At 65.2% G+C, this 57075-nt stretch carries 52 protein-coding genes and 1 tRNA gene (1 of these 53 cut by a window edge); 16 read left to right on the top strand and 37 right to left on the bottom strand.

Features of this window, described 5'->3' with window-relative positions:
- Positions 1-289: 289 nt before the first annotated feature.
- The gene (locus BG023_RS11080) at positions 290-1510 is read right to left on the bottom strand and encodes an argininosuccinate synthase (protein WP_069310507.1); all 1221 of its coding nucleotides are present in this window, start codon (positions 1508-1510) and stop codon (positions 290-292) included.
- A 176-nt stretch (positions 1511-1686) separates the two neighbouring features.
- Here BG023_RS11080 and BG023_RS11075 point away from each other — a divergent pair, with 176 nt between their 5' ends.
- Positions 1687-3039: an acyltransferase family protein gene (locus BG023_RS11075; RefSeq protein ID WP_069311278.1), complete on the top strand. Its 1353-nt coding sequence runs from the start codon at positions 1687-1689 to the stop codon at positions 3037-3039.
- Here the strand turns inward: BG023_RS11075 and BG023_RS11070 are convergent.
- On the bottom strand, positions 3036-4262 hold the full coding sequence (locus BG023_RS11070; protein ID WP_069310506.1) for an SAM-dependent methyltransferase: 1227 nt from the start codon (positions 4260-4262) through the stop codon (positions 3036-3038). The genes BG023_RS11075 and BG023_RS11070 overlap by 4 nt on opposite strands.
- A gap of 81 nt (positions 4263-4343) precedes the next feature.
- On the opposite strand from BG023_RS11070, the gene BG023_RS11065 reads away from it, so the two are divergent.
- Positions 4344-4787 carry a DUF1801 domain-containing protein gene (locus BG023_RS11065; protein ID WP_335673836.1) on the top strand — a complete coding sequence of 148 codons (444 nt, stop codon included), beginning with the start codon at positions 4344-4346 and terminating at the stop codon, positions 4785-4787.
- On the opposite strand, the gene BG023_RS11060 is transcribed toward BG023_RS11065, so the two are convergent.
- The 11 genes from BG023_RS11060 to BG023_RS11010 form a co-directional block, all read right to left on the bottom strand.
- A complete protein-coding gene (locus tag BG023_RS11060; protein ID WP_069310504.1) occupies positions 4784-5533 on the bottom strand; it encodes a molybdopterin-dependent oxidoreductase in 750 nt (249 codons plus the stop codon). The two genes, BG023_RS11065 and BG023_RS11060, sit on opposite strands and share 4 nt — an antisense overlap.
- Entirely contained in the window at positions 5526-6254 is a 729-nt protein-coding gene (locus BG023_RS11055; RefSeq protein WP_069310503.1) for a cytochrome b/b6 domain-containing protein, read from the bottom strand. The genes BG023_RS11060 and BG023_RS11055 overlap by 8 nt, the downstream gene beginning before the upstream one ends.
- 12 nt (positions 6255-6266) lie before the next feature.
- A complete protein-coding gene (locus tag BG023_RS11050) occupies positions 6267-7025 on the bottom strand; it encodes an SDR family oxidoreductase (RefSeq protein WP_069310502.1) in 759 nt (252 codons plus the stop codon).
- A 103-nt stretch (positions 7026-7128) separates the two neighbouring features.
- Complete coding sequence (locus tag BG023_RS11045) at positions 7129-7503, bottom strand: glycine zipper 2TM domain-containing protein (protein WP_069310501.1); 375 nt, start codon at positions 7501-7503, stop codon at positions 7129-7131.
- A gap of 119 nt (positions 7504-7622) precedes the next feature.
- Complete coding sequence (locus BG023_RS11040; RefSeq protein ID WP_069310500.1) at positions 7623-8090, bottom strand: glycine zipper 2TM domain-containing protein; 468 nt, start codon at positions 8088-8090, stop codon at positions 7623-7625.
- A 134-nt stretch (positions 8091-8224) separates the two neighbouring features.
- Positions 8225-8866, bottom strand: a complete 642-nt coding sequence (locus tag BG023_RS11035; protein WP_069310499.1) for an MOSC domain-containing protein — start codon at positions 8864-8866, stop codon at positions 8225-8227.
- On the bottom strand, positions 8863-9459 hold the full coding sequence (locus tag BG023_RS11030) for a class I SAM-dependent methyltransferase (protein WP_069310498.1): 597 nt from the start codon (positions 9457-9459) through the stop codon (positions 8863-8865). Before BG023_RS11030 ends, BG023_RS11035 begins: the two co-directional genes overlap by 4 nt.
- Positions 9456-10715, bottom strand: coding sequence for a 23S rRNA (adenine(2503)-C(2))-methyltransferase RlmN (rlmN, locus tag BG023_RS11025; protein ID WP_069310497.1), 1260 nt, complete (start codon positions 10713-10715; stop codon positions 9456-9458). The genes BG023_RS11030 and rlmN overlap by 4 nt, the downstream gene beginning before the upstream one ends.
- Before the next feature lie 40 nt (positions 10716-10755).
- The gene (locus BG023_RS11020; RefSeq protein ID WP_069310496.1) at positions 10756-11232 is read right to left on the bottom strand and encodes a hypothetical protein; all 477 of its coding nucleotides are present in this window, start codon (positions 11230-11232) and stop codon (positions 10756-10758) included.
- Complete coding sequence (gene greB / locus BG023_RS11015) at positions 11225-11704, bottom strand: transcription elongation factor GreB (RefSeq protein WP_069310495.1); 480 nt, start codon at positions 11702-11704, stop codon at positions 11225-11227. The genes BG023_RS11020 and greB overlap by 8 nt, the downstream gene beginning before the upstream one ends.
- Before the next feature lie 18 nt (positions 11705-11722).
- Complete coding sequence (locus BG023_RS11010; RefSeq protein ID WP_083234663.1) at positions 11723-13687, bottom strand: lytic transglycosylase domain-containing protein; 1965 nt, start codon at positions 13685-13687, stop codon at positions 11723-11725.
- A 97-nt stretch (positions 13688-13784) separates the two neighbouring features.
- Between BG023_RS11010 and dapA the strand changes: the two genes are divergently transcribed.
- Positions 13785-14666: a 4-hydroxy-tetrahydrodipicolinate synthase gene (gene dapA, locus BG023_RS11005; protein ID WP_069310494.1), complete on the top strand. Its 882-nt coding sequence runs from the start codon at positions 13785-13787 to the stop codon at positions 14664-14666.
- A 16-nt stretch (positions 14667-14682) separates the two neighbouring features.
- Here the strand turns inward: dapA and BG023_RS11000 are convergent, their stop codons facing one another.
- Complete coding sequence (locus BG023_RS11000; RefSeq protein WP_069310493.1) at positions 14683-16392, bottom strand: amidohydrolase; 1710 nt, start codon at positions 16390-16392, stop codon at positions 14683-14685.
- Positions 16393-16530: 138 nt separating this feature from the next.
- Here BG023_RS11000 and smpB point away from each other — a divergent pair, with 138 nt between their 5' ends.
- The 7 genes from smpB (at position 16531) to alaS (ending at position 27803) form a co-directional block, all read left to right on the top strand.
- On the top strand, positions 16531-17013 hold the full coding sequence (gene smpB, locus BG023_RS10995; protein WP_069310492.1) for an SsrA-binding protein SmpB: 483 nt from the start codon (positions 16531-16533) through the stop codon (positions 17011-17013).
- 142 nt (positions 17014-17155) lie between these two features.
- Positions 17156-17770 carry a DUF2062 domain-containing protein gene (locus tag BG023_RS10990; RefSeq protein ID WP_083234662.1) on the top strand — a complete coding sequence of 205 codons (615 nt, stop codon included), beginning with the start codon at positions 17156-17158 and terminating at the stop codon, positions 17768-17770.
- A 178-nt stretch (positions 17771-17948) separates the two neighbouring features.
- Positions 17949-20354 carry a PAS domain-containing sensor histidine kinase gene (locus BG023_RS10985; RefSeq protein WP_150122944.1) on the top strand — a complete coding sequence of 802 codons (2406 nt, stop codon included), beginning with the start codon at positions 17949-17951 and terminating at the stop codon, positions 20352-20354.
- 99 nt (positions 20355-20453) lie between these two features.
- Positions 20454-21944 carry a DUF4139 domain-containing protein gene (locus BG023_RS10980; RefSeq protein WP_069310490.1) on the top strand — a complete coding sequence of 497 codons (1491 nt, stop codon included), beginning with the start codon at positions 20454-20456 and terminating at the stop codon, positions 21942-21944.
- 10 nt (positions 21945-21954) lie between these two features.
- Positions 21955-23580, top strand: coding sequence for a DUF4139 domain-containing protein (locus BG023_RS10975; RefSeq protein ID WP_150122859.1), 1626 nt, complete (start codon positions 21955-21957; stop codon positions 23578-23580).
- 130 nt (positions 23581-23710) lie between these two features.
- A complete protein-coding gene (gene recA, locus BG023_RS10970; protein WP_069310488.1) occupies positions 23711-24778 on the top strand; it encodes a recombinase RecA in 1068 nt (355 codons plus the stop codon).
- A 352-nt stretch (positions 24779-25130) separates the two neighbouring features.
- A complete protein-coding gene (gene alaS / locus BG023_RS10965) occupies positions 25131-27803 on the top strand; it encodes an alanine--tRNA ligase (RefSeq protein WP_069310487.1) in 2673 nt (890 codons plus the stop codon).
- Between the two features lie 12 nt (positions 27804-27815).
- Here the strand turns inward: alaS and BG023_RS10960 are convergent, their stop codons facing one another.
- The 5 genes from BG023_RS10960 to cpdR form a co-directional block, all read right to left on the bottom strand.
- Positions 27816-28295, bottom strand: a complete 480-nt coding sequence (locus tag BG023_RS10960) for a GFA family protein (protein ID WP_083234661.1) — start codon at positions 28293-28295, stop codon at positions 27816-27818.
- A gap of 31 nt (positions 28296-28326) precedes the next feature.
- Complete coding sequence (locus BG023_RS10955; protein WP_069310485.1) at positions 28327-30093, bottom strand: cation:proton antiporter domain-containing protein; 1767 nt, start codon at positions 30091-30093, stop codon at positions 28327-28329.
- 107 nt (positions 30094-30200) lie between these two features.
- Positions 30201-31424 (bottom strand): NADP-dependent isocitrate dehydrogenase, encoded by a 1224-nt coding sequence (locus BG023_RS10950; RefSeq protein ID WP_069310484.1) that lies wholly within the window; start codon positions 31422-31424, stop codon positions 30201-30203.
- Between the two features lie 220 nt (positions 31425-31644).
- Positions 31645-31719, bottom strand: a tRNA-Val gene (locus tag BG023_RS10945).
- 87 nt (positions 31720-31806) lie between these two features.
- Positions 31807-32196 carry a cell cycle two-component system response regulator CpdR gene (gene cpdR, locus BG023_RS10940; RefSeq protein WP_069310483.1) on the bottom strand — a complete coding sequence of 130 codons (390 nt, stop codon included), beginning with the start codon at positions 32194-32196 and terminating at the stop codon, positions 31807-31809.
- A gap of 271 nt (positions 32197-32467) precedes the next feature.
- Here cpdR and BG023_RS10935 point away from each other — a divergent pair, with 271 nt between their 5' ends.
- A complete protein-coding gene (locus BG023_RS10935) occupies positions 32468-33316 on the top strand; it encodes an N-formylglutamate amidohydrolase (protein ID WP_233992991.1) in 849 nt (282 codons plus the stop codon).
- A gap of 86 nt (positions 33317-33402) precedes the next feature.
- Here BG023_RS10935 and BG023_RS10930 read toward each other — a convergent pair whose 3' ends face one another.
- Positions 33403-34197 (bottom strand): SapC family protein, encoded by a 795-nt coding sequence (locus tag BG023_RS10930; protein ID WP_069310481.1) that lies wholly within the window; start codon positions 34195-34197, stop codon positions 33403-33405.
- 108 nt (positions 34198-34305) lie between these two features.
- Entirely contained in the window at positions 34306-35775 is a 1470-nt protein-coding gene (locus BG023_RS10925) for an FAD-binding oxidoreductase (protein ID WP_069311275.1), read from the bottom strand.
- Positions 35776-35873: 98 nt separating this feature from the next.
- On the opposite strand from BG023_RS10925, the gene BG023_RS10920 reads away from it, so the two are divergent.
- The 3 genes from BG023_RS10920 to BG023_RS10910 all read left to right on the top strand — a co-directional run bounded on the left by BG023_RS10920 (position 35874) and on the right by BG023_RS10910 (position 38976).
- Positions 35874-36512, top strand: coding sequence for a hypothetical protein (locus BG023_RS10920; RefSeq protein ID WP_233992990.1), 639 nt, complete (start codon positions 35874-35876; stop codon positions 36510-36512).
- A 146-nt stretch (positions 36513-36658) separates the two neighbouring features.
- Positions 36659-38077: a DEAD/DEAH box helicase gene (locus tag BG023_RS10915; RefSeq protein ID WP_069310480.1), complete on the top strand. Its 1419-nt coding sequence runs from the start codon at positions 36659-36661 to the stop codon at positions 38075-38077.
- A gap of 38 nt (positions 38078-38115) precedes the next feature.
- A complete protein-coding gene (locus BG023_RS10910; RefSeq protein WP_233992989.1) occupies positions 38116-38976 on the top strand; it encodes a sterol desaturase family protein in 861 nt (286 codons plus the stop codon).
- A gap of 189 nt (positions 38977-39165) precedes the next feature.
- Here BG023_RS10910 and BG023_RS10905 read toward each other — a convergent pair whose 3' ends face one another.
- The 4 genes from BG023_RS10905 to BG023_RS10890 form a co-directional block, all read right to left on the bottom strand.
- Positions 39166-41475, bottom strand: a complete 2310-nt coding sequence (locus BG023_RS10905; protein ID WP_069310479.1) for an ATP-dependent helicase — start codon at positions 41473-41475, stop codon at positions 39166-39168.
- 73 nt (positions 41476-41548) lie between these two features.
- A complete protein-coding gene (rsmD, locus tag BG023_RS10900; protein ID WP_069310478.1) occupies positions 41549-42103 on the bottom strand; it encodes a 16S rRNA (guanine(966)-N(2))-methyltransferase RsmD in 555 nt (184 codons plus the stop codon).
- Positions 42100-42879, bottom strand: a complete 780-nt coding sequence (locus BG023_RS10895) for a pseudouridine synthase (RefSeq protein WP_069310477.1) — start codon at positions 42877-42879, stop codon at positions 42100-42102. Before BG023_RS10895 ends, rsmD begins: the two co-directional genes overlap by 4 nt.
- A gap of 19 nt (positions 42880-42898) precedes the next feature.
- Complete coding sequence (locus BG023_RS10890; protein WP_069310476.1) at positions 42899-44059, bottom strand: aromatic ring-hydroxylating oxygenase subunit alpha; 1161 nt, start codon at positions 44057-44059, stop codon at positions 42899-42901.
- Positions 44060-44152: 93 nt separating this feature from the next.
- Between BG023_RS10890 and BG023_RS10885 the strand changes: the two genes are divergently transcribed.
- Entirely contained in the window at positions 44153-45868 is a 1716-nt protein-coding gene (locus BG023_RS10885; RefSeq protein WP_069310475.1) for an AmpG family muropeptide MFS transporter, read from the top strand.
- Here the strand turns inward: BG023_RS10885 and BG023_RS10880 are convergent.
- The 12 genes from BG023_RS10880 to radC form a co-directional block, all read right to left on the bottom strand.
- A complete protein-coding gene (locus BG023_RS10880; RefSeq protein ID WP_069310474.1) occupies positions 45865-47157 on the bottom strand; it encodes a bifunctional folylpolyglutamate synthase/dihydrofolate synthase in 1293 nt (430 codons plus the stop codon). The two genes, BG023_RS10885 and BG023_RS10880, sit on opposite strands and share 4 nt — an antisense overlap.
- Positions 47158-47164: 7 nt before the next feature.
- Positions 47165-48019, bottom strand: a complete 855-nt coding sequence (gene accD / locus BG023_RS10875; protein ID WP_069310473.1) for an acetyl-CoA carboxylase, carboxyltransferase subunit beta — start codon at positions 48017-48019, stop codon at positions 47165-47167.
- Positions 48020-48025: 6 nt separating this feature from the next.
- Positions 48026-48811, bottom strand: coding sequence for a tryptophan synthase subunit alpha (gene trpA, locus BG023_RS10870; protein WP_069310472.1), 786 nt, complete (start codon positions 48809-48811; stop codon positions 48026-48028).
- A complete protein-coding gene (locus tag BG023_RS10865; protein ID WP_069310471.1) occupies positions 48808-49053 on the bottom strand; it encodes a hypothetical protein in 246 nt (81 codons plus the stop codon). The genes trpA and BG023_RS10865 overlap by 4 nt, the downstream gene beginning before the upstream one ends.
- Positions 49050-50264, bottom strand: coding sequence for a tryptophan synthase subunit beta (gene trpB, locus BG023_RS10860; protein WP_069310470.1), 1215 nt, complete (start codon positions 50262-50264; stop codon positions 49050-49052). The genes BG023_RS10865 and trpB overlap by 4 nt, the downstream gene beginning before the upstream one ends.
- Positions 50261-50890, bottom strand: coding sequence for a phosphoribosylanthranilate isomerase (locus tag BG023_RS10855; protein WP_069310469.1), 630 nt, complete (start codon positions 50888-50890; stop codon positions 50261-50263). The genes trpB and BG023_RS10855 overlap by 4 nt, the downstream gene beginning before the upstream one ends.
- Positions 50891-50899: 9 nt before the next feature.
- Positions 50900-51406, bottom strand: coding sequence for a GNAT family N-acetyltransferase (locus BG023_RS10850; RefSeq protein WP_083234659.1), 507 nt, complete (start codon positions 51404-51406; stop codon positions 50900-50902).
- Positions 51403-52077 carry an orotidine-5'-phosphate decarboxylase gene (gene pyrF, locus BG023_RS10845; RefSeq protein WP_069310468.1) on the bottom strand — a complete coding sequence of 225 codons (675 nt, stop codon included), beginning with the start codon at positions 52075-52077 and terminating at the stop codon, positions 51403-51405. The genes BG023_RS10850 and pyrF overlap by 4 nt, the downstream gene beginning before the upstream one ends.
- Positions 52074-52445: a DUF1049 domain-containing protein gene (locus BG023_RS10840; RefSeq protein ID WP_069310467.1), complete on the bottom strand. Its 372-nt coding sequence runs from the start codon at positions 52443-52445 to the stop codon at positions 52074-52076. Before BG023_RS10840 ends, pyrF begins: the two co-directional genes overlap by 4 nt.
- 79 nt (positions 52446-52524) lie before the next feature.
- Complete coding sequence (purB, locus tag BG023_RS10835; RefSeq protein WP_069311271.1) at positions 52525-53835, bottom strand: adenylosuccinate lyase; 1311 nt, start codon at positions 53833-53835, stop codon at positions 52525-52527.
- A gap of 83 nt (positions 53836-53918) precedes the next feature.
- Positions 53919-54593: an aquaporin gene (locus BG023_RS10830; RefSeq protein WP_069310466.1), complete on the bottom strand. Its 675-nt coding sequence runs from the start codon at positions 54591-54593 to the stop codon at positions 53919-53921.
- An 80-nt stretch (positions 54594-54673) separates the two neighbouring features.
- Positions 54674-55408, bottom strand: a complete 735-nt coding sequence (gene radC / locus BG023_RS10825; RefSeq protein ID WP_069310465.1) for a RadC family protein — start codon at positions 55406-55408, stop codon at positions 54674-54676.
- 81 nt (positions 55409-55489) lie between these two features.
- Between radC and BG023_RS10820 the strand changes: the two genes are divergently transcribed.
- Positions 55490-57075, top strand: the 5' portion of a protein-coding gene (locus BG023_RS10820) for an intermembrane phospholipid transport protein YdbH family protein (RefSeq protein WP_190315759.1). The gene runs 1609 nt beyond the window's last position; only the first 1586 of its 3195 coding nucleotides appear in the window; its start codon is at positions 55490-55492; its stop codon lies off the right edge, out of view.

The raw sequence follows: 57075 nt of genomic DNA, 5'->3' as shown, positions 1-57075 counted from the left end.
ACCCCGGTAACTTCAAGGCCTTGCGGCTTTCCGTTCCGGTTGCTCCGTGTCCCGAAGACAAGTTGAAAGTGCGCCTGAATCGGCGTTCTGACAACATCCGCACCGGCGACTTTTCCACTTCGGGCGATTTGCCCTGTGGACACGAGTGGATAACTCAACGCCTCGTCGCATTTGTCGCGAAACGATCGGCATGGCGGGAACGAAACCGCCTTCAGACTGTCACGTTACAGGGGCCAAGCCGCTGCGGACAGCGCAGCGACTCGCTTTTCAACACCCAGAAGACGGCAAATCAGGCGTCGCGGTTGCGGCGCGAGAGCAGGCGCAGGCGCAGGCCATTGAGCTTGATGAAGCCTTCCGCGTCCTTCTGGTCATAGGCCCCGGCGTCATCCTCGAAGGTGACGTGGGCTTCGGAATAGAGCGAGAAAGGCGACTTGCGCCCGACCACGCTGGCGAGGCCCTTGTAGAGCTTCAGCCGCACCGTGCCGGTGACCTTGTCCTGGCTGTGGTCGATCGCGGCCTGGAGCATCTCGCGTTCGGGGCTGAACCAGAAGCCGTTGTAGATGAGCTCGGCATAGCGCGGCATGAGCTCGTCCTTGAGGTGCCCCGCGCCGCGATCGAGCGTGATCTGCTCGATCCCGCGGTGGGCGCGGGCGTAGATTTCGCCGCCGGGGGTTTCGTACATCCCGCGGCTCTTCATGCCGACGAAGCGGTTCTCGACGAGATCGAGGCGACCGATGCCGTGCTTGCGACCGAGTTCGTTAAGCGCGGCGAGCAGGGTGGCAGGGCTCATGGCCTCGCCGTTAAGCGCCACGCCGTCACCCTTTTCGAAATCGACGGTGATGTATTCCGGCGTATCGGGCGCGTCCTCGGGATTGACGGTGCGCGAATAGACATAGTCCGGGGTCTCCTGCCACGGATCTTCCAGCACCTTGCCCTCCGAGGAGGTGTGGAGGAGGTTCGCATCGGTCGAGAACGGGCTATCGCCGCGCTTGTCCTTGGGCACCTGGATCTGGTGGGCTTCGGCCCAGGCGATCAGCGCGGTGCGACTGGTCAGATCCCATTCGCGCCACGGGGCGATCACCTTGATGTCGGGATCGAGCGCATAGGCGGAAAGCTCGAAGCGCACCTGATCATTGCCCTTGCCGGTCGCGCCGTGGGCGATGAAATCGGCGCCGGTCTGGTGCGCGATCTCGACAAGGCGCTTGGAAATCAGCGGCCGCGCGATCGAGGTGCCGAGCAGATAGTCGCCTTCATAGCGGGCATTGGCGCGCATCATCGGGAACACGAAATCGCGCACGAATTCCTCGCGCAGGTCTTCGATGAAAATGTGATTGTCGGGGATGCCCATCGCCTTCGCCTTGGCGCGCGCAGGTTCGATTTCCTCGCCTTGCCCCAGATCGGCGGTGAAGGTGACCACCTCCAGCCCGCGTTCCACGCTCAGCCACTTGGCGATGACGCTGGTATCGAGACCGCCCGAATAGGCGAGGACGACTTTCTGGGGCTGGGCCATGAACGGGTTCCTTGGGAATGGGTGCGCCGCGCCCCTATCAGCGCGCGCGGGCGGGGGCAATCGGCCTTTCGCGACTGGGGATGGGGCGCACGCAAGCCATCGTCCCTTGAGGATTTGGTGCTAAACCTCTGTCCGGTGGCGCAATTCCGCCGGGCGTGAGGGATCATATGCTGACAATGTGGAGCAAGGCGCGCGAGCTGGCGGAGCTGACCCCGCCGACACGCAACCGCTGGGTCGATTTCCTGCGCGCGGTCTCGATCCTTGCGGTCATCGTCGGACACTGGCTGATGGCCGGCCTCTACGTCGATGCCGCGGGCGAGCTGCGGCGCGGTGACCTGCTCTCGATTTCGCAATGGGCGCACTGGTTAACCTGGGGCTTTCAGGTGATGCCGGTGTTCTTTCTCGTCGGCGGCTATGCCAACCAGGTGAGCTGGACCGCGACCACCGCCAAGGCCGCGCCCGATCAGGCGGGTGTCTATCGCGACTGGCTGGCAAGCCGGGTGCAGCGCCTGATCACGCCGACCTTCCCGGTGCTGCTGGTGTGGGCGGCGCTGGCTGTGGCGCTGACGCAGCTGGGTCTGCCGCGCGAGCAGATCCGCATGGCGACGCAGGCGGCGCTGATCCCCGTCTGGTTCCTTGCGGTCTATCTGCTGGTCACTGCCTTCACCCCGATCGCCCACCGGCTGTGGGAGCGGCTGGGCTGGGGCAGCGTAGCGATGTTCGTGCCCTTGGCGATGCTGACCGACTGGCTGACCTTCAGCGCCAAGGTTCCGTGGGTCAATTTCACCAACTTCCTGTGGGTGTTCCTTGCGATCCACCAGCTCGGTTTTGCGTGGCGGGCGGGCAAGTTTGACAAGACGTGGTTCCCGTGGGGGTGGTTCGCCGTCTGGCTGGCGATCCTCGTGAAGATTACGGCTTTCGGCTTCTACCCGGTGTCGATGGTTTCGGCGCCGGAAGGGTTTTCCAACTCGCTCCCGCCGACGCTGGCGCTGCTCGCGCTGGGCGCGACGCAGATCGGGCTGGTGCTGGCGCTGGAGCAGGCCGGGCGGCGGATGCTGGAAAGCGTACGCCTGTGGACCTGGACGGTGCTGATGAACGGCATGATCATGACCATCTTCCTGTGGCACCTCACTGCCTTCGTGCTGGTGATGACGGGCGATTACCTGTTGCTGGGCGGCTGGGGCCTTGCCCCTGTGCCGGGGACCACCGAATGGTGGATCACGCGTCCGATCTGGATCGCCGTCTATATTGTCGCGCTGTTCCCCATGATCGGCATCTTTGCGCGGCATGAGAGGAGCTTCGGACCGGTTCGCGGCGGACGCACCGTGCCGCGTCTGCGGGCGGTACTGGGCGTGCTGGCGATCTGCGCGGGACTGGGCGCGACCGCCGGGCTGACGATTGCGAGCCCCGATTCGATAACGGGCGTTCGCTGGTGGGTGGTGGCGCTGCCGCTGGTGGGTGCGGCGCTGATGGGCTTCGGCCCGGTCTACCGCCCGCGCCAGCGCCCCGGCGCGCACGAGATGGGTTAGGCCCCGATCAGATAGTCGCGTGTGATCGGCACCGCATGGCGGCTGCGGATGTACTGGATCTGGTAATTGCACATCCCGCCGTTCTCGAAGACGGTGGCGGCGCCGGCGAGGTAGAAGGTCCACATCCGGAAAAACTTCTCGTCGAACAGCGCGATGATCGCCTCGCGGTGGGTCATGCAGTTGGCGTACCAAGCGCGGATCGTCTTGGCGTAGTGCAGCCGCAGCGTTTCGACATCGGCGGCAATCAGGCGGAATTTCTCCGAGGCTGCCAGCGTCTCGGATAGCGCAGGGATGTAGCCGCCGGGGAAGATGTATTTGCGGGTGAAGGCGTCGGTGGTGCCGGGCCCGCCGAAGCGGCCGATGGTGTGGAGCAGCATCACCCCGTCGTCCGCCAGCATTTTGGCGCAGGCCTCGAAGAAGGTTTCGAACTGCGCGCGCCCGACGTGTTCGAACATGCCAACGGATACGATCCGGTCAAACTTTGCGCCGCCCGCCGCGGTATCGCGGTAATCCTCGAGCAGGATCGTCACCTTGTCGGCCACGCCTGCCGCGCGCACCCGCTCGCGGGCGAGGGTGGCCTGTTCTTCGGACAGTGTGATGCCGGTGACGTGGACATCGTGATGCTTGGCAAGGTGGATCGCCATGCCGCCCCAACCGCAGCCGATATCGAGCACCTGCTGACCCGCCGTGAGCGCCAGCTTCCTGGCGATATGCGCCAGCTTGGCACCCTGCGCCTCGCCCAGCGTGGTCACGCCATCGGCCCAATAGGCGCAGGAATACTGCCAGTGCTCGGCGTCGAGCATCAGCGCATAGAGCGTGTTGCCGATGTCATAGTGGTGCGCGACGTTCTTCTTCGAACCCACGCGGTTGTTGATCTGCTCGGCGGCGAAGCTGGCGCGGTTGATCAGGCGCTTCAATGTGCTCGGCGTGCCGATGTCGCCACCCTTGTCCCAAGGGTTGTTGGCGCGCAGCAGGCTGACGAGATCCATCACGTCGCCCTCTTCGATCAGCAGCCGCCCGTCTATGAACGCTTCGGCCGCGCCGAGGCGGGGATCGAGGATGATGTCGCGCGGCACGCGGTCGTCGGTGAAGCGCATCACGACCTCGGGAAAGCCGGGGGCGGAGGTGCCATAGGTGCTGTGGCTGCCATCGGCGAATACCACGCCGAGGCGGCCTTGCCGCACCCCGCGGGCAAGAAAGCGATCGAGGAGGGCCTTGCTCATGCGTCTCCTTTCGTGGTTTTCTTGGCTCAGGTTACCCGCTGCCTGCGGTTTGGCAAGGTGGCCGGATTGCCAAGGAGGCCAATGATGGCGGAGCCGAAAACCACGATCACCGATGTTGCGGTCGAAACGTTCCTCGCTTCGGTCGAACCGCCTGCCAAGCGCGAGGAGGCACGCGTGATTGATGCGCTGTTCCGCCGCGTGACGGGCGCGCAGCCGAAGATGTGGGGGCCGAGCATCATCGGCTACGGCGAATACCGCACCACCTATGAAAGCGGGCGCGATGTGCATTGGATGCGCGCCGGCTTCAGCCCGCGCAAGGCCAAGCACTCGCTCTACTTCATGGGCGGCTATTGCGATCCTGCGACGGGCTCCGGGCGCGATGACAAGCTGACGCGGCTGGGCAAGTACAGCACAGGCAAGAGCTGCCTTTACGTCAACAAGCTCGCCGACATCGATCTGGCGGTGCTGGAAGACATCATCGCGGCCGACTGGCAGACGATGAACCGGCTCTATCCCGAGGGCTAGACCCCGGCATACCACTGGTAGCCGGCGTAATCCTCCCAGAAGCCGCCGCCGCCCTGGCCGATCTGGTCGAAGCTCGTCACCGCCTCGATCGCCTCGACATACTTGGCCTGCTTGTAACCGAGTTGCCGTTCGATCCGCATCCTGAGCGGCGCGCCGTTCTTTTCGGGCAGGGGTTCGCCGTTCAGCGAATGGGCGATGATGGTCTGCGGGTGATAGGCATCGACCATGTCGATGCTCTCGTAATAGGGCTTGTCGCGATAAGTGTCGGCGCAGCGGAAGACGATGAAGTTGGCCTCTTTGCGCACCTTGGCTGCATCGAGCAGTGCGGCCAGCTGCGGCCCCGTCCACTCGCCGATCGCGCTCCAGCCTTCGACGCAATCGTGGCGGGTGATCTGGGTGCGCTGCGGCAGGGCGCGGATGTCGGCGAGGCTGAGGCTCAAGGGCTGATCGACCAGCCCGCGCACCTCGAGCCGCCAGTCGGGAAAGCCCCTGGCGAGCTGGTCCTGATAGGCGGCGCCTTCGACCGTTACCGAGCCATTGCCGCGGAAGGTCGGCGAGCGTTCGGCGCGGGTATATTCGGGCGCGAGGCCCTGCTTGCCCGCCAGCGCGCGGTGGACGGCGCGGTGGCCGTCCTCGGCGGCTTTGAACAGGGCTTGGGTGGTTTCGCTCTCGTTGATCTTTGAGCAGGCGGAGGCGCCCAACGCGGCCATTCCGGCAAGCAGCGAACGGCGGGGCAGATCAACCATGGGCGGGTGCTCCCTCTTCGGTGGCAGGGTCGGGTTCGGGCAGGGGCGGGGCAGGGGCAGCTTCGGCCTCGCGTGTGCCGCCGGTGAACATCTCGAGGATCAACCGCCAGTCGGACACGGCCAGCACGATGTGGATGACGAAGAACGCGAAGATCGCCCAAGCGGCAAGGAAGTGGAGCGAGCGCGCGCTCTGGCGCCCCCCGAACAGGTCAAGCAGCCACGGCGCCGCGGCCTGAAAGCCGGGGCTGATCGCAAGGCCGGTGAACAGCATCAGCGGCAAGAGCACGCCGAACACGCCGCCATAGAGAATCTTCTGCACCGAATTATAGCCGTGGGTATGACCTCCCGGCCCCGAATGGGCCTTGATCGAAGCGATCACCGCGCCTGGGGTCCAGTCCTTCGGCGCCGTCATCAGATCGCGGCGGAAGTGGCCATTGATCAGCATCGCCGCCCAGATGAAAACCACCCCGATCCCGAAGGGCCAGGCGGCGGTGATGTGCCAGTCGCGCGCCATTGCGAGGTTGTAATGCTGCGGGATTGTCGCCCAGCCGGGAAACTTGATGACGGAGAGCCACGCGTCCTTGGGATCGAAGCCATAGTCACCCCAGTAGAGGTGGCGGTGCGCGTTCGAGATGTTGAGCCCGGTCATGAACAACACGATGATCGCGCCCGCGTTCACCCAGTGCCATAGCCGTGTCGAAAGCGCGTGCTTCTTTGCCATCCGTAGCTCCCCTCAGGCCCCTTCGCGTGCCAGCCAGATCACGTCGCGCGGCTGATCGAGCAGGTGCTGGCCGCTGTCGATGAACAGGCTCTGCCCGCTGGCGAGCGATCCGCCGGCAAGGAACAGCGCGGCAGCGGCGATTTCGTCCGCGCCGGTCTTGCGGCCGAGCAGGTTCATGCGGTGCGAAATGTCGGTTTCGTCTTCGCGCTGGTCATGGCTTGCGAGAATGGCGCCCGGCGCGATGCCGTAGACCCGGTCTTGCGGTGACGTCGCGCCCTTGGCCAGCATCCCGATGGTCGCGGCCAGCGCGTGTTTAGACATGGTGTAGCTGAAGAAATCGGGGTTCGTGTTCTCGATCTTCATGTCGGTGATCTGGATCACCGTGCGCGTGGCCAAGCTCGCCGCATGGGCGAGGTAGACTTGGCTCATCCGGGCCGGGGCGAGAGCATTGACCTGCATTGCCTCGCGGTTCGTTGCCGGATCGAGTTCGGTTACACTGTCGTAATCAAAAACCGACGCCGAGTTGACCAGACAGCGCCAGTCTGGAAGCCGCGCGGCGAGGGCCGTAATCGCGGCCACGGCGGCTTCATCGTCGTGCAGATCGAACCCGATGGTTTCAGCCGAAGGCAGGCGCGCGGCAAGCTCGTCCGCCAGGGTCGAGGATGATCGGTAGTGGATCACCACGTGCCAGCCTGCTGCGGCAAAGCGCTGGACGATGGCGGCTCCGATACGCGTCGCCCCGCCGGTAACGAGCACGGCGGGGCGGTTCATGCGGGCAGTCCGGTCATGTTGGTCATGACAGGAGCGCTAACAGTGCGGGCGGCGCGCTTCAATCGGGGAGCTGTAGCAACAGCGCGCCGCCCGCTTGTGTGGCTTAACGGCAGCGCAGCTCGCCGCGGTCGATTTCGCGGCCCAGCAGGCCGCCGCCGATCGCCCCGAGCAGAGTGCCGGCCGAACGGTCGCCACGGGTATCGATCGCGCGACCGACAAGTGCGCCGACACCGGCACCGATCACCAGACCGGTGGTGCCGTTGTCGCGGCGGCAGTAGTAGCGGTCGCCATCGCGCCAGATGCGATCGTCGCGGTCAAGGCGGCGCGGTTCGATGTAGAAGCCGCGATCATCATAGATCCGCGCCTGCTTTGCGCGCTTGCCCCAGGCAGGTGCATGCGGCGGAGGGTCGGCCTGCGCGGGCGCTGCCATCGGCAGCGTCATGGCACCGGCGGCGAGGATAATGGCAATCTTCTTCATGAGTCGTACTCTCGTTGCGGTGTGGCTCTAGCGTCCACTTTCCTTGTTTAAGGGCGAGTTAACAGCGCCCAGCGGCAGGGCGGGCATCGGTCGAGCCGGATGCCCGCCGCGCCAAGACGTTAGCGGCAGCGCACATCGCCGCGATCGATCTCGCGGCCGAGCAGACCGCCACCCACCGCGCCGAGCACCGTGCCCAGCGTGCGGTCACCGCGGCGGTCGACTTCGCGGCCGAGCAGCGCGCCGACCCCGGCGCCGATCAGTAGACCGGTCGTGCCGTCGTCGCGGCGGCAGCGCCAGCGGCCGTCATTGCCGCGCCAGTAGCGATCGCGGCGGCTATCCCAGCGGCGGCCGTCATCCCAGTCGCGGTCGCGGTCGCGCCAGCGGCGACGGTCGCGGCGGTCGCGCCAATCGTCATCATCATCGTCCCAGTCGTCGCGGCCATAGGCGGCAACCTGACCGAAAGGCAGGACGCTATCGTGATATTCAGCGAACATGGGCGAAGGCGCGGCGGGCAGTTCGGCGGCCTGTGCCGGAGCGGCAAAGGCAGCCAGCGAACCGGCGGCGGCGATGAGGGCGAGGTGCTTCATGGCTCGTTTCCTTGTGGCGGCTCCCCGATGGAGCACAACCTGTTTCGTTCATCTAACTGGAACGCGGGATGAATGATGTTGTCAGGAAACAGCAGGATTTGTTCAGGTTGGGGGATTGCAAGGTGAACCGTTGCTCAACCGCGACGGGCTGCGGCCTTTTCGCGCAGACGCGGGGTGAGGGTGGCGAGCGCCGCCAGTTCGGCGAATTCTGCCGGGGTCGCCTTGCCGCCGATGATGGCATGAAACACCCGCGCGACGCTCCATTCGGTGGCACCAAGCGCCATCCGTTCGAGCGAGTCGCCTGCGGCAACCTCGCCCTCTTCGATCACGCGGAAGTACCAGCCGCAGCACCCGCTCTCGATGATCCGGGCGACCATCCCCTTGTGGCTGAAGCGGTGTTCGATCTTCCAGCACGGTTGGCGCGGCTGGCTGATCTCGATCAGCGCGGTTCCAAGGCGGAAGCGGTCGCCGATGTGGACCATGTCTTCGGTGAGGCCGCTGACGGCGAGGTTCGATCCGAAACCGCCCGGTTCTTCCAGCGCGGGATGATCGCCGATCACCTCGCGCCACCACGCATGGTGATCGAGCGGGTATAGGTGCAGCGCCATCTCCGGCCCGCCATGCACGCGGCGATCGGCCTGTTCGTCGGGCGCGAGTCCCTCGCTGAGGACCTGCACAGCACCCTCGCGCGGGCGCTTGGCAATCGCGCTCAGTTCCGCGCCGTTGAAGGGGCGCGCGGTGCCGGTGCAGACGGCTTCGATGGTCCAGTGGCTCATACTTTCCTCACGATGAGGTCAATCCAGTCGCGTTCGACATTGTCGAACCCGCCGGCCTGATAGCAGCGGGTCTCGACGATCTGCCAGCCGGGGATCGCGTCATATTGTGCGGCGAGCCATCCGGCATCGGGAAAGTTGTAGAACCGGCCAAGGGCATCGCGCCCCTCTGCCTCGCCAAGCTTGTAGCTGGCGAAGTGCCATCCGCCGGGCACGAGCGCGCGGTGGATACGGGCGAGGACGTCGGGGAGCGCTTCCCTGGGGCAGTGCAACAGGCTCGCGTGCGCCCAGATGCCGTCATAGGCATCTGCTGCATCCAGTTCATCGAACGCCATCACGCGCGCGCCGACACCCCAGCGCTCGTTGGCTTTGGCGACCATCGCGGGGGTGGCATCGGTGGCATCGACGCTAAACCCGCGCGCCTTGGCACGATGCGAATCCTGCCCGCCGCCGCAGCCCAGTTCGAGCACGCGCCCGCCGGGCGGCAGGAGGTCGAGGAACGGGTCAAGCTGGTAGGAGTGCGCCTGCCCGAACTTCAGCACATAATGCGGCGCGCGGGCCTGATAGAAGGCGATGGTGTCGGGATCGGCGCTCACGCGCCCTGAGCCGCCGCAGCAGCGGCTTCTCGGTCGCGCTGGGCGCGGGACTTCTTTTCCGCCGCGGTCTTGAGCTGGCCGCAAGCCGCGTCGATGTCGCGCCCGCGCGGGGTGCGAACCGGAGCGGAGAAGCCGCCTTCGAACACGATTTCTGAAAAGCGCCGGATGCGTTCCGGGGCCGAAGTCTCGTAGCCTGCGCCCGGCCAGGGGTTGAACGGGATCAGGTTGACCTTGGCAGGGAGGTTGTATTCGCGCAGCAGGCGGACAAGCTCGCGCGCGTCATCGTCGCTGTCGTTCTTGTCCTTGATCATCACATATTCGAAGGTGATGCGGCGCGCGTTGGACGCGCCCGGATAATCGGCGCAGGCCTGCAGCAGATCGTCGATGCCGTACTTCTTGTTGAGCGGCACCAGCTCGTCGCGCACTTCCTTGCGCACGCCGTGAAGCGAGACCGCGAGGTTCACCCCGATTTCCTCGCCGCAGCGCTCCATCATCGGAATGACGCCGCTGGTCGAGAGCGTGATGCGGCGCTTGGAGAGGGCAAGGCCATCGCCATCCATCACCAGCTTCAGCGCGTCGCGCACGTGATCGAAATTGTAGAGCGGCTCGCCCATGCCCATCATCACGATGTTGGTGAGCAGGCGGCCATCGGCGGTGTAGTGGCCCGCCTCGTCATCCTCGTCGATCACGTCGGCATCGCTCACCATCGTCCCGCGCGGCCATTCGCCCAGCGCGTCGCGCGCGAGCATCACCTGCCCGACGATCTCGCCGGGGGTAAGGTTGCGCACCAGCTTCATCGTGCCGGTGTGGCAGAAGGAGCAGGTGAGGGTGCAGCCGACCTGCGAAGACACGCACAGCGTGCCGCGCGTCTCGTCGGGGATGAACACCATCTCGAAATCGTGGCCATCGGCCGTGCGGAGCAGCCACTTGCGGGTGCCGTCGACCGAGTGCTGGGCCTCGACCACATCGGGGCGGCCGATCACGAAGCGCTCCGCCAGCCAGGGGCGCATCGGCTTGGCGATATCGGTCATCGCCTCGAAATCGGTGACGCCGCGATGGTAGAGCCAGTGGAACACCTGCTTGGCGCGCAGCTTGGCCTGCCTGTCATCAAGACCCGCCTCGGCGAAGAGTTCGCGGATGCGCGGGCGGGGCAGGCCGATCAGATCGACGCGCCCATCGGCACGCGGCGTGATGTCGCGCGTGGCGGGCACCGGGTCGACGAGGCCCGGGATGGTCATGAGTGCAGTATCGGCCATGGGTGGCGGCCCTATAGTCGCGCTTTGACGATTTGACCAGTCAGCGCGCTTTCGCGCACCCCACAGTTGCCGCATCTATCGCTGTGGCGGCGCCGGCGAGGTCGTAGCGGTCGGTAAAGATGCCGCCCTTGGCGCTGCGGGCGGAAACGCTCATGCGGGATGCCGAGCGCAGCGCGGCTATGATCGCGGCATCCGCCTGTGCATCGGCTGCCCAGGCGTTGCGGCCCTTGCCCACCAGCACGAACCGCTTGCCGCCGAGCGCGAGGCGCACCTCGGCCTTGTCCGCCACCTCGCGCGAGAGGACGATGTGGAGCGCGCCGCGCACCTTCTTCCGGGGCCAGTGCGAGATCGTCGCATAGGCGGGGGCGGGCGGGGTGCCTTGCGCCTTGGCGATGGCATAGCAGCGCAGCGGCTTGTCGTCCTTGAACGCGGCCCAGCTATCATAGACGCCAAGGCTTTCGCGCGCTGCGAGCGGCGCGGCCAGCAACAGCAGGGCGAGGACGGCGAGCCTAGTCATAGTCGATCGCCATCACTTCCCATTCCTTCGTGCCCGATGGCAGAGTGACCACCCGCAGATCGCCAACGCCAGCGCCCCGCAAGGCCCGCGCCAGTGGGGAATTCCACCCGATCCGGCCCGCGCCCGCGTCCTGCTCGTCATCGCCGACAAGCTGCACTGTCTGGCGGTTGTCATCCTCGTCAGCGATTTCGACCTTGGCGCCGAAGAACACGCGGGTGCGGTCCAGCTGTCCCGCGGGATCGACCACCCGCAGCGCCTTCATCCGGCGCGCGAGGTGGGCGAGTTCGCGGTCGATCTCGCGCATCTTCTTGCGGCCATAGAGATAATCGCCGTTTTCCGAGCGGTCGCCATTGCCCGCCGCCCAGCTGACGATCTCGACAATCGCCGGACGCTCGGTGCCGAGCAGGTGGTCATAGCGCGCCTTGAGCGCGGCCATGCCAGCCGGTGTGATCGGTGCCCCCTGAACCTTCATTGGCGCGGCTTCATCGCATCAGCGAAGGAAACTATCGACCGGGCGCGGCAGGCCGGCTTCGGCCGGATACATGTGCGAATAGGTCACCGCATTGCCGATCACGCGCATGATGTAATAGCGCGTCTCGTACTTGGCGGGGATCTTTTCGACCCAGGTCACCCAGTCGATCGCCCCGGTGCGCGGATCGCCGTTGAGGCGCAGCCACTCGTTCACGCGGCCCGGCCCGGCGTTATAGGCACCCACCGCGAGCGGATAGGAACCGCCGTAATAGCTCATCATCCGGGCGAAATAGGCATCGCCCAGCTGGATGTTGTAATGCGGCGAGGCGGTAAGATCGGCGGCCATGTAGTTCATGCCCAGCTTGCCTGCCTGCTCGCGCGCGGTGCCGGGCATCAGCTGCATGACCCCGCGCGCTCCGGCATGGCTTTCGCGGGTCTGATCAAACTCGCTTTCCTGACGGCTGATCGCGTGGACCATCGTCCAGTCGTTGACGAAGGCGGGGGTCGAAATCACGGGGAAGCCGATCCGTTCGAGCCCGGCAAGGCCGTTCTCGCCCGCCTTCATTCCCAGCACCACGGCCATTTCATCAAGCCCGGTACTGGCGGCGAGTTGGTTGGCCATTACCATCTCTTCGGGCGTATCCGCGATGTCGCCCAGGGCCTCGAAAAAGCGGCGTTCGGTGCGCCAGTCGCGCCGATTGCTGGCGAGCGCGCGGATCGCTCTGACCAACGGATGCGTGTCGAATTCGGCGCGGGCTCCAGGGGTGATCGCGGGCTGCGGCAGCGCGGCGAAGGCCGGCATAGTGCGGCCCAATGCCGAAAGCGCCAGCTGGCCGTAATAGTAATCGGGCCAGCGTGCTGCCATTTCGAAATAGCGGGTCGCCTCGGCTTCGTTCCCGGCGCGGCGTGCGGCGCGGCCAGCCCAGAAATAGCCCTTGGCCTTGGTGAGCGGCGTCTTGGCGGCATCGCCATAGCGCTGGAACAGCGGGGCGGCGGCGGCGCCATCACCCAGATCCCAAAGCGCTTTGGTCCCGCCGAGCCACATTAGATCGGTGTAACGATCGCGCAGAGTGAAGCTGAGCGACGAGAGGTCGGTGCCCGGCGCAAACAGATCATCGGTGCGGCTGGCGACCTGCACCGCATCGCGCGCGCCGACGTTCCTGGCGAGCGCGAGCAGCTCGGTCACGAAGGCTTCGGCATCGCGCGCAGGGGCGTTGAAGGCAGGGCGGCTGATAAAGGCCTGTGCGGCTTCCCAGCCCTGGCCGTTGCCGCGCAACTGCTTGATGCGGTTGAAGACATAGCCGGGATCGGCGTTGGCGCCTGCGGGCACGGTCAGCCCCGACATCTCCGCCGGCGCGCCGCGCAGCAGCGCGAGGCGGGCGAGCGCGAGCGGGCGCTGGCTTTCGGCAAGGTTGATCACCTGCCGCGCCGCCGCATCGGCCTTGCCCTGCCACAGCAGCGCATCCATCCGTGCGGCGTGATCATCGGGTGTGAACTGCGCGCCATAAAGTCCGAAAATATAGAGCTCGACCGGATCGCTCATGCTGCCGCCGCGCCATGCCTTGCGCGCCTCAGCCAGCGCCTCGGGCCGCTGCGCTCCGGCAAGCGCCAGCGCATAGCGTGCGCGGCCGGGATTGGTCAGCGGCGGTAGCACATCGAAGAAGCGCAGAACTTCGGCCTGCGGCGGTGCCTCGTTCTCGAGCGCTCCCTCGGCGCGCAGCCGCAGAATATCGGCGCGCGGAAAATCGGGATAGGCGAGCGCGAAGCCCGCGTAATCGGCAAAGCTGCTGGTGCGGCTGGCCTGCAAGGCTTCCCAGCGCGAAATCGCGGAATCGATGATGCTCGGCTGGCGGGCGACGAGATCGCTGCCCGATCCCCAGTCCTGCGCCACCGCAGGCGCGCTCACCGAAAGCCCTGCGCCAAACCCGACCAGCGCAGCATAAATCCGAGTCGAAATCCAAAACTTGCGGACCATGCTGGACATAGTGCCAATCGGCTCCTTATCAGGCGCTGAACAGTGGAAGTGCGGGGGAGAGGCCCCGTCATTAACCCACCCTAGCGAGGAAGGCAGGACAAAGGCAATGTTCAGCGGATCGATACCCGCTCTGGTGACTCCTTTTCGCGGCGGGTCGTTTGACGAGGCCGCTTATCGGCGGCTGGTCGACTGGCAGATCGAAAACGGCAGCGCCGCTCTGGTGGCCTGCGGCACGACTGGCGAGGCTTCGACCCTCTCCAATGCCGAGCATCACCGCGTCATCGAGGTTTGCATCGAGCAGGCGGCGGGCCGCGTGCCGGTGATTGCGGGCTGCGGATCGAATGACACCCGCAATGCCGAACTGCACATGAACTTCGCCAAGAAATCGGGCGCGGCGGCAGGCCTGTGCGTGGCGCCTTACTACAACCGCCCGAGCCAGCGCGGGCTGATCGCACATTTCAGCTACCTTGCGGAAAACACCGAGCTGCCGATCGTGCTCTACAACGTGCCTGCGCGCACGGTGACCGATCTGCTCGATGAGACAGTGGTCGAGCTGGTTCGCAAGTATCCCGACCGGATCATCGCGATCAAGGATGCGAGCGGCGACCTGTCGCGCGTCGCCGATCACCGCATGGGGATCGGACGCGAGTTCTGCCAGCTTTCGGGCAATGACGAGCTGTGGTTGCCCCATGCGGCGGCGGGCGGGCGCGGGTGCATCTCGGTGACGGCCAACGTCGCCCCGGCGCTGTGTGCGGAGTTCCATCAGGCGATTGCCGCGAACGAGCTGAAGAAGGCGCGCCAGTTGAACGACCGCCTGTTCCCGCTGCACTATGCCATGTTCTCCGACGCCAGCCCCGCGCCGGTGAAATACGCGCTCAGCCGCGTGCACGACTGGATCGAGCCTGAAGTGCGCCTGCCGCTGGTCGAATGTTCGCCCGAAGCCAAGAAGGCGGTTGACGAGGCGCTGGTCTCGGCAGGCGTGCTCTGAGGCAAGGGGGCGGGGTTCAGACCCGCCCTTCGAACACCGTTGCGGCAATCGGCAGGTCTTTGAGGGCCGCCGTTTCCACTTCGCGCGGGTCGGCATCGAGCGCCAGAAAATCGGCTTTCTTGCCGGCCGCGAGCGAGCCGATCATCCCGTCCATCCCGATAACCTGTGCGGCCTCGATGGTGATCGCCCGCAGCGCCTTGTCGCGGCTCAGCCGCTCTTCGGGCGCGCGCACCGTGCCATCGAGCCCCTCGCGCGTTTGGGCGATCCAGGCGAGGTAGAAGGGATCGATCGGGGCCATGTTGAAATCGCTGTGCAGGCCCAGCGCCACGCCCTTGCGTTCGAGCGAGCCGAGGCGATTGATTTGCGCCGCGCGGTCAGGCCCGAGGCCTTCGCGTCCATAGGCTTCGCCCAGCACGCGGATGTAGTTCGGCTGGGCAGAAACCATCAGCCCCATCCGCGCGATCCGCCGCGCCTGCGCCTCGGTGCAATAGCCAAGGTGTTCGAGCGTGATCGTCTGGGCGGGGCGGGGGTCGAGCACGGACAGCGCCGCAAGGACCGCGTCAGTGCCCTCATCGCCGTTGACGTGGATATGCAGCGAGAAGCCTGCCCGCCAATAGCGTTCCACCTGACGGCGCAGATCGGCGGGCGGCGTGATCCACTTGCCGATATGGCCATCGGTGTAGCCCGGCGGCCCCATACGCATGTTCTGGGCAAAGAAGGCCCCATCGGCGAGCAGCTTGACCCGGCGATCGAGCAGCACCGTATCGCTGGCGTAGCGCTTTGCGTTCGCCATCCAGGCATCCAGATCATCGACCGGATCGAGCTCTGCCGCGATCGGCATCAGCATCACCCGCGCCCGCGTATCGGCGCGGCCGAAGCTGCGGGCGATCAGGCCTGCCTCGATGTCGAACTGGGCGAAAATGCCGGTCGCCATGTCCGAGGTGGTGGTCACGCCGCGTGTCGCCATGAGCTGGTGGAGACCGGCAAACCCGCTCGCCAAGCGTTCGGGAGACAGCAGCACCGGGCGCAGCTTGGCGAGGGCCACCAGCAGCGCCGTTTCGGCAAAGATGCCCTTGTCGAAATCGGCATGGCCGTGCTCGACCTTGCCCGCCGCCATCGCGGCATCGAAGGCTGCCCGCTCGCCCAGTCCGATACGTGCGAGCGCGGCGGAGTTGGCGATGATTTCATGGAAGCTGCGCTGCCATACGAACAGTGCGCGGTCGGGGGCGATCCCGTCGAGCACGGCTCTGTTGATCGGGCCGTGAAACAGCTCGTGATGGCCCCAGGTGACGAGCGGATCGGTTGAATCGTCCCGCAGCAGCTTTTTGAGCCTCGCCCGATAGGCATCCTGCCCCGCAATCGCCTGCCAGTGGCCCGACGGAAGGTGCCATTCGTCAGGGGCGAGGAAGGGCAGAGCCAGCATCACGGCCGATTGCATCGGGTGGATATGCGGATCGACCAGACCGGGAAACAGCACCTGATCGGCAAACCGCCGGTCGATCGTGTGCGCGCGGCCTCTGGTCCAGGGCGCAAGGGCTTCAAGGCTGTCGGCAAGCCCAAGCACCCTGCCACCTGCAACCGCCATGAAGCGCGCTTCGGGGCCGGCAGGCTCCATGGTGACGATGCGGCGCGCCGCGAAAATGGTCACGGGCTCCTGCACGCCGGTCGCTCCCAGCAAAGGCGTGGCGGCAAGCCCGGCCAGCACGGCCCGGCGGTCGATCTGCATTGGTTCTCTTCCCCTCTCCGGCGGCGATGTTGGCGCGTTCCGAGGGGCGCAGCAAGACCAATTGCAGACCACTCACGAACAAAGGCGCGGCAAAGCCCCTCGCTTTTTGCCGCGAGCGCGCCTACATCGCGCCCCCTTATGGCACGCCCCAAACCCGTCACCTTCGACAAGCTCAAGATTGTCGCCGAGAACCGCCGTGCGCGCTTCGATTACTCGATCGAGGACACGTTCGAGGCGGGGCTCGCGCTGCAGGGCACCGAAGTGAAGGCCCTGCGTGCGGGAGAGGCGAGCATCGCGGAATCCTATGCCGAGGTGAAGGATGGGCAGGTGTGGCTGATCAACGCCAACATCCCCGAATATTCGCACGGCAACCGCCTCAATCACGAACCGCGCCGTCCGCGCAAGCTGCTGCTGCATGAACGCGAGATCGAAAAGCTGTTCGGCGCGGTCGAGCGCAAGGGCATGACGCTGGTGCCGCTGTCGGTCTACTTCAACCGCACGGGCCGGGCAAAGGTCGAACTGGCGCTGGCCAAGGGCAAGCAGACCCATGACAAGCGCGCCAGCATCAAGGAACGCGACTGGAAGCGCGACAAGGCCCGTTTGATGCGCGAGAAAGGGTGAAATTTTTTCGCCTAACGCCGGATTCACCGTCTGGTCAGAAACACCATGCTACCCATATGGGCGATATCATGCCGGCCCTGACCCGATCCTGCCCTTGTGCCTTTGCCTGCCGCGCGATCCTGCGCGCGGAAAGCGTGTTGGCATGACGCAGCAACAGGGCAGTCGCCAGAGCATCGCCGCGCGTTCGAGGGCGTGGACGGCGAGTGTGATCCGCAAGAACACCCCGACCCGCGAGGAAATGGCGAAGAACCGCTTTCTTGCCCCCTTCGCGCATCGCGTGCTTTCGCCGGAACTGTGGCGCTTCACTCGCCGTTCGGTTCCGCGCGGGGTGGCGTTGGGGCTGTTTGCGGCGTTCATCTTCCCGCTCGGGCAGATCCTGATCTCGACCTTCCTCGCGCTGCCAACGCGCGCGAATGTGCCGCTTGCGGCGCTGATTACCTTTGTCACCAACCCCTTCACGCTGCCCTTCTGGGCTGCGATCGCCTACAAGCTGGGCGATTTCGTGCTGCACTTCGGGGCGGGCGCACAGGTTGTCGCCAGCGCCAAGTCAGCGGGCGGTGGGGCATGGGCCTATCTGTCAGGAGCCTATGAAGTCGCAGGCGCCACGCTGATCGGCTATCTGATCTTGTCTGTGATAACTCCGGTGATCGGTTATGTGCTGTCTGTCTGGGTCTGGCGCGCCGTGGTGTCGCGCAAACGCGCCAGACGGTTGAAGGTGATGGAAGCACGGCTCGACCAGCGGCTCGGCGCCGAGTAGGACAGCCGCACACGAACCGGCATCACTTCGTGCCGGTTGGTCAAGATTGTCACAGGAGCCGTCCCGCTTGTCTCGCCTTCCCGGCATTCCCGGAAAACCCGCCAAGGCTACGCCTGCCGCGTCTGAAAAGGGCGGGGCGGCAATCGCGTTGCCGCAGCTGTCGTCGCTGGTGCTCGCTGTGCTGGGCGGATTGGTGGCGAGCGCGCTGATCCTGTTCCTTGCCACCGATAGCTGGCTGGTGGCGCTGGCCTTCGTGCTCGGGGCGGGCGTGCTGCTGGGCGGGGTGGTGCTGCTTGACCGGATGCGCGCAGAGCCGCAGGCCGATGGACTGGCCGCGCCCGACTGGTCGGTCACCGTCGCCGCGATCGAGCGCAGCGGCGAGGCAATCGCGATTACCGATCGCGCCAACCGCATGGTTTGCGCCAACAGCCAGTTTCTCGACAACTTCGGTATCAGCGCCGCGCCGCCCGCTTTGCCGTTCGAGCGCGAGGCGCTGGAAGCGGTGACGCTGCTCGCGCGCAACGCCTGGCGCGATGGTTCGGCGGCGCTCGACAAGGTTATCGCGCCCGACGAGACGGAATGGCAGATTTCCGCCGAGCGTTCGGGCCGCGGCGATGATCACCTGATCTGGCGGCTGCGCGCGATCCCGCAGGCGCGCGGGGCCGATCTCGGCGCGCTCGATCTCTCCGGGCCCTTCGGCAAGATGCTGAGCCGCGCGGGGATCGAGACAGCGATCACCACCGCCGACGGCGTAATCCGCGCTGTCAGCTCCGGCTTCGCCGAACGCGCGGCAGGCGATGAACGTGGGACACTGGTTGGGCAGGATTTTGTCAGCTTCCTGCGTTCGGACGAGCGTGACCGGATCTATTTCGCCCGCGAAGGGCGGGGCGGCACGCCGCAGACGCTGGTCGATGTGCCGCTGGTCGATCCTGCGCACCGCGTGACGCCCGCCGGGCCGGACGAGGCGACATCGCTGATGCTGCTGATCGATTCGGGCGTGGGCATCGGTTCGGGCTGGGAAGGGGCCTCGCAGGCCGGGGTGGCGCAGCTCGATGCGTTGCTGGCGCAATTGCCGCTCGGCCTTGCGATGACCGACCGCGACGGGCGCTTCCTGTTCGCCAACGAAGCCTTCCTGCGCTCGGTCGGGCGCGAGACACAGGGCTTGCCCGCGTTCCCCACCGATCTGGTGGTGCGCGAGGACAAGGCTGCACTCTCCGATGCGGTGCGCCGCCACGGGCGCGGGCCATCGACCAGCGGCGATGTGGCCGTGCGGCTGCTCTCGAGCCCGGAAGAACCGGTGTCACTCGGGCTGGCCGGCGTGCGCGGGCTGGGCGAGGCGGCGGTGCTCCTCAGCTTGGCCGATACGAGTCAGGAAACGCAGCTGCGCCGCCAAGTCGCGCAGGCCACCAAGATGCAGGCCGTGGGCCAGCTCGCCGGCGGGGTCGCGCATGATTTCAACAACGTGCTGACCGCGATCATCGGCACCTGCGATCTGATGCTGCTGCGCCATATCCCGGGCGACAGCGACTATGACGACATCCAGCAGATTCGCGCCAATTCGAACCGCGCCGCCGCGCTCACCCGCCAGCTGCTGGCCTTCTCGCGCCAGCAGACGCTGCGACCGGAAATCATCCAGTTGCCCGATGTGGTCAGCGAGGTCAGCCCGCTGATCAAGCGGCTGCTGGGTGAGAAGATTGCCTATTACGTCCAGCACGATCGCAACCTCGGCCCGGTGCGCGCCGATCCGCAGCAGCTCGAACAGGTGATCATGAACCTCGCCGTCAACGCCCGCGACGCGATCCAGTCGCGCGGGGATGGCAAGGGACGGATTTCGCTGTTCACCCGCGCTTTGCAGGCGCGACAGGTGGTGCAGCTGGGGTCTGAAGTGCTGCCGCCTGCCGATTACACCGTGCTGATCGTGCAGGACACCGGCGGGGGCATTCCGCCCCACGTGCTGCCCAAGCTATTCGAGCCGTTCTTCACCACCAAGGAACAGGGCAAGGGCACCGGCCTTGGCCTTTCGACCGCCTACGGGATCGTCAAGCAATCGGGCGGGTTCATCTTCGCGGACAACATCACCGACAAGGAAGGCCGCCCGACCGGCGCGCGCTTCACCGTCTATCTCCCCGTCCATCGCGGCGAAATGCCCAAGAAGCGCGAGGCTGCACCGCTGGCATCGTCGGACTGGTCGGCGGGCGGAAAGGTGCTGCTGGTCGAGGACGAGGACATGGTCCGCACCGTCGCCGAACGCGCGCTGGCCCGCGCGGGCTATACCGTCACCGCCTGCGCCAATGGCGAGGACGGGCTTGCCGCCATCGCCGAGCCGGGGGCGGCGTTCGACATTGTCGTCAGTGACGTGGTGATGCCCGGGATGGACGGCCCTGCGATGGTCCGCGCGATCCGCGCCAAGCTGCCCAAGATGCCTGTGCTGTTCATGTCGGGCTATGCCGAGGAACAGCTGCGCCGCGATATCGACATTCCCGACATGCACTTCATCGCCAAGCCGTTCAGCGTTGCGGCAATCGGCGACAAGGTCGGCGCGGTGCTGCTTCAGGCGCGCGCCGAACAGGGGGCAGGGGCCTAGGCGTGCTTCCGGCGATTTATCGCGGGGTTAGCGCTGTTCACCTTGGATAAAGCCGACAAGTCGTTCATCCTCAGTCAGACACGACTGGAGGGGACTGGCATGATCAACCGGACGATTTTCGCAGGCTGCGGCGTTTCTGCGGCGGCTTTGCTGGCGGCGGCAGCCGCAGCGCAGTCCGTCCCCGATCCTGACGCGACCGCACAGGGCGATGTCGCGCTCACCATCTATAACGGCGGGATGGCGCTGGTGCAGGACGTGCGCCAGCTCAACATTTCGGCAGGCACGAGCCGGGTCGAGTTTCCCGATGTCTCGGCTAGTATCCAGGCCCAGACGCTGAGCTTTGCCGCCGCGAACACCACGATCATCGAACAGAACTTCGATTACGATCTGCTCACGCCCGAAAAGCTGATGGAGAAGGCGGTCGGCCAGACTGTCACGCTGCTGCGCACCAACCCCGCGACCGGCGCCGAAACGCGCGAGCGGGCCAAGGTGCTCTCGGTCGCGGGCGGGGTGGTGATCCAGATCGGCGACCGCATCGAGGTGCTGCGCGACGACGGCCTGCCCGTCCGCGTGATCTTCGACCGCGTGCCCGTCAACCTGCGCGCGCGCCCGACTCTCTCGGTCAATCTCGATTCGACCCGTGCGGGCACCCGCCCAGTCAGCTTGCGCTATCTCACCGGCGGGCTCGGTTGGAGCGCCGATTACGTCGCGCTCTATGACGAGAAGAATGACACGATCGACATGCAGGGCTGGGTGACCCTGACCAATAACACCGGCACCACCTTCCACCAGGCCGATACCGTGCTGGTCGCGGGCAATCCCAGCAGCGGCGGACGAGGGTTCGGCAGCCGCGGGCTGACCCGCGCCGGCACGCAGGCCGCCGCGCGCGAGCGGCTCGGCGATTTCTACCTCTACCCGATCAGCGGCCGCACCACCGTCGCCAATGCCCAGACCAAGCAGGTGAGCTTCCTCGACGTGCAGTCCGTGCCCGCGCGTAAGGTCTATGCGATCAGCGTCGGCTGGCAGCAGAACGACGATCAGCCGCGCAACGTCCAGTCGAGCATCGCTTTTTCGACCGCGCGCGATCAGGGCCTCGGCGATGCGCTGCCCGCCGGCACGGTGCGCTTCTACCAGCGCGACAGCGAGGGCACCCCGCAGTTCATCGGCGAAAACAGCATCGGTCACACTCCGATGGGCAGCGACCTCTCGCTCGTCACCGGCGATGCCTTCGACATCACGGTCAAGTCCGAGATCGAGAAGCGCGAGACCATCACCGGCGCCGAATGGGAAAAGAGCGCGCGTTACCGCGTGATCCAGGATGGCAAGGTCGTCAGCGATGTGCAGGTCGAACGGCCCAAGACCTTCTACCGCACCACGATGCGCTACACCCTCACCAACGCCAAGGCCGAACCCGTGACCGTCGATATCACTCAGGTCGGGCTTGATCGCGGCTGGTGGGCCAATGACTTCCGCATCACCAGCGAGGATGTGAAGGGCGAACAGCGCAACATCGATCAGCGGCGCTACAGCGTCTCTGTCCCTGCCGAGGGCGAGCGGGTGATCCGCGTGACCTACGAAACCCGCTACTGAGGCGGTGGTGATGCGGCGCGCCGCAACCCTCCTGGCCTCGCTGGCGAGCGTGATCGCCGCGCCCCTTCTGGCGCGCGAGGTGGTCGATGCCTCGCCCCCGACCGATCTTTCGGTGACGATCTACCGCGATCCCGATCGGGGGGCGGACGAGGCGCTGGAACGGGACAATCCGCAAGGCTTCGCGATGATCAGCGAGACCCGCCGGGTGACGCTGCCCAAAGGCGAATCGACCATCCGCTTCGAAGGTGTGGCTGAAGGCATGGTCGGCGTGTCCGCGATCGTCACCGGACTTCCCGGTGGCACGATCGAGAAGAACCGCAACGCCCAGCTCCTCTCTCCCGCCGCGCTGGTCGACGGGACGCTCGGCAACCGCGTGACCATCACCCGCACCAATCCCGCCACCGGCAAGGCGGTGAGCGAGCAGGCGGTCGTCCGCACCCGCGCCGACGGGGGCCTCGTGCTGCAAACCTCGCAGGGGTTCGAAGCGGTGCAATGTTCGGGCCTGCCCGAAACGCTCACCTTCAACCGCGTGCCCTCCGGGCTTTCCGCCCAGCCGGTGTTCTCGGTCGATGCCCGCTCGGAGGCCGGCGGCACCTATGAGGTGACGCTGACCTATCTTTCCTGGGGCTTCGACTGGAAGGCCGATTACGTCGGCACCCTTCGCGAAAAGGGTTCGGGCGATGCCTTCGACATGGGCCTGCTGAGCTGGCTGACGCTAGTGAATGACAACGGCCAGAGCTTTGACAATGCCAAGCTCCAGATCATTGCGGGCAGGCTCAATGTCGACAGCGATTACGAAAGTCTCGCCGATCCGCCGGTGGCCGAGGGACTCTATCTGACCTGCTATCCCTTCGGCAGCACGTCGGCGGGGTCGATGGTCCCGCCGCCCGTGCCGGTTATGCCACCGCCGCCGCCGATGTATGCCCCGGCATCGGAGGTGATCACTGTCACCGCCTCGCGGCTTGAGGCCCGTTCTTACGATTCGGTCGCACCAGTATCGGTCGTTACCGCCGAGGAGGAGAACCTCGGCGACCTGAAGCTGTTCCGCGTGCCGGGACGCGTCAATGTTTCGGCCAAGGGGATGAAGCAGGTCGCCTTCCTCAACAAGGACACGGTCAAGGCGCGGTATCTCTACGAAGCGGACTGCTATCCCTATCAATGGATCGGAGACGCGCGCGAACCCGTCCCCGCCCATGTGCTGCTGGTGACGAAGAACGAGGAGGCAAAGGGCCTCGGCATCGCCTTGCCGCAGGGCGCGCTGACGCTCTACGAGCCGACGTCTTATGGGCCGCAGGTGGGGGCGCAATCCTCCTTGCGCGACTATGCCCGCGGGCAGGAGGTCGAGCTCGAACTGGCACCGAGCGCGCAAGTCTTTGCTCGCTGCGAACGGGTGGCCGAAAAGGGCGATCCGCGCGCCAATGGCCGCAAGTGGACGGCGATGCGGGCCGAACTCACCAACGCCAATCCGCACCCCATCACCCTGCGGCTGAACCTCGGCTGGGGCGGGCGATATGACCTGCGCATGCCTGGCCACAAGGTGATCGTGAAGAACGGCTCCCAAGTCGTGGAAGTCACCGTACCCGCCAATGGTTCGCGCAATTTCGACTGGAAGCTGCGCGACGCAACGCGCGATTGAATGGCCTGAAAGGGCCGTTGGATATTTTTTCGTTCCCTACTTGTTCCATGAGAACAAATGCGATACATGCTCCTTACCAGGCGGCGGAAAACTGTTGTTCCGCCCCTAGGCAAGCGAAGGAGCGCATGCGATGGCGACGCAGTTGAAATTGGTCGAAGAGGACAAAAAAGCCGTGGATCGTCAAAAGGCTCTGGAAGCCGCGCTTGCGCAGATTGATCGTGCCTTTGGCAAGGGTTCGGCGATGAAGCTGGGCTCGAAGGAAGCGATGCAGGTCGAAGCGATTTCGACCGGTTCGCTGGGCCTTGATATCGCGCTCGGGATCGGCGGCCTGCCGCGCGGCCGCGTGATCGAAGTCTACGGGCCGGAAAGCTCGGGCAAGACCACGCTGGCGCTGCATGTGATTGCCGAAGCGCAGAAGATGGGCGGCACGGCGGCTTTCGTGGACGCGGAACACGCGCTCGATCCGGTCTATGCCAAGAAGCTCGGCGTCGACATTGACGAGCTGATCGTCTCTCAGCCCGACACCGGCGAACAGGCGCTCGAAATCACCGATACGCTGGTGCGCTCCAACGCGATCGATGTGCTGGTGGTCGATTCGGTCGCGGCGCTGGTGCCGCGCGCGGAAATCGAAGGCGAGATGGGCGATTCGCACGTCGGCCTTCAGGCTCGCCTGATGTCGCAGTCGCTGCGCAAGCTCACCGGCTCGATCAGCCGCTCGCGTTGCATGGTGATCTTCATCAACCAGCTGCGCATGAAGATCGGGGTGATGTACGGCAATCCGGAAACCACCACCGGCGGCAACGCGCTCAAGTTCTATGCCTCGGTCCGTCTCGACATCCGTCGCACCGGACAGATCAAGGATCGTGACGAGATTATCGGCAACACCACGCGGGTGAAGGTGGTCAAGAACAAGGTCGCCCCGCCGTTCAAGCAGGTCGAATTCGACATCATGTATGGCGAAGGCATCTCGAAGATCGGCGAAATCCTCGACCTTGGCGTGAAGGCCGGCCTGGTCGAGAAGTCGGGGAGCTGGTTCTCCTATGATTCGATCCGCATCGGGCAGGGGCGTGAAAACGCCAAGACCTACCTTAAGGACAATCCTGAAGTTTGCGACCGCTTGGAAGCTGCGATCCGCAGCCGCACCGATGAGGTCGCCGGGGAAATGATGTCAGGGCCGGACGCGGACTCGGACGAATGACCCCAAGCGGGCGTCGCCGGGGGGCTGTCCCAATTCCCCCGTGTCCCACTTGACGCCTGGAAAACCGGAACGCCGGCGTGTGCTTCTCCCCAGAGCATGCGCCGGCTTTTCGTTCGGGATGGCCGCGATGGCGTGCAAATCGGCCCGCCAGCCCGTTCCAGACCCCTGCTAGACCCCCCTTAGGTACCCTCTAGACCCCCTCTAGACCCCCTCCAGGTTGGCCTTGCCCCCCCTTAGGTGGGCCTTTTTGCCCCCTCAAATAGCCCCATTTGTGACCCTGCTGCAACGCTCCGGCAGCCTCGCATACAGCGCTCCATTGCGTTCATCCCGCGCTTTGCCTAACTGCACGCCCATGACCTCGACGAACGACATCCGCCGCTCCTTCCTCGACTATTTCAGTAGGAATGGTCACGCCGCCACGCCTTCGGCGCCGCTGGTGCCCTACAACGATCCGACGTTGATGTTCGTCAACGCCGGGATGGTGCCGTTCAAGAACGTCTTCACCGGGCTCGAAACCGCCGCTTCTCCGCGCGCGGCCTCGTCGCAGAAATGCGTCCGGGCCGGCGGTAAGCACAACGATCTCGACAACGTAGGCTACACCGCCCGCCACCATACCTTCTTCGAAATGCTGGGGAATTTCTCCTTCGGCGACTATTTCAAGGAAGAGGCGATCACCCACGCCTGGACCCTCCTGACCAAGGAGTGGGGCCTTCCCAAGGATCGCCTCACGGTCACCGTCTATCATACAGACGACGAAGCCGCCGGCCTGTGGAGCCGCATCGCCGGCCTGCCCGAAAATCGCATTATCCGTATCAGTACAAACGATAATTTCTGGTCGATGGGCGACACCGGACCCTGCGGTCCGTGCTCGGAAATCTTCTACGACCATGGCGATCACATATTTGGCGGCCCTCCGGGTAGCCCCGACGAGGATGGCGACCGCTTCGTCGAGATCTGGAACCTCGTGTTCATGCAATACGAGCAGCAGGCAGACGGCACGCGGATCAACCTGCCCAAGCCCTCGATCGACACCGGCATGGGGATCGAGCGCATCGCTGCCGTGCTCCAGGGCGTGCATGACAACTATGACACTGACACCTTCAAGTCGCTGATTTCGGCTTCGGAATCGCTCACCGGTGTTGCCGTACAGGGCGAGCAGGCGGCATCGCACCGCGTGATTGCCGATCACCTGCGCTCGACCAGCTTCCTGATGGCCGACGGTGTGCTGCCGTCGAATGAAGGCCGCGGTTATGTGCTGCGCCGTATCATGCGCCGCGCGATGCGCCATGCTCACTTGCTTGGCGCGTCGCAGCCGCTGATGCACCGCCTCGTCCCGGCGCTGGTGAGCGAGATGGGCCAGGCCTATCCCGAACTCGTGCGCGGTCAGGCCCTGATTGAGGAAGTGCTCGAGCGCGAGGAAACCCAGTTCCGCCGCACGCTCGACAAGGGTCTGAAACTGCTCGATGAAGCCACCGACGAAATGGCAAGTGGCGGCGAGCTTGATGGCGAGATCGCCTTCCGCCTCTATGACACTTTCGGCTTCCCTTATGACCTGACCGAAGACGCGTTGCGCGTCCGCGGCATCGGGGTCGACAAGGCCGGTTTCGACGCCGCAATGGCGCGCCAGAAGGCCGCCGCGCGCGCGGCGTGGAAGGGTTCTGGCGAAGCGGCTTCGGGCGAAGTCTGGTTCGACATTGCCGAGCGCGAAGGCGCGACGGAGTTTACCGGCTACACCTCGACCAGCGGCGAGGGCCGGGTGGTGGCGATCGTCAAGGGCGGGGCCGAAGTCCAGACAGCGGCTGCCGGAGACGAGGTCGTCATCCTCACCAACCAGACCCCGTTCTACGGTGAAAGCGGCGGCCAGACCGGCGATGCCGGCAGCATGGCGAGCCTTGCTGGGCTCAAGGCCAGCGTCACCGATACTGCCAAGCCGCTCGGCCGCCTCCATGCGCATCAGGTCCGTATTGAAGCAGGCGAAGTCGCGGTTGGCGACACGGTCGAGCTCAAGGTGGATGTTGCGCGCCGTGACCAGATCCGGGCCAATCATTCGGCCACACACCTCGTCCATGCGGCGCTGCGCAACCGCCTTGGCGCGCATGTCACGCAGAAGGGCAGCCTTGTGGCGCAGGACCGCCTGCGCTTCGACTTTTCGCACCCGGCCGCGCTGACTGGCGATGACATCGCCGCGATCGAGGCCGAGGTGAACGCGGAAATCCGCGCCAACGAGCCGGTCAGCACTCGCTTGATGACCCCGGACGATGCTGTCGCGGCGGGCGCATTGGCGCTGTTCGGCGAGAAGTATGGTGACGAGGTGCGCGTGCTTGCCATGGGCCGTACCGGCGGGGAAGGGCGCAACTACTCGGTCGAACTGTGCGGCGGCACCCACGTGCGCGCCACCGGCGATATCGGCGTGTTCCGCATCGTTTCGGAAAGCGCGGTGTCTTCGGGCGTGCGCCGCATCGAGGCGCTGACGGGCGAGGCCGCGCGCGAATGGCTCGTTGGCCGCGAGGAAGCGCTCAAGTCAGCCGCAGGCGTGATCCGCGCGACTCCGGAAGAAGTGCCCGCGCGTCTCGCGGCGCTGCTCGACGAGCGCAAGCGGCTCGAGAAGGAGCTAGCCGAGGCCAAGAAGGCGCTGGCGCTGGGCGGCGGCGGATCTGGCGGCGTTGTCGGATTGGCTGAGGAGAACGACGAAGCGTTGGCTCTTCTTGGCTTCCAGTTTGAAGGTCGTGTACTCGATGGGCTTGACCCCAAGGAACTGCGTCCGCTGCTCGATGCGGCCAAGCAGCGCATGGGGTCAGGCATCGCGGTGATGATTGCAGTCAATGACGGCAAGGCGAGCATCGCCGCAGCGGTGACTGACGATCTCACGGGACGCTTCAGCGCGGTCGATCTGGTGCGCGCGGGCGTTGAAGCGCTCGGCGGCAAGGGCGGCGGCGGTCGGCCCGATATGGCTCAGGGCGGCGGGCCGGATGGCAGCAAGGCTGCCGAGGCGCTGGCGGCTGTGAAAGCGGTGCTGGCCGGCTGACCGGCGAGGCGCTCAACGTCGGAAAAGCGCGGCCAGAAAATCGGGCACGATCACGGCCATGCTTGCAAGCTCGCCGCTGGTCTTGGGCAGATCGTCCTTCACGTCGGCTTTGCGGGTGCCGTAGAAGATGTGGCGTGAGGGCTTCGGCTGCACGCCCTCTTTGGGGAGCATCGCGGTCGGGACAAACGCAAGATCCGGCATGCCAGGCATCTTCATGAACGCGGCGACCGGGTGACCGCAGGAATTGCACACCCCGCGTTCCAGCGGGCTGTTTGCCTTGTAGTGGCCGAAGGAGACGGTATCGGGCGTCAACAGGCTCACCGCGTCGGCCCGCGTGATGGTCGCATCGGCGTAGTCGCCCGGATAGACGCTCTGGCAGATCGTGCAGTGGCACAGGAAGCGGTGCTTCGGCATCCGTGCAAGCGCGATCCGGCTCGCTCCGCAAGGGCAGCAGCCTTCTAGCCAATCGCTTTTATCGCCGTGTTGTCCCATGCGTCTTCTCCATTCGATCGCAAGGCAGGGCCTAGCTTTCCACCCTCGTCGTCCGCAGCTTCGGCTTTTCGCTGAGGCCACCGTCGCGCTCAAGCTGTTCGCGATATTCGTCGCGCTTGGCGTGGATCGAGGCGATCACCGGGCCCATCGCGACGCCGATATCGACCAGCACGGCTTCGGATAGCTGGAGCGATGCCTCGAGCGTTTCGGGTACGGCATGGCTTGCGCCTGCGCGGTAGAGTTCGGCCGCGTGGTCGGTGTCGCGCGCGCGGGCGACGATCAGAAGGTTCGGATAGGTCTGGCGCAGGCGGGTGACGATCCGCTGCGCCAGCACGGGCTCGTCCATCGTCAGCACCACGGCAGGTGATATCTCGATGCCGAGCCGCGACAGGGCATCCCCGCGCGCGGCATCACCGAAGGTCGCGCGATAGCCGTCACGCTTGGCCCGGGCGATCAGATCGGGATTGGAATCGAGCATGACATAGGGCTTGCCATGCGCGGTCATCATGTCGGCCACCAACCGCCCGACCCGTCCGCCGCCGACGATGATCGTGCGTGCGGTATCACCGAGTTCATCCTCGAGCGGTGCCGCAACCCCGTCGACCCGGCGTGCCAGCACTTCGCCGAGCTTGGCAAGCAGCGGCGTGATGGTGAGGCCGATGGCGGTGACGGTCTGCCAGAACCGTGCGGTCTCGGGATCGAGCACCAGCGCGCTGGTGGCAGCAGCAAGCACGATCAGCGTGGTCTCGCTGGGCGAGGCCATCAGCAGCCCGGTCTCTGCCGCCGTGCTGCGCCGCGCCCCCATCAACCGCAGCGAGACCCCGGTGACCAGCGCCTTGAACACCAGCACGCCGACCACCGCGAGTGTGATCGTGCCGATCTGAGCGCTGATCTCGACCAGATTGATGCTCATGCCCACAGTGATCAGGAACACGCCGAGCGCGAGGCCCTTGAACGGTGCCATGATCAGCTCGACCTCGGTGTGGTACTCGGTCTCGGCGATCAGCAGCCCCGCGATCAGCGCGCCGACAATGGGCGAGAGGCCGACGATTGCAGTGGCAAGGCTTGCGCCGATTACCACCAGCAGCGAGGCGGCAAGGAACAACTCGGGGCTTTTGGTGCGCGCGGCCTGCGCGAACAGACGGGGAAGGGCGAGGCGGCCCACCACCAGCAACACCGCCACCACCAGCCCGCCTTGCCACAGGGTGCGGACCATTCCGCTCCACCCCGCATCGGCCGCATTGGGCGCGAGCGCGCCGAGGATGAAGATGATCGGCACGATCATGATGTCCTCGAACAGCAGCATCGACAGTGCCGCCCGCCCTACCGGCGACTTGGTGCCGCTGATGGGAAGGACGATCGCGGTCGAGGAGAAGGCGAGCGCGAAGCCCAATGCCAGCGCCGCCGTGAACGAAAGGCCGCTCGCCAGCCCCACGAACAGCGCCAGGGCGCCGCCGCTGATAATGACCTCAAGCGCGCCGAGTCCGAACACCAGGCGGCGCATCTCCCACAGGCGGTTGAACGACAGCTCGAGCCCGATCGCGAACAGCAGCAGGACGATGCCGAAATCCGCGAATGGCACCAATCTCACCACATTCGTGATGGTTATATAGTATAGCCATGGATGCTCATCGACCAGCGAGCCGAGGCCTGAAGGCCCGACCAGCACCCCGATCAGGATGAAACCGATGATCGGCGTGATGCGGAACCGGGCGAAAAGCGGGATGACGATTCCCGCAGCGCCGAGGATCACCAGCGCGTCCGAGAGGACGGGGGAGAGGGTTAGTTCGCCAGCCACACCCAAGGCTTAACGGGGCGGGACGAGGCTGTCACCCGTCCCGCGCGCAATAAAAAGCCGGACGGACATCGGTCCGCCCGGCTCTGGATGTCATGCCGCTCGCCGGATCAGGCCCAGCTGGCCATTTCCTTCTCGAGGTTCTCGACGATCGTTTCGAAGAACTGCTCGGTGGTCTGCCATGCCTGGCCCGGGCCAATCAGCAGCGCGAGGTCTTTGGTCATGTAACCCTTTTCGACCGTGGCGATGCAGACGCGCTCGAGCGTTTCGGCGAACTTCACCACGTCCGGCGTGTTGTCGAACTTGCCGCGATACATCAGTCCGCGGGTCCAGGCGAAGATCGAAGCGATCGGGTTGGTCGAAGTCGCCTTGCCCTGCTGGTGCTGGCGATAGTGGCGGGTGACGGTGCCGTGCGCAGCTTCGGCTTCCACGGTCTTGCCGTCCGGGGTCATCAGCACCGAGGTCATCAGGCCGAGCGAGCCGAAGCCCTGTGCCACGGTGTCGGACTGCACGTCGCCATCGTAGTTCTTGCACGCCCACACAAACTTGCCCGACCACTTCAGGGCCGAGGCGACCATGTCGTCGATCAGGCGGTGTTCGTAGACGATGCCCTTTTCCTTGAACTTCTCGGCGAAGCCTTCGGTGTCGAATACCTCCTGGAACAGATCCTTGAAGCGCCCGTCATAGGCCTTCATGATCGTGTTCTTCGTCGAGAGGTACACCGGCCAGCCAAGGTTGAGGCCGTAGTTGAAGCTCGATCGGGCAAAGTCGCGGATCGAATCGTCGAGGTTGTACATCGCCATCGCCACGCCGGCGCTGGGGAAGTCGAACACGTCGAGATCGATCTTGGTGCCGTCCTCGCCGTCGAACACAAGGCGCAGCTTGCCCGGGCCGGGGATTAGCGTGTCGGTCGCACGGTACTGGTCACCGAAGGCGTGACGGCCGACAACGATCGGATCGGTCCAGCCCGGCACCAGGCGCGGCACGTTGTCGATCACGATCGGTTCGCGGAACACGACGCCGCCAAGGATGTTGCGGATCGTGCCGTTGGGCGACTTCCACATCTTCTTGAGGCCGAACTCTTCGACGCGCGCTTCGTCCGGGGTGATGGTCGCGCACTTCACACCGACGCCATACTGCTTGATCGCGTTGGCGGAATCGATCGTCACCTGATCGTCGGTCGCATCGCGGTTCTCGATCGACAGATCGTAATATTTCAGATCGACATCGAGGTAGGGCAGGATCAGCCTTTCGCGAATCCACTGCCAAATGATGCGGGTCATCTCATCGCCGTCGAGTTCGACGACGGGATTGGCGACTTTGATTTTCTGCATGGCTGTTGCCCTATCCTTCTTGCCCCGTCTGCGCGGGACTGTGCATGATCGACAGGAAGCTGTTGCGGGCCCGTCCAAGGCCCAAAGATCCCGCCGCGGCTTTAGCAGAGGTACGGGGGCTTGCAAGCGCGGGGGCTGCGAATGAAACGCAACAGCCATTGCGGCGTGTGCAGGACACAAAAAAGCCCGCCGGAGGGGCGGGCTGTCTCGTTTTAGCCGATGGTGGGCGTAGCAAGGATTGAACTTGCGACCCCTACGATGTCAACATAGTGCTCTACCACTGAGCTATACGCCCACACCATCGGATCGGCGCCTCGTTGCCGAAGCGGAGGCGGCCCTTAACGCAGGCCCTTGCAAGGTGCAAGCGATTCGGCGCTGAATTTCAGGCCCGCGCTTCGCCTGCCTCTTCGAACACGCGCTCAACTTCCAGCACCAGATCGCGCAGGTGAAAAGGCTTGGACAGCACTTTGGCGGTTGGCTGTTCGCGACTGGCGCGCAGACTCACGGCGGCAAACCCGGTGATGAACATCACCTTTGTGCGCGGCGAGACCTCGGCGCAGCGCTGCGCAAGCTCGATCCCGTCCATCTCCGGCATGACGATGTCGGACAGCAACAGATCGAAATCGCCGGTTTCCAGCAGGGGCACGGCTTCGGTGCCGCGATCCACCGCGCTCACGTCATAACCGGCATTTGTCAGCGCCCGTTCGAGATAGGCGCGCATCGCGTCCTCGTCTTCGGCGAGCAGGATGCGGGGGGTGCGTGTCGATGTCATGCAGGCGGGTTAGCACAACCGGCTTAAGAAATCTTTGTGCCTGTTCCCGATCCGGTCCCGATGAAGGGGCAAGCGGGCGCTCGGTTCGGTGCGATCAGGCTTTGACAGGGGGGCGCAAAGGCGGCAGCTAACGATGGCCATGTCGTCCTCATCCCGCAACAGCCACAACCCCGCCGCACACCGCGGTCTGCGTGTGCCTGCCACAGGAGGATCCGTGCCGGGGCTGGGCGATGCGCCAGCGTTTACCTTGGCGGCTCCTACGCAACTGCGCTTGCCTGTTCTCATTGCCGTGCCGCACGCAGGGCGCGCCTATCCGCCTGCGCTGGTGGCGCGGATGCGCGATCCGGGGCTGGCGCAGCTCCGCTTGGAAGATCGTCATGTCGACCGGCTCGGGATCGAGATTGCGCGGCAGACCGGCGCCGGATTGCTGATCGCCAATGCGCCGCGCGCAATGCTCGATCTCAACCGCGCTGAAGACGATATCGACTGGGATATGGTCGAAGGCGGGCGACCGGCGGGGCATGAGGTTTCGACGAGCCATCGTAGCAATGCTCGTGCACGCAGCGGTCTTGGTCTTGTGCCGCGGCGCTTGCCGGGGGCAGGCGAGATTTGGCGCGGGCGGCTGGCGCCCGATGAGCTTGCGGCGCGGATTGACGGTATCCACCGGGCCTATCACCAAGCGCTCGGCGCTGAGCTTGCCAGAATCCGCGCGGAGTGGGGCGCGGCGCTGCTGATCGATCTGCATTCGATGCCGCCGCTGCGTCCGGCAGACGGTGAATCGCAGGCGCCGGTAATCGTGCTCGGCGACCGCTTCGGGGCGTCGTGCCACGGGCTATTGATGGGACGTGCGCTCACGCATCTCGAAGGGCGCGGGTTTCCGGCGGCGCAGAACCGGCCCTATTCGGGCGGCTACGTGCTCGATCGCCACGGCGCGCCGCAGGCTGGCGTTCATGCGCTCCAAGTCGAGGTATGCCGCGCGACCTATCTCGACCGCCAGCTTGCCGAGCCCGGCGCAGGCCTGCCTTCGATGGCCGCCGCGCTGGCGGCGCTGGTCCGCGAACTGGGATCGGAAACCGCGCTGCTCGGGGGCGGCGAGGGCCTGCGTCAGGCCGCCGAATAGCAACATCCCCAAAACAAAACGGGCAGGCGACGTGTGCCGACCTGCCCGCTTTTCCGTGATGACCGGGGCCGCAGCCCCGGATCGCATCAGTTGAGCGCCGGAGCCGGAGCGCCTTCTGCGGTCATTGGCACCTTGCCCTGCGCCAGCTGACGCTCGAATACGACGCGCATCAGGTTCAGCGAGAACAGGTGGGCGTAAATCAGCATAAGCATGCCGTTCTTGGCGAGGCCATCCAGCGTTTCGGCCGAAAGTTCGCGCAGCTTGTTCTCGTCCACCATGCGGAAGCCGCGATAGATGAACGGCTTGTCGGGCATGTCGTTGCGGGTGATGGCGATCTCGCCATCCATCAGGATGTCGAGCTTGGCGAGCTCGTCCATGAACATCTTGGTGCGCTGACCGGCTTCCTCGAAGCGGCGGCAGAATTCGAGCACGCCCTGCGTGTACTCGGTCGGCTGGCCGGCGCCGTCGAACAGCTCGAGGCCCTGGTCGAACTTGCCGAGCAGGTTCGCGCTCGGGTCGAAGCACAGCGACATGTCGTCGCTGGTCGGCTGGAGCTTGGCAAGGATGAAGGGATAGCGGCGCACGTAGGCGGGCAGATAGACCAGCTCGTTGATCTTCATATCGTCGCCGACGAAGGTGTTCACGCCTTCGTTGAGGCCGAACAGCGCGATCGGAATCGGATTGTCGCCCGCGGTGAAGACGATCGGGAAGTGCCGCTGGGCATCGACGAACTCGTCCGACGTTACCGGAATGGCGTGGGTCGAAGCCAGAAAGGCAGCGCTTTCGAGCGTCCCGGCCTTCCAGTCCGCATGGTCACGGCTGTTGAGCGGCAGAAGGTCCTTGTAGAACAGCGGAAGTTGCGGTTGCGGCGCGCTGGCCATGACGTCGTCTCCGGAAAAAATCGGTGGTGAAAGATCCCCTCGGCAGAGCGCGCCCCGCCGAAAGCGCGGCCCTTAGGCGTTTGCTCGCCGCCGCGCAAGCCGAGAGGGTCAGGGATGCGGAGCAGCGTGCAGCAGTTTCCCCGGATTGAGCAGACCTTGCGGGTCGAGCGCCGCTTTCACCCGCCGCATCAGCGCCAGTGCCGCTGGATCGTGCAGGCGAGCAAGCTCGTCGACCTTCATCTGCCCGATGCCGTGTTCGGCACTGATCGATCCGCCCCACTGGGTCACCAGATCATAGACCTGCGCGCTCACCGCCTTGCCTTCGGCCTCCTCCCACGCGCCGCGCACGGCGCCTTTAGGGGCCAGCACATGGAAGTGGACGTTGCCATCGCCAAGGTGCCCGAAGGCGACCGCACAGGTGCCGGGGAAGGCGGCTTCGATGGCAGGCGAGGCCGCGAGAATAAACTCGGGCATCTTTTCGACCGGCACGGAGATGTCATGCTGCATCGCCGGACCAAGCGCACGCTCGGCCGCAGAGATCGAATCCCGCAAGGTCCAGAAGTCCTCGGCCTGGCTATCGTTGGCGGCGAGCACCGCGTCGCCGATCAGCCCTTCCTCGAGCGCATCGGCAAGTGCTTCCCCGAGAGCTGCGCTAAGAGCATCGCCATCACGGCTTGGCGAAACGCATTCGATCAGCGCGTTCCACGGATGACGCTCGGCCAGCGGCGCGCGGGCTTGCGGCAGGTGGGCTAGGACGCTCGCAAGGCAATGCTCTGGAACCACTTCGAAGCCTTCGAGCGCATCGCCCAGCGCGCGCTCCATCCGGCCGAGAAGCGTGCGCGCTTCGATGATGCCGCCAAGGCCGACCCACGCGGTCGCCCGGCCGATCGGCGCGGGCAGCAGACGCAAGGTCGCTGCGGTAACGATCCCGAGCGTGCCCTCGGAGCCGATAAGCAGTTGTTTGAGATCGAACCCGCGATTGTCCTTCTTGAGCGGCGTCAGCAGATCGATCAGCGTACCGTCGGCCAGCACCGCCTCGAGTCCCAGCACCTGCGCGCGCATGGTTCCGTGTCGCAGCACCTGCGTGCCGCCGGCATTGGTGGAGATGAGGCCGCCGATCGTCGCCGAACCCTTGCCGCCGAGGGTAAGCGGGAAGCGCATTTGCGCAGCCTCTGCCGCGTCGTGGAGATGCTGGAGGATCACCCCCGCTTCGCACACCACCATGCCTGCTTCGGGATCAAGGTTGCGGATCCGGTCCATTCGCCTCAGTGACAGCACGATCGCAGTGCCGGTCGTATCCGGTGTCGCGCCGCCAGCCATCCCGCTGTTGCCGCCCTGAGGCACGATCGGCACGCCATGCGCAGCGCACAGCTTGACCAGTGCGGCGACTTCGGTCGCTGAGCCGGGCGAGGCTAGGGCGAGCGCCCGCCCAGTATAGCGTCCGCGCCAATCGGTCAGCCAGGCGTCCATCCGTTCATGATCGGTCGTCAACCCGCGCGGGCCAAGCAGCGCGGTGGCTTCGTCCAGAAACGCTTGGCGCGCGGCGGCGTCAGAAGTTGCAATGGAGGTGTGAGTCATTGTGGCCTCCATGCCACACTTGAGTCTCAATATGCCACCGGTTTCAGGCAGGCCCTTCGCGCAATTCACCCACTGTTCAATTCCTGCTGCTAAGGCGGATGCCCGATGCGGAGAAGGGACGCGCAAGTCGCTGCAACCTTCTCCTTTGTTTGGAGAGAATTCTTCGCCCCATGCAAAGCCTGTTCGCCTTGGCGGTGCCGCTGGCACTGATACTGCCGATCACGGCAGGGGTGAATGCGCCTGGAGAGCGCGCTTTGCCATCGGCCTCTGCTCCGAATAACGCGCCGGGCGCCATGCGGGACGCTCCGCTTCTCCCCAATGCGTTGACGGCGTTCCATGATCGCGCCAGCGCGCAGCAGGTCCGGATCGAACAGCGGGTGATGATCCGCATTACCCCGCAGCCCATGGCGGCGCGCCAGTCGATGGTTGCAGAACTGCCCCGGCGCGCAGCCGCGCCGCGGTTCGAGGAGCGCGACAAGGAAAAGTGCCTGCCGCTCGAGGGTATCGCCGGGGTCCAGACCGGGAGCGGCAATCGTCTGGTGCTGTTTCTGCGCGATCAGCGCATGATCTCGGTAAACCTCGAAAAATCCTGCCGCGCCCGTGACTTCTATTCCGGCTTTTACGTCGAGAAGAACAAGGACGGACGGCTGTGCGTTGAACGCGACAAGCTGCAATCGCGCACCGGTGCGCGCTGCGAGGTGGAAGCCATGCGGCAGTTGGTCGAGGTCCGCGACTAACCATCTCTGCCGGCCCCGCGCGATTCCTTGACTTTTGCCCGGGTTTGCGGGAAAGGCGCGGCGGCCTGAAGCAGCGCTTATCCGCGCGGCAGGCCAGCAATCCCGGCAGCACGTCTGCCCGCTATTTTTCGGACACCACACAAAGCATGACCTTCGCCGATCTCGGCCTTTCGCCCGAATTGCTCAAAGCCGTCGAGGACGCGGGCTACACTACGCCGACCGCGATCCAGGCGCAGGCGATCCCGACCGTGCTGATGATGAAAGATCTCATCGGCATCGCGCAGACCGGGACCGGCAAGACCGCGAGCTTCGTGCTGCCAATGATCGACGTCATGGCCGCCGGTCGCCGCCGGGCGCTGATGCCCCGGTCTCTGATCCTTGAACCCACCCGCGAACTTGCCGCCCAGGTCGCCGAGAACTTCGAGAAGTACGGCAAGAACCATGATCTCAAAATGGCGCTGCTCATCGGCGGCGTGCAGATGGGCGATCAGCTCAAGGCTTTGTCGGACGGTGTCGACGTTCTGATTGCCACGCCGGGCCGGTTGATGGACCTGTTCGAGCGCGGCAAGATTATGCTCAACGGCTGCGAACTGCTGGTGATCGACGAGGCTGACCGAATGCTCGACATGGGGTTCATCCCCGATATCGAGTTCATCTGCTCCAAGCTGCCCGAAACCCGCCAGACGATGCTGTTTTCGGCCACAATGCCGCCGCCGATCGAGAAGCTCGCCAAGAAGTTCCTCAACAATCCCAAGCGGATCGAAGTCAATCGTGCGGCCTCGACCAATGCGGATATCACCACCTTCAAGGTTCCGGTGAAGAGCCGTGCCAAGCGCGAGACGCTGCGCTGGTTCCTCGAGAACGATCTGGTCGAAACCGCGATCATCTTTGCCAACCGCAAGACAACCGTGCGCGAGCTCAACCAGAGCCTCAAGCGTCACGGCTTCCGGTCGAGCGAGATCCATGGCGACATGGATCAGGGCAGCCGGATCAAGGAGCTCGAGCGCTTCAAGGCGGGCGAGGTCAACATCCTCGTCGCCTCGGACGTTGCGGCGCGCGGCCTCGACATCAAGGGTGTGAGTCACGTCTTCAACTTCGATACGCCCTGGCACCCGGATGATTACGTCCACCGCATCGGCCGCACTGGCCGTGCAGGCGCCAAGGGGCGGGCCTTCACCTTTGTGTCGGAAGAAGACGCTGAGGCGATCGCCAATGTCGAGAAGCTGACCGGCAATGCCATCAAGGTGTTCGGCAAGGAAGATGTGCGGGTTGACCTCAGCGAGATGCTGGCCCGCGCCGAAGCCGCCAAAGCGGATCAGATCGACACTGTGGACGTCGAAGAGAAGCGTGAGGAGCGCCGTCCGCGCCGTTCCAGCGATGATCGCGATGACCGCGCGCGCAAGCCGCGCCGCGACAAGGAAGAAGTCCGCGCTGAACGCGCTGCACCACGCAGCGAAGCCAAGGCTGATCGCAAGCCCCGTCGCCATCACGAGGATACCGAGCCGGTGCCCGCGGGCGAATGGAACGGTCCGCGCCCGAGCTTTCTGGATGTCGGCTTTGGTTGAGACTGCTTGATCGTTGAGAAGGCTTACTTAACGCTTTCTTGGCGAAGCTGTGCTATGCCTTCCGCGTGATCCAGAGCATTTTCGAATCTGCGCAATCCACGACAAACGGCCTGCTGATCGCGGCTGGGCCGTTCATGCTGCTTGCCGCCGTGATGAAGCGGGCCGAGGTACTCGCCGCTTTCAAGGCCGCGTGGCACGAGATCAAGACCAATCTCGGTATCCTGACCTTCAACGCGCTGGTGACTGTGCCGCTTTTGGCGGTGCCGGTCGCGGCGGGCCGCGATATCGTGCCGCGGCCGGATGCGCTGGTCGGTTTCTGGGAGGCGATTCCGTTCGGTTTGGCGGTTTTCGCCGCGATCGTGATCGTCGATTTTGCCGCCTATTGGCGCCACCGTTTCGAGCATAGCCGCACGCTTTGGCCAATCCACGCCACGCATCATGCCGACGAGGCGATGAACTGGCTTAGCCTTCGCCGCAAGCATCCGTTCGGCGAGGCGTTCAGCATGATCATCGATCTCGTGCCGGTGCTGCTTCTCGGCCTGCCCATTGGTGCGATTATCGTGGCGATGATGATGCGGACCGCTTGGGGTTATTTCATCCATGCGGATGTGCCCTGGACACTCGGGCGGTTCGGCTCGGTTCTGATCTCGCCCGCCGCTCATCGCCTGCACCACATCCGCGACGAACAGCTGATGGGCGCGAATTACGGGAACACCGTGACGATGTGGGATCAGTTGTTCGGCACCTATGTGGATCCCACGCCGTACCTCAATTGCGAAACCGGTATCGCCGAAGGCACCCGCGGCCTGCTCGGCGAACTCGCTCGGCCGTTCGAGAAGCGTTACTGGCGTGCACGACCTGCCGAAGTTGCGAGCGAGCAGCCGGCATCGAGCGGGTGACGCACCGCCAGTCTCTTGGTCAGGCCATCACCTTTGTGGCCACGACGTAAATCGCCAGTCCTAAAAGCGCGATCCAGAACCCGGTCCAAATCAGCCACAGGACCCACCATGTCCAATGTTGCCCCAGAGGCGGCTTCAGACCCGGTATGGTGAGAAATTCGGCCAGATCGGGGAGCGCCACGGCTTCGCTTATCCCACCACGGTGACGAAGCTATCGAGGACGCGCTTTTCGCCCACCTCTTCGAACAGGATGGTGAGCTTGTTGCCCTCCTGATCGATCACGCAGCCGGTTCCGAATTTGGCGTGTGAAACCATCGCACCGATTGCGACGTCCGAACGGGCAGGGGCAGCGAAGCTCGCCGCCGAGCGTGTGTTCTCGCGCACACGGGCCGGTTTAGTCTCATATCCCGAGGTCAGGGCGCGTTGCCAGCCGGGGCCGCGGGTTTGTGCCTTCGACTGGTAGTCGCGTGCGACATGAGCGAAAGGATCTTCCTGCTCGCGCCAATTCGCCCGCCATAGCGATGCGCCCCCGCTAAGCGTGCTTTCCTGATCGATATGCTCGGCCGGCAGCTCCTCGATGAAGCGCGAGGGGATCGAGCTTGTCCACTGTCCGTAGATCCGGCGGTTTGCTGCGTGGATGATGGTGCAATGCCGCCGCGCGCGGGTGATGGCGACATAGGCTAGGCGGCGCTCCTCTTCGAGGCTGGCGAGCCCGCCTTCGTCGATCGCGCGCTGCGTGGGGAACACGCCTTCTTCCCAGCCGACGCAGAACACGTTGTCGAACTCCAGTCCCTTGGCGGCGTGGATCGTCATGATCGTCACGGTCTCACCCTCGTTGGCGCGGTCATTGTCCATGACCAGGCTGACGTGTTCGAGGAAATCGCCGAGGGTCTCGTACTCCTCCATCGCGCGGGCGAGTTCGGAGAGGTTCTCCGCGCGGCCTGCGCTTTCGGGCGTGCGGTCGCCCGCAAGCATGGCGTTGTAGCCCGATTCCTCGAGCACGAGGCGCAGCAGGTTGGCAGGGGTAAGTGTCTCGGCTGCCTCGCGCCAGGCGAGGAACTGCCGCATCAACCCGCCGATGGTGATCGCGGCGCGCTTGGGCAATTCGTCGCTGTCAGCCAGTTGCAGCGCTGCGGCAGCGAGCGGCAGGCCGGTGCGGCGCGCGTGGCTGTGCATCTGTTCCAGCGCCTTGGCGCCAAGCCCGCGCTTGGGCTGGTTGTGTATCCGCTCGAAGGCGAGGTCATCCTGTGGCTGGGCGATCAGGCGCAGATAGGCCAGCGCATCGCGGATTTCGGCGCGCTCGTAGAAGCGGAAACCGCCGATGATGCGGTAAGCGATCCCGATCTGGATGAAGCGGTCTTCGAATTCGCGGGTCTGATACTGTGCACGCACGAGGATCGCGATCCGGTCGAGCGGGGCGCCTTCGCGTTCGAGCCGCTCGATCGCTTCGCCCACCCGGCGCGCTTCCTCTGGCGCGTCCCACACGCCGATGACCTTGACCTTTTCGCCGCCGTTGAGCTCGGTCCATAAGGTCTTGTCATGACGCTGCGAATTGGCGCGGATCAGGCCTGATGCCGCGCCAAGGATATGCGGAGTGGAGCGATAGTTCTGCTCAAGCCGGATCACTTCCGCGCCCGGAAAATCCTTCTCGAAACGCAGGATATTGGCCACCTCGGCCCCGCGCCACGAATAGATCGACTGGTCATCGTCGCCGACGACGCAGATGTTCTTGTGCTGCTGTGCGAGCAGGCGGAGCCAAAGATACTGGACCGCGTTGGTGTCCTGATACTCGTCCACCATGATGTAGCGGAAGCGGCGCTGGTAATCGGCGAGGATGTCCGGGTGCTGCCGCAGGATGTTCAGCATGTGCAGCATCAGATCGCCGAAATCGCAGGCGTTGAGTGCCTTCAACCGCTCCTGATAGCGTCCGTACAGCGCCGCGCCGCGACCATTGGCATAGGCCTCGTTCTCGACCGCATCGAGATCGCCGGGGTTGAGTCCGCGGTTCTTCCAGCGGTCGATCAGACCCGCCAGCTGACGAGCGGGCCAGCGTTTCTCGTCAAGGTCCGCCTCGGCGATGAGCTGCTTCAGCAGCCGCAGCTGATCGTCTGTGTCGATGATGGTGTAATTGTGCTGGAGGCCAACCAGTTCGGCATGGCGGCGCAGCATCTTGGCGCAGATCGAATGGAAGGTGCCGAGCCACGGCAGCCCTTCGGCTTGAGGGCCGAGATGGTGAGCGACCCGCTCACGCATTTCCTTAGCCGCCTTGTTGGTGAAGGTGACACACAGGATCTGCGAGGGATAGGCGCGGCCGGTCGCCACCAGATGGGCGAGGCGGGAGGTGAGCGCTGCGGTTTTGCCCGTGCCGGCCCCTGCCAGCATCAGCACCGGCCCTTCGGTCGCCAGCACCGCCGCCCGCTGCGCGGGATTGAGCCGCGCCGCATAGGCAGGGACGGAGTCATGCGCCTGCGGGGCGGAAGAGGGCAGGTTGGTGCTCATCGGATCAGGTGAACAGGTAGGGAACAATGCCGCGGCGGGCAAGCTGCGGCATCGCGCTTATCGACCGACCGCCTCAGAGCGCGGCGGGATCGAGCCGCAGCAGGCTGAGCTTGCCTTTGCCGACCTTCCGTTCCGCATCCAGCGTAAGTCCCTTGATGACGGGGTCTTCGTTGAATGCGGTTTCGAGGCTGACCCAGGTCTGCGGCCCGATCCATCCGAGCCGCAGCAACCGGTCAAGAGCCACTTCACCCGCGCCCGAGTGATAGGGCGGATCGAGCAGGATCAGATCGAGCGGTGCGGTGGCCGCGCGCAATTGCGTCGCTGACCCGGTTTCCACCCGCGCCTTGGTCTGCGCTCCGAGAGTCGCGATATTGGTACGGATAGCATCAAGCGCGGCGCGGTCTTGTTCCACGAACAGGCAGGTGGCCGCCCCGCGCGAAAGCGCTTCCAGCCCAAGCGCGCCCGAACCCGCAAACAGGTCGGCCACCTGCAAGCCTTCGAGGCTGCCGAGCCGGCTGATCAGCATCGCGAAAAGTGTCTCGCGCATCCGGTCGGCGGTCGGACGGGTGGCATCGCCCTTGGGGGCGACCAGCTTGCGCCCGCGCCACTGGCCGGTGATGATTCTCACCGCTTCTGCCCTTTGGCGAGATCGCCAAGAAAGCGTTCGACCGGCTTGCCCTTCAGTTCGACCGCCTGACCGCGGGGCAGATCGCCGAGGTGGAACGGACCATAGCCGATGCGGATCAGGCGATTGACCTTGAGGCCGAGAAATTCGAGCACGCGCCGCACTTCGCGGTTCTTGCCTTCGGTGATGGTCATCTCGATCCACAGGTTGCGGCCTGAAGAGCGTTCGAGATTGGCGTCGATCGAGCCGTAGCGCACGCCTTCGATCTCGACCCCGTCCATCAGGTCTTCAAGCTGGGCCTGCGTAACTTCGCCAAAGGCGCGCGCGCGATAGGTGCGCGGGATGCCTGACGCAGGCAGTTCAAGCGTGCGCTTGATGCCGCCGTCATTGGTGAGCAGCAGTAGCCCTTCGGTATTAAGGTCGAGCCGCCCGATCGGCATGAGCCGCGGCGTGCCTTTGGGCAGGGCGTTACGCAGCGCGGTATAGATCGTCGGCCGGCCCGCAGGATCACGCTCGGCGGTGATCAGGCCTGTCGGCTTGTGGAAGGCAAAAAGGCGGGTTGCCTCGGCCGCGGCCACGGGATTGCCGTCAACGGTCACACCCTTGAGGCTGGTGAGGATCGTGGCGGGGGTCGTGACGGGCTTGCCCTCGATCGCCACGCGCCCTTCGGCAATCATGCGTTCGACCTCGCGGCGGCTGGCGACGCCCGCGCGGGCGAGCAGCTTGGCGATACGGTCGCCATCGGGGCGGTCAGCGGAGCGGGGGGGCTGGGTGGGCATGGCCGCGCGGCCTAGGCGCTCAATTGGCCGCCCGCAAGGCTTCGCTGACAATCTGGTCGAACCGCGCGATACCGCCTTCGAGCGTGCCGAGCGTGATATGGCTCACAGCGCCGCTCGCCAGACCTTGTTGGCCAAGCTCGGCCGCGCGGAAATCCTCCGAGGCGAAGACCCCGCCATCGAGCAGGTTCCAGCTCCTTTCCCAATGTGCCAGCGCTTTTTCGCTCTGGGGTGCTTCAGGGATCAGCATGAAATCTTCGACCATCGTCCGATCGGCGGCCTGCGGCATGAGTACCATCACGTTCACGTAATCCGGGCTGGGCACGATGATGGTCGCGGGGAGCAACTGGTAGGCGAAGGTCACGACGCGGCGCAGCTGCGCCATGTCGGTGAGGTCGATGCCCTCCATTTCCTCCAGCCGGCCGACTGCTGACCTTTGGTGCGGGCCGATCTGGTCGCCCGCAGTGATTCCATCCTTGAAAAACGGGCCGATGGTGGCAGCGTGGAGGCGGGTAACGTGATAGCTTTCGAGGAAGGCATCCATGATGAGCTTCCAGTTGCCCTGCACGCTGTGGAGCTTGCGCCGGAACAAGTGCGCTTGTGGCAGGCCGAATGCATCGAGATCGATGCCGAGCTTTGCAGCATCGCCGAAATCGGCACCCGCTTGCGGCGCAAACCAGATAAGTCCCCCTGCCTCGAGACTGGGAAGTTCGACCAAGCCATAATCTGCCTTGTCGAGCCCTGGGAAGGTTTCGGGCCGGGGCAGGGCCATCAAGCCGCCGTCGAGCCGGTAGGTCCAGGCGTGATAGGGACACACGAGCCGCTTTGCACATTGCACCTCGCTTCCTTCAACCAGCCGTGTGCCGCGGTGGCGACAGACGTTTAGGAAGACATGCGCTTTGCCATCATTGTCGCGGGTAACAAGGAGCGGCCGTCCCGTGGCATCGTGCGGCACAGCCATGCCTGCCTCGGGCAGCAGGGCTGACGGGGCGAGGACCTGGGACAACCGGTCGAACAGCGCTGCTTTCTCTCGGGCGAAGTGATCGGGACAGGTGTAGTTCGCCGCCGGCACCGTCTGGATCCCGCCCGCTTGCCTGCCAACCCCATCACGGATCGCTTCGGCTAGAGCGAGTTGTCCGGGTGTCGGACTCAATCGGGGCATATCTGTTGTGGCAGCGTTCATCGCTCTTTTCTCATCCTCTCGACCCAGACTAGTGTGACATGAAACAGGCTGAGAGCAAACGCCTCTCGGCTCTCGGAGACTGTGGGAGCATAAATGGCCAACGCTGCCGTGGAGACACCCTCGCGTATGTCGCGCTGGCTGACGCTAGCGGCGTCGCTGCGCCATCCCAAGACCGGCTATGTGCTGCTTTTCGGTTTCGCCAGCGGGCTGCCTTATGCGCTCCTGCTCGGCACGCTATATGCGTGGCTGACCGACGCCCAGGTCGATGTCGAGACGATGGGCGTGTTCTCGCTGATTGGCCTCGCCTATGCCTTCAAGTTCCTGTGGTCGCCCGCGCTTGACCGCGTGGATGTTCCCCTTCTCAGGCGGCTGGGTAAGCGCAAGCAGTGGATCGTAACCGCGCAATTGTTGCTCGGGGGCATTCTTGTGCTGCTTTCCGCGCTTGATCCGCTGTCTTCGCTCGGGGTGTTCTCGTTGCTTGCTGGGATTGGAGCCTTCGCTTCTGCGACACAGGACGTGGTAATCGATGCATGGCGTGTCGATGTGGCGGACGAAGTGGCGACGATCGACATCCTTTCGACCGTGTTCCAGATGGGCTACCGTGTCGCCGCTCTGGTCGGCGGGGCGCTCGCGCTGTTTATGGCAGAACGGATGGGATGGCCGACCGTCTTTGCCAGCATGGGCGCGATCCTGTTGTTCGTGGGCTTCCTTGGCCTCTTCGCTCCCGATGCTGAGCGCAGCGCAGCCGCGCTCGAGAGCGAGCGGGCCAATCTCGGCACTTTGCGCGCCGCTGGCCAGATCGCGCCGCGCATCCGTGCCTATGCGCTGGGTGCGGTCGCGTTGCTGTGGGGCTGGGCGCTGGTGACGGTGCTCGATTTCATGATCCGCTCGCTCGCCGCAACGCCCGAGACGCGTCCGGATTCGACCGAATTCGTCAGCCAGATAGGCCCGCTGATTGTGATCGCGACTGTTGTCATTCCCGGTCTCATCGCCGGCTGGCTGGAAGCGATGCGCAAGCAGGGCCGTTTCGTGCTGGCTGAGGCGGCACCAGCCAGTGGTGCGTTCGATGTCGCGCTCGATCACGGCTACCGCGCGCTGATCCTGCCGCTTGCCGAAATCATCGGACGATTGAAGTGGGCTGCAGTGCTGGTGATCGCGCTGGTGCTTTCTTACCGCATCACCGACGCAATCTGGGGGAGCTTTGCCTACCCGTTCTATTTGGGCGAGCTGCAATACACCAAGGACGAGGTGGCGATTGCTTCGAAGTTTTTCGGCGTCGGTGCGCTGATCGTTGGGCTGGCGCTGGGCGGCACGCTGCTGACTGTGATCGGCCGCATGACCACGCTAACGCTTGGCGCTGTGATCGCGGCGTTGACCAACCTGCTCTACGCCGATCTCGCGGTGGGCGGGGCACGGATGCAGCTGGCGAGCGATCTTATCGGCTTCACCTGGCTTGTTGAGCAGTTCGGCGCGGACGAGCGCATGGGGCGACTCATGCTGGCCATCGGCGCGGAGAACATCGCCGTCGGTATCGCCGGGGCGGCCTTCGTCGCTTACCTCTCGAGTGTTGTGGCCAAGGGTTACAGCGCGGTGCAGTATGCGCTGTTGTCCTCGCTGACGATGCTGGTGGGGACTTTGGGACGGCCCGCGCTCGGCCAGATGATCGAGGAGCGCGGCTATTACGACGTGTTCCTGCTCACCACGGCCATCGGCGCGTTTGCGGTCGTGTTGTGCGTCGTTGAATGGGTGCGGCAGGTGCGGTCAGGACGCCCCGAGAATGCGCCTCCGCCGGAGCCAGAACTGGTTTAGTCCGGCAACTCGTTATTGAGCCTCAGCACCTCGCCCGCAAGGTAGAGCGAGCCGGCGACCAGCACCGGCAGTCCATCGTCGGGGAGCATTGCCATTGCGCTCGGCACGTCGGGTGCCGGTTTGGCGCCGGGGCCGAATGTGGATGCCGGGTGCCACTCATGTCCCGGTACCGGAACAGCCGTGATGCTGGCGAGGGTCTGGCCAAGCGGTCCGATCAGCGAGGTCGGGTCCTTGCCCTCGATCATCCCGATTATCAGATGCAGGCGCTGCCCGGCGAAATGCGCGCCGATCATCGCGCCGGCCTGCGGGTTGTGGCCGCCATCAAGCCACACCTCGCGGGTGCCTGCCAGCGGACCGGCGGAAAGGCGCTGCATTCGTGCTGGCCAGCGGGCATTCTTCAATCCCCGCGACATCGCCATCAGGCCAACGGCGATGCGATCCTGATGCTGGATCATCGCCAGCGCGAGGCCTGCGTTCTCGGCTTGATGCGCCCCTGCCAAAGCCGGACGAGAGAGGGTGAAGGTGCCTGCGCTGTCGCGATAGGTCAGCATCGCCTCCAGCTTGCTGTCCCAAGCGTCCCCTCGCATCGCGAGTGGCGCGCCGACGCGGGCCGCAGCGGCGGTCACCTCGCGGTTGGATTCGGGCCGATAGGAGAGTGTCACCAGCGGCACGCTCTTCTTTGCAATCCCCGCCTTCTCGAAGGCGATCCGCGCCATCGGCTCGGTGGGCACGCCCTCCTCTGGCGCGAGCAGGAAGCGTTCGTGATCGAGGCCGAGCGCAGCAATACCGCAGGCCGCCAGCGCCTCGGGCTCGAGCACGTTGGTGGCATCGAACCGCCCGCCCATACCGACCTCGACCACGCAGACATCGCCGGGGACGCGGCTGAAGGCGAGGAAGGCGGCGGCAATGGTGACTTCGAAGAAGCTGGGGCCGAGGTCCTCTCCGGCATCCAGGACTTCCTCCAGCACATCGGCGAGCATCGCGTCGGAGATGAGTTCGCCTGCCAAGCGGATGCGCTCGTTGTAGCGCACCAGGTGCGGGCTGGTGGTGACGTGGACCTTGTAGCCTTCGGCTTCCAGCATCGCGCGCAGGAAGGCGCAGGTCGAACCTTTCCCGTTGGTCCCCGCAACATGGAACACCGGCGGCAGCTTGCGGTGCGGATTGCCGAGCCGCTCCATCAGTTCGCGGATCGTCTCCAGCCCTAGCCGCCCTTGCGGCAGGCTCAGGGCTGCAAGGCGGTCAAGCTGGGCCTGAACGCGCGGGTCGTCCGACCGACCGAAATCGCGCATGAGTGCGTTACGCCGCCTTCACCGGAGCGAGATAGTCGAGCACCTGTGCTAGCGTCGCCTTCAGCTCGCGGCGCGGCACGACCATGTCGACCATGCCGTGCTTGTGGAGATACTCGGCGCGCTGGAAGCCTTCGGGCAGCTGCTCGCGGATCGTGTCCTGGATCACGCGCTGGCCGGCAAAGCCGATGAGTGCGCCCGGTTCGGCAATGTGGACGTCACCGAGCATCGCATAGCTCGCCGTCACCCCGCCGGTGGTCGGATCGGTCAGCACGACGATGTAGGGGAGCCCGGCGTTCTTGAGCCGCCTGGTCATCACCGTCGCGCGGGGCATCTGCATGAGCGAGAGGATCCCCTCCTGCATCCGCGCACCGCCCGCAGCGGTCACCACGACATAGGCGCAGCTGCGATCAAGCGCCTTCTGCGCCCCCTCGCAGAACGCCTGCCCCACGGCCATGCCCATCGAGCCGCCCATGAAGCTAAAATCCTGCACGCCCACCACTGCGGGAATCGCGTCGATCGTGCCCGAACCGGCCACGAAGGCATCTTCGTGCGGGTTGGCCGCGCGCGCCGCCTTGAGGCGGTCGGTGTACTTCTTGGTATCCTTGAACTGCAGCGGATCTTCGGTGACCTTGGGCAGCGGCAGGACTTCAAAGCCCGGATCGAGCAGCAGCGAAAGGCGCGCATCGGCCCCGATCCGCCCATGATGCTCGCACTTCGGGCAGACGCTGAGGTTCTCTTCGTACTCGGCGACGAACAGCATTTCTTGGCACGAGGGACACTTGATCCACAGGTCCTTCTCGGTCGTGGACTTCTTGTCGGCCGAAAAACCGAGCGAATTGCGGACACGGGTGAACCAGTTCATGCAGCTTTAGTCCTGTCGGGCGGTATGGACCGCTTGTGCGAGAGCCGAAGTGAGTTCCTTTAGCTTGGCCGGCGCCGCGACGCCATACTCGCCGCAGATTTCCACCAGCGCCGAGCCGACCACCACGCCGTCGGCCACCTTGGCGATCTCAGCCGCCTGCTCGGGCGTGCGCACGCCGAAGCCGACCGCGACGGGCAGGTCGGTCGATTGCTTGATGCGCGCGACGTTGTCTTCGATGCTGGCTATCTGCGCCTGCTGCTTGCCGGTGATCCCCGCGACCGAGACGTAGTATAGGAACCCTTCCGACCCTGCGAGAACCTGCGGCAGACGCGCGGCGTCGGTCGTCGGCGTGGCGAGGCGGATTGGGGCGATGCCCTTGGCGCGCAGCGCCGGGCCGAGCGCGTCGTCCTCCTCGGGCGGGATGTCGACGCAGATGACGCCGTCGACGCCGGCGGCCGCAGCTGCCTCGGCGAACCATTCCGGCCCGCGGCGCACCATCGGGTTGGCATAGCCCATCAGCACCAGCGGCACATCGGGGTGCCGGTCGCGGAAGTCGGCGGCGTAGCGCAGCACGTCCGCCGTGGTCGTCCCCGCTCCGAGCGAGCGCAGGTTCCCCGCCTGGATCGCAGGGCCGTCAGCCATCGGATCGGTGAAGGGCATGCCCAGTTCGATCACGTCCGCACCGGCTTCCACCAGCGCATCGAGATTGGCCGCGGTGTCGCCATCGCCTGCGGTGATGAAGCAGACGAGCGCGGGGCGGGGCTGGGCGAAGGTGGTGGTGAAGCGGGTCATTTGCGGAAAACAGGCCTAATCTTGAAAATCATGGAACAGGCAGCAAAGGCGGTTGCGAAGGCGAGGCTAAGCCAGAAGGCGCGGTCATATCTGATCTCTTCGCGCGCCACCCAGTCCCAGGCGACGTAACCAAGCATCGCGACGCCGAAAACGACGAAGAAGCGTTGTGAAGCTTCCCAAGGATCATTTCGCCGCCAGCCGATGAGCTGGTCCTGAAGGTATTGCTTTCCGCCTTCGCTCAAAGCTCCACCCCCAGACGCTCCGCCACGGTGAAGATGTCCTTGTCGCCGCGCCCGCACAGGTTGGCGAGGATGATGCTGTCCTTCGGCATGGTCGGCGCGACCTTCTTCACCGCTGCGATGGCGTGCGAGGGTTCCAAGGCCGGAATGATGCCCTCGGTCGCGCACAGCAGTTGGAAGGCGTCCAGCGCCTCTTCGTCCGTGACGGCGGTGTAATCGACGCGGCCGCTTTCCTTCAGCCACGCGTGCTCGGGGCCGATGCCGGGGTAGTCCAGGCCGGCGCTGATCGAGTGGCCTTCGGTTATCTGGCCGTCCTCGTCTTGCAGCAGGTAGGTGCGGTTGCCGTGGAGCACGCCGGGCGATCCGCCGAGCAGGCTCGCGGCGTGTTCGTCACCGTCGAGGCCGTGGCCCGCCGCTTCGACGCCGAGCATTTTTACCGACGGATCATCGAGGAAGGGATGGAACAGCCCCAGCGCGTTCGATCCGCCGCCGATCGCGGCGACCAGCAGATCGGGCAGGCGTCCGGTGCGGGCGAGCATCTGGGCGCGGGCTTCCTTGCCGATCACGCTCTGGAAGTTGCGCACCATCTCGGGATAGGGATGCGGGCCGGCCGCCGTGCCGATGATGTAGAAGGTGTCGTGGACGTTAGCGACCCAGTCGCGCAGGCCCTCGTTCATCGCGTCCTTAAGCGTCGCCCCGCCGCTGGTGACGGGCACGACCTCGGCCCCCAGCAGCTTCATCCGGAACACGTTGGGCGACTGCCGCTTAACGTCCTCGGCGCCCATGTAGATCACGCAAGGCAGGCCGAAGCGCGCGCAGACCGTCGCGGTCGCCACCCCGTGCTGGCCCGCGCCAGTCTCGGCGATGATGCGGGTCTTGCCCATGCGGATCGCGAGCAGGATCTGGCCGATGCAATTGTTGATCTTGTGCGCGCCGGTGTGATTGAGCTCGTCGCGCTTGAACCACACCTGCGCGCCGCCCAGTTCCTCGGTGAGGCGCGGCGCGAAATAGAGCGGGCTGGGGCGGCCGACGTAATGTTCGAGCAGATCGTCGAACTCGGCCTGAAATGCAGGATCGGCCTGCGCCTTGCGGTATTCGCGCTCGAGATCGAGCACCAGCGGCATCAGCGTCTCGGCGACATAGCGACCGCCGAACTGGCCGAAATGCCCACGTTCGTCAGGCTGGGTGCGGAAGGAGTTGAGAGGGGTGTTCATATGAGGGCCGCTTTGCAGAAGGCAGTGATCTTGTCCACGTCCTTGATACCGGGGGAACGCTCGACACCCGAAGAAGTATCCACGAGCGGGGCGCGGGTTATGCGGATCGCTTCGGTGACGTTGGCAGGGGTGAGCCCGCCCGCCAGGCCCCAGGGAACCGGTGCCTGCCAGTGAGCGAGCAGGCTCCAGTCGAACGCCGCACCGTTGCCGCCCGGAAGGCCCGAAGCCGGGGCATCGAGCAGCAGGCGGTCCGCCGCGCCGTGGAAACGCTTGGCATCATCAAGCGCCGAGGCGTCTTTCACGCCCAGCGCGCGCCATGCCTCGATGCCGGTGTCGGCGCGGAAGCGCGCAAGGGCTTCGGGGGTTTCGGCGCCGTGGAATTGCACGACGTCGGGGTGCACTACGCGCACGGCTTCGGCCAGAAGATCAGGCGAAGGGTTTACCAGCAGCAGCACCGCCTTGACGTGCGAGGGCGCGAGCGCGCGCAGCTTTGCCGCTTCGGTCAGTGCAAGGTGGCGGGGGCTCTTGGCGAAGTGGACAAAGCCGACATGGCTTGCTCCCGCACGGATCGCCGCCGCGAGCGTATCGGGCGTTGAAAGTCCGCAGATCTTGACGAGGGTGGCCATGACCCGTCCCTAGGCGGCCCGGAGCGGCTTTTCCAGCACCACGAAATTGACCGGCGGATCGCGCAGCACAGGGAAGGGTCGGCGCTCCCCGGTGAAGGCATAGCCGCGCCGTTCGTACCACGCGATCAGCGACGCGCGGCTGTCGATCACTGTCATCTCCATCGCCGACAGACCGAGCGCGCTGGCATGATCCTCCGCTGCATCGAGTAGCTTTCGCCCGAGGCCTGCCGATTGCAGATCGGGCTGGACACAGAGCATGCCGAGATAGCCGAGGCTGGCATCCTTGCGTGTCACGGCCACGCAGCCGATCAATGCGTCGCCATCGCGCGCGGTTAGGATTGTTACCGCCGCGTCGGAGAGGAGCGCCTCGAGCTCCTCGCGCCCGATCCGCTCATCGTCGAGGATATCGGCCTCGTGGTTCCACCCCTGCCGTGCCGAATCGCCCCGATAGGCGGTTTCGAGCAGGGCCTTGAGCGCAGGAGCATCCAACGGGGATGCAACATCGATGCGGATCAAAGTGTCGCCTCGATAGCCCTTGCGGCGGCAGCCGGGTCTTCCGCACGGCTGATCGGGCGGCCGATCACGAGCACGCTCGCGCCATTGTCGCGGGCCTGACGCGGGGTGACGACGCGCTTCTGGTCGCCGGTTCCGCCGCCAGCGGGGCGGATCCCGGGGACGACGAAGAAGCCGTCCTTCCACGCCTTCCTCACCATGCCGACTTCCTGACCCGAGCAGACGATCCCATCGAGGCCCGCCGAATGGGCCAGCTCGGCAAGGCGCATCACCTGTGTCTCGGCGCTGCCATAGACGCCGGTAGCGGTGAGGTCGTTCGCATCGAGGCTGGTGAGCATCGTCACCGCGACGACCTTGGTGCCGTTGGCGGCGGCGGCCTTGGCATCCTCCATCATCGCCCGCCCGCCGCTGGCATGGATGGTGACGATCGCGGGTTCGTAGACGTGGATCGCCTGCATCGCGGCGGCGACGGTGTTGGGAATATCGTGGAACTTGAGGTCGAGGAAGATCGGCAAGCCCAGATGCGCGATCTCGTGGACCCCGTGCGCGCCGTGCGCGCAGAAGAATTCCAGGCCGAGCTTGACCCCGCCAATATGCGCCTTGACCTTGCTGACGAGCGCCTTGGCCGGCTCCAGCTGCGGCACATCGAGGGCGAGATAGATCGGGTTGCTCACTTGCCGCTGCCTCCATCTCTGTCCGCTGGGGAGAGCGGATCGGCGGCTTCTCCCATGCTTTTCCCGGGCTTATCCACAGGCGTATCCGCAGACATCGTTCCAACGTCAGCCTGACGGGCCAGCGCTGTGTGTTTGAGCGAATTCTCGAGTGCACGGATGCGGCGGTTCAGGCCCCACGCAATGCTGCGATGGTAGGCCCACATCGGCACGAACCCGATCAGGAACGCGAGCACCGCCAGCACCGGCAGCTTGGTTTCCAGCACCAGATTTTGCCACAGGGTCAGTTCGACAGGCTGCCAGTTATAGATCGCGAAGATCAGGAACCCGAACAGCACAAAAACCCAGATGATGGTGCGAAGGATCCTCACAGGCGCATTGCCTCCTTTTGGCCGCTGGACCGGCAAAACCTAGGCGATTCGCCTGCCATGTCCAGCGCCGCTGCCGTGCTCAGCCGAACACCCGCGCAAAGATCGTGTCGACATGCTTGAAGTGGTAGGCGAGATCGAACTTCTCTTCGAGTTCGGCAGGCGAGAGCGCAGCAGTTACATCGGGATCGGCCTTGAGCAGATCGAGCAGCGACAGCGCGCCATCCGATTCCCACACCTTCATCGCGTTGCGCTGCACCAGCCGGTAGGCATCGTCGCGGGTCAGGCCGGCCTGAGTCAACGCCAGCAGTACGCGCTGTGAATGAATGAGGCCGCCCATGCGGTTGAGGTTTTTCTCCATCCGCTCGGGATAGACTAGCAGCTTTTCGACCACGCCGGTCAGTCGCGCCAGCGCGAAGTCGAGCGTGATTGTGGCATCAGGCCCGATGAAGCGTTCAACCGAGGAGTGCGAGATATCGCGCTCGTGCCAGAGGGCGACGTTCTCGAGTGCGGGCAGAGCATAGGCGCGGATCATGCGCGCCTGTCCGGTGAGGTTCTCGGTCAGAATCGGGTTGCGCTTGTGCGGCATGGCCGAGGAGCCCTTCTGGCCAGGCGAAAAATACTCCTCGGCCTCCAGCACCTCGGTGCGTTGCAGATGGCGGATTTCGATGGCCAGGCGCTCGATGCTGCCGGCGACCACCGCGAGCGTGGCGAAATACATCGCGTGGCGATCGCGCGGGATCACCTGCGTCGAGACTGGCTCGATGGCGAGGCCGAGCTGTTCCGCGACATAAGCCTCGACCTGCGGATCGACGTTGGCGAAGGTGCCGACCGCGCCCGAGATTGCGCAGGTGGCGATTTCCGCACGGGCCGCGACCAGCCGCGCACGGCAGCGGTCGAACTCGGCATAGGCCTGCGCAAGCTTGAGGCCGAAGGTGACCGGCTCGGCATGGATGCCGTGACTGCGCCCGATGGTGGGGGTGTACTTGTGCTCTTCGGCGCGGGTGCGGATCGCGGCCAGAAGGCCGTCCATGTCTTCGAGCAGCATGTCGGTCGCGCGCGCAAGCTGCACCGACAGCGTCGTGTCGAGCACGTCTGAGCTGGTCATGCCCTGATGCATGAAGCGGGCTTCCTCGCCGACCTGCTGGGCGACCCAATCGAGGAAGGCGATAACGTCGTGCTTGGTCACGGCCTCAATCGCGTCGATCGCGGCAACATCGATCACGGGATTGGTCGCCCACCAGTCCCACAGCGCCTTTGCCGCGCTCTGCGGCACGACGCCGAGATCGGCGAGCTTCTGGGTCGCGTGCGCCTCGATCTCGAACCAGATGCGATACTTCGCTTCCGGCTCCCAAAGGGCGGTCATGGCAGGGCGAGCGTAGCGGGGGACCATCGGACGGCTCCAGTTGTCAGATTGGCGCACGCGCTAGGGCGATGGCTCTCCGAACGCAAGCGGGCAGCGCCCCAAACCGGGGACTAGGCGGCGTCCCTGCGCCAGCCGAAAACGCGCTCGGCCATCAGCCATGCGCTCAGGCCCCCGATGATCTGCGCGGCGAAGAAGTGCGGCGCATTGGCAGGGGCAATACCAGCGAAGGTATCCGAAAAGGCGCGCGCCATAGTCACCGCCGGGTTGGCGAAAGACGTCGAGGCGGTGAACCAGTAGCCCGCCACGATCACCAGCGCGACGCTCACGGGCACCGCTTCGGGTCTTGCGCGCACAGTGCCAAGAATGGTCAATACCAGCGCATAGGTCGCAACCGCTTCGGACAGCCATTGGGCAGGGCCAGTGCGGATATGCGCTGACAATTGCAGGATCGGCAGCTCGAACATCGCATGGGCCAGCCACGTTCCGGCGACTCCTCCGGCAAACTGCGCCAGCGTGTAGGCCGCCAATTGGCTCACCCCCAGTTCGCGGCGCATGGTGAACACCAGGCTCACCACCGGATTGAAATGCGCGCCCGATACGGGGCCGAAGATCGTGATCAGCACATAGAGGATCGCGCCCGTGGCGATTGTGTTGGCAAGCAGCGCAAGGGCAACGTTTCCGCCTGCCAGGTTCTCGACCATTATTCCCGATCCGACCACGGTCGCCACGAGTATGGACGTGCCGAGCGCTTCGGCCGCCAATCGGTGTGCGGTTGCGTTCGCCATGTGGACCTTTTCCCCGTTTGCTCGGCCCCACCTTGACCGATGTTGCGGCGCTATCCGCGGATTTTGGCCGGTGCAAGGCGCTAGATCAGACCTTTTGTCCGCAGCGATGTATGCCCCTCGCGCCCGATTATGACGTGATCGTGGACAGTGACGCCGAGCAGCCGTCCGGCCTCGGCTATCCGCTGGGTGATCTGGATGTCGGCGCGGCTGGGTTCGGGCGATCCGGAGGGGTGGTTGTGGACGAGAATCATCGCGCTCGCGCCAACGTCCATCGCCCGGCGGATCACCTCGCGAGGGTGGATCGCTGCCTCGTCGATCGATCCATCACCAAGGTGGTGATCCTCGATCAGGCGGTTCTTGGTGTCGAGATAGAGGATACGGACGCGTTCGACCGTGAGGTGTGCCATGTCAGTGGTAAGGTAGTCGATCAGCGCCTGCCAACTGCTGAGCACCGGTTTCTTGCTGATCTCCCCGCGCGTCATCCGGCGCGAGGCAATGGCGACGGCCTTAAGTGCCGCAGCGCTGGTCTCGCCCACGCCCTTGACCCGCTGGAGCGCCTTGGGATCGGCGTTGAGCACGCCTGCAAGGCTGCCGAATTGCGCAATGAGGGCTTTTGCCAGCGGCTTGGTATCGCCCTGCTTGATCGCCGCGAACAGCAGGTATTCGAGCACTTCGTAATCGGCCAGCGCCTCTGCGCCGCCGGTTAGCAGTCTCACGCGTAGACGCGCGCGATGACCCGCGCCCGCCGTCTTTCCGGCATCGGATCGGTTCGGCGTGTCGGCTCCAAAATCGAAACCGTCTTCAGCTTCGGGCAATGCGACCCCTTCGAAAACCGTTGTTCCTCAAGCCTCATTGCCTTTGCGCGATGATGCGCGCAAGGGTTGGACGCAATGCCGGTGGCAGACGAGCAGCAGATGGAGAGGCCGCAAGACGGCGGCAAGCGGCGGTTCTGGCCGCGTCGCTGGCGTACCCGAATCGCAACCGGCGCGGCAGTCGCTGCACTCGTCGCGGGCAGCGTGACGTGGATGAGCCGCGAGCGTATCGCGGGCGACGTGATCGACGATTATCTCGACCGCAACGGTGTTCCGGCCACTTACGATATCGTCGCCATCGGCCCGCGCGAGCAGGTGATTGAAAACCTCGTGGTCGGCGATCCGGCGCGGCCTGACCTGACGGTGCGGCGTATGGTGGTCGCGCTTGGCGTAGGCTGGGCGGGGCCAGAACTGCGGCGCGTGACGGTGGAGGGCGCGCGCGCTTTCGGCAGCTATCGTGGAGGGCGTTTCAGCCTCGGCGCACTCGATCCTCTGATTTTCACCGATAGCGCCGAGCCTCCCGCACTTCCTGCCATTGATCTGATAATCCGCGACGGGCGAGCACTTGTCGAAAGCGAATTTGGCGCCGTCGGACTCGCGCTCGAAGGGGCTGGGCGGCTCGACGATGGCTTTGACGGCACGCTAGCTGCCACCGCGCCGGGGGTCGGGGTCGACAGCTGCCGCGTCGAGCGCGCGACACTTTATGGCAAACTCACGACCAAGGACGGTGCCGCGCGGCTCGACGGGCCGCTGCGGATCGGAAATCTGGCCTGTGGAACTGCGCGGCTGGCCACGGCCGCTACCGGCACCGAGTTAACTCTGGCGCGCGATTTCTCGGGCGCTGATGGCGCCTTCCGGGTCGGTGGGCAGAAGTTGCGCTTTGGCGAGACCATCGCTGCCAAGGTTGCAGGTAGCGCCGGACTGACGTGGCGCGATGAGGGCTTGGTGCTGGCGCACGATCTGTCTCTCTCCGATATCGCCGCGCCGCAGGGGCGTATCGCCCGGATCGAAGCGGAGGGCGCGTGGCGCGGGGCGCTGACGGCGGAGCGCGGACAATGGGACGGGCAACTGCGCGCGCGTGGTCTCGCTCCAGCGGACGACCTTGCCGCGAGTCTCGTCAAAGCCGAACGCGGGCTGGAGGGTACGCTGCTAGCCCCGCTCCTGTCACAGGCGCGAGGCAACTTCACCCGCGCGCTAACCGGCGCGGACGTCACCGCCAATGGGATCATCCGCCACAAGGGAAGCGAGGTGGCGCTGATCATTCCCGAGGCGAATGTTATGAGCCGCGGGGGACAGCGGGTGCTGGCGCTTTCGCAGGTCAGCGGCTCGCTCGGTGCTGCAGGCATCACTGGCCTTAGAGGTAATGTCATCGCGGGTGGGGCGGGCGTGCCGCAGATCAATGGCCGGATGGAACAGGAGCCAGGTGGCGCCTGGGCTCTGCGACTGGCGATGGCCGAATACTCCGCCGGTGGGAACCGCATGGCGATTCCGCGCCTCTCGCTGCGGCAGTTACCGGGCGGGGGCATCCGGTTCGACGGGGTGGCAACCGCCAGCGGGGAGATTCCGGGCGGCAGAGTCAATAATCTCGCCATACCGGTCGAAGGCGCGTGGTCCAATGCGCGCGGGCTGTTGGCGGGCACGCGGTGCCTGCCGCTGAGCCTTTCCAGTCT

It is taken from the genome of Porphyrobacter sp. LM 6 (assembly GCF_001720465.1).
Classification (GTDB): Bacteria; Pseudomonadota; Alphaproteobacteria; order Sphingomonadales; family Sphingomonadaceae; genus Erythrobacter.
Note: the sequence above shows the minus strand (reverse complement) of the source record. Positions and strands in the feature narration are given on the sequence as shown.

Bases quoted from the DNA above. Each gene is read 5' to 3' on its own strand.
- purB (WP_069311271.1), bottom strand. From the start codon at position 53,835: ATGGTCCCCCGCTACGCTCGCCCTGCCATGACCGCCCTTTGGGAGCCG.
- BG023_RS11075 (WP_069311278.1), top strand. From the start codon at position 1,687: ATGTGGAGCAAGGCGCGCGAGCTGGCGGAGCTGACCCCGCCGACACGC.
- BG023_RS10830 (WP_069310466.1), bottom strand. From the start codon at position 54,593: ATGGCGAACGCAACCGCACACCGATTGGCGGCCGAAGCGCTCGGCACG.
- BG023_RS10950 (WP_069310484.1), bottom strand. From the start codon at position 31,424: ATGCAGAAAATCAAAGTCGCCAATCCCGTCGTCGAACTCGACGGCGAT.
- BG023_RS10905 (WP_069310479.1), bottom strand. From the start codon at position 41,475: ATGAGCACCAACCTGCCCTCTTCCGCCCCGCAGGCGCATGACTCCGTC.
- BG023_RS11040 (WP_069310500.1), bottom strand. From the start codon at position 8,090: ATGAAGCACCTCGCCCTCATCGCCGCCGCCGGTTCGCTGGCTGCCTTT.
- BG023_RS10880 (WP_069310474.1), bottom strand. From the start codon at position 47,157: ATGCGCGATTTCGGTCGGTCGGACGACCCGCGCGTTCAGGCCCAGCTT.
- accD (WP_069310473.1), bottom strand. From the start codon at position 48,019: ATGAACTGGTTCACCCGTGTCCGCAATTCGCTCGGTTTTTCGGCCGAC.
- BG023_RS11020 (WP_069310496.1), bottom strand. From the start codon at position 11,232: ATGACTAGGCTCGCCGTCCTCGCCCTGCTGTTGCTGGCCGCGCCGCTC.
- BG023_RS10975 (WP_150122859.1), top strand. From the start codon at position 21,955: ATGCGGCGCGCCGCAACCCTCCTGGCCTCGCTGGCGAGCGTGATCGCC.
- BG023_RS10990 (WP_083234662.1), top strand. From the start codon at position 17,156: ATGACGCAGCAACAGGGCAGTCGCCAGAGCATCGCCGCGCGTTCGAGG.
- recA (WP_069310488.1), top strand. From the start codon at position 23,711: ATGGCGACGCAGTTGAAATTGGTCGAAGAGGACAAAAAAGCCGTGGAT.
- trpA (WP_069310472.1), bottom strand. From the start codon at position 48,811: ATGACCCGCTTCACCACCACCTTCGCCCAGCCCCGCCCCGCGCTCGTC.
- BG023_RS11045 (WP_069310501.1), bottom strand. From the start codon at position 7,503: ATGAAGAAGATTGCCATTATCCTCGCCGCCGGTGCCATGACGCTGCCG.
- BG023_RS10960 (WP_083234661.1), bottom strand. From the start codon at position 28,295: ATGGGACAACACGGCGATAAAAGCGATTGGCTAGAAGGCTGCTGCCCT.
- BG023_RS10920 (WP_233992990.1), top strand. From the start codon at position 35,874: ATGCCCGATGCGGAGAAGGGACGCGCAAGTCGCTGCAACCTTCTCCTT.
- cpdR (WP_069310483.1), bottom strand. From the start codon at position 32,196: ATGACATCGACACGCACCCCCCGCATCCTGCTCGCCGAAGACGAGGAC.
- BG023_RS11060 (WP_069310504.1), bottom strand. From the start codon at position 5,533: ATGGTTGATCTGCCCCGCCGTTCGCTGCTTGCCGGAATGGCCGCGTTG.
- BG023_RS10925 (WP_069311275.1), bottom strand. From the start codon at position 35,775: ATGACTCACACCTCCATTGCAACTTCTGACGCCGCCGCGCGCCAAGCG.
- BG023_RS10895 (WP_069310477.1), bottom strand. From the start codon at position 42,879: ATGCCCACCCAGCCCCCCCGCTCCGCTGACCGCCCCGATGGCGACCGT.
- rlmN (WP_069310497.1), bottom strand. From the start codon at position 10,715: ATGGCCGATACTGCACTCATGACCATCCCGGGCCTCGTCGACCCGGTG.
- BG023_RS11065 (WP_335673836.1), top strand. From the start codon at position 4,344: ATGATGGCGGAGCCGAAAACCACGATCACCGATGTTGCGGTCGAAACG.
- BG023_RS10980 (WP_069310490.1), top strand. From the start codon at position 20,454: ATGATCAACCGGACGATTTTCGCAGGCTGCGGCGTTTCTGCGGCGGCT.
- BG023_RS11080 (WP_069310507.1), bottom strand. From the start codon at position 1,510: ATGGCCCAGCCCCAGAAAGTCGTCCTCGCCTATTCGGGCGGTCTCGAT.
- BG023_RS10885 (WP_069310475.1), top strand. From the start codon at position 44,153: ATGGCCAACGCTGCCGTGGAGACACCCTCGCGTATGTCGCGCTGGCTG.
- BG023_RS10855 (WP_069310469.1), bottom strand. From the start codon at position 50,890: ATGGCCACCCTCGTCAAGATCTGCGGACTTTCAACGCCCGATACGCTC.
- greB (WP_069310495.1), bottom strand. From the start codon at position 11,704: ATGAAGGTTCAGGGGGCACCGATCACACCGGCTGGCATGGCCGCGCTC.
- BG023_RS10930 (WP_069310481.1), bottom strand. From the start codon at position 34,197: ATGGCCAGCGCGCCGCAACCGCAACTTCCGCTGTTCTACAAGGACCTT.
- alaS (WP_069310487.1), top strand. From the start codon at position 25,131: ATGACCTCGACGAACGACATCCGCCGCTCCTTCCTCGACTATTTCAGT.
- BG023_RS11010 (WP_083234663.1), bottom strand. From the start codon at position 13,687: ATGTCCAGCATGGTCCGCAAGTTTTGGATTTCGACTCGGATTTATGCT.
- trpB (WP_069310470.1), bottom strand. From the start codon at position 50,264: ATGAACACCCCTCTCAACTCCTTCCGCACCCAGCCTGACGAACGTGGG.
- BG023_RS10890 (WP_069310476.1), bottom strand. From the start codon at position 44,059: ATGAACGCTGCCACAACAGATATGCCCCGATTGAGTCCGACACCCGGA.
- smpB (WP_069310492.1), top strand. From the start codon at position 16,531: ATGGCACGCCCCAAACCCGTCACCTTCGACAAGCTCAAGATTGTCGCC.
- BG023_RS11035 (WP_069310499.1), bottom strand. From the start codon at position 8,866: ATGAGCCACTGGACCATCGAAGCCGTCTGCACCGGCACCGCGCGCCCC.
- BG023_RS11000 (WP_069310493.1), bottom strand. From the start codon at position 16,392: ATGCAGATCGACCGCCGGGCCGTGCTGGCCGGGCTTGCCGCCACGCCT.
- BG023_RS11050 (WP_069310502.1), bottom strand. From the start codon at position 7,025: ATGAACCGCCCCGCCGTGCTCGTTACCGGCGGGGCGACGCGTATCGGA.
- BG023_RS11055 (WP_069310503.1), bottom strand. From the start codon at position 6,254: ATGGCAAAGAAGCACGCGCTTTCGACACGGCTATGGCACTGGGTGAAC.
- BG023_RS11070 (WP_069310506.1), bottom strand. From the start codon at position 4,262: ATGAGCAAGGCCCTCCTCGATCGCTTTCTTGCCCGCGGGGTGCGGCAA.
- BG023_RS10915 (WP_069310480.1), top strand. From the start codon at position 36,659: ATGACCTTCGCCGATCTCGGCCTTTCGCCCGAATTGCTCAAAGCCGTC.
- dapA (WP_069310494.1), top strand. From the start codon at position 13,785: ATGTTCAGCGGATCGATACCCGCTCTGGTGACTCCTTTTCGCGGCGGG.